The 53,817-nt window shown below is 63.7% G+C and carries 65 protein-coding genes and 1 pseudogene (2 of these 66 cut by a window edge); 37 read left to right on the forward strand and 29 right to left on the reverse strand.

All coding sequences use genetic code 11. The features are described 5' to 3' along the window. The 5 genes in view from B4383_RS01540 to folE are tightly spaced (at most 37 nt apart) and all read left to right on the forward strand, a layout consistent with a single transcriptional unit that may run on beyond the window. Positions 1–826 carry the 3' portion of a polyprenyl synthetase family protein gene (locus tag B4383_RS01540; RefSeq protein ID WP_286150495.1) on the forward strand. Its footprint begins 161 nt before the window's first position, so only the last 826 of its 987 coding nucleotides appear in the window; its start codon lies off the left edge, out of view; the stop codon is at positions 824–826. 37 nt (positions 827–863) lie between these two features. Continuing rightward, a complete protein-coding gene (locus tag B4383_RS01545; protein WP_176138375.1) occupies positions 864–1,817 on the forward strand; it encodes a prenyltransferase in 954 nt (317 codons plus the stop codon). Between the two features lie 17 nt (positions 1,818–1,834). Then, positions 1,835–3,049: a cytochrome P450 gene (locus B4383_RS01550; RefSeq protein WP_078287673.1), complete on the forward strand. Its 1,215-nt coding sequence runs from the start codon at positions 1,835–1,837 to the stop codon at positions 3,047–3,049. Next, on the forward strand, positions 3,042–4,079 hold the full coding sequence (gene idi, locus B4383_RS26950) for an isopentenyl-diphosphate Delta-isomerase (protein WP_286150496.1): 1,038 nt from the start codon (positions 3,042–3,044) through the stop codon (positions 4,077–4,079). Before B4383_RS01550 ends, idi begins: the two co-directional genes overlap by 8 nt. Before the next feature lie 22 nt (positions 4,080–4,101). Beyond that, the gene (gene folE / locus B4383_RS01565; protein WP_078287674.1) at positions 4,102–4,674 is read left to right on the forward strand and encodes a GTP cyclohydrolase I; all 573 of its coding nucleotides are present in this window, start codon (positions 4,102–4,104) and stop codon (positions 4,672–4,674) included. Between the two features lie 4 nt (positions 4,675–4,678). Here folE and B4383_RS01570 read toward each other — a convergent pair whose 3' ends face one another. Both B4383_RS01570 and B4383_RS01575 read right to left on the reverse strand, forming a co-directional pair. Then, on the reverse strand, positions 4,679–5,329 hold the full coding sequence (locus tag B4383_RS01570) for a carboxymuconolactone decarboxylase family protein (protein WP_078287675.1): 651 nt from the start codon (positions 5,327–5,329) through the stop codon (positions 4,679–4,681). 49 nt (positions 5,330–5,378) lie between these two features. After that, positions 5,379–5,924: an amino-acid N-acetyltransferase gene (locus tag B4383_RS01575; protein WP_139360479.1), complete on the reverse strand. Its 546-nt coding sequence runs from the start codon at positions 5,922–5,924 to the stop codon at positions 5,379–5,381. A gap of 42 nt (positions 5,925–5,966) precedes the next feature. Here B4383_RS01575 and pgsA point away from each other — a divergent pair, with 42 nt between their 5' ends. Then, positions 5,967–6,566, forward strand: coding sequence for a CDP-diacylglycerol--glycerol-3-phosphate 3-phosphatidyltransferase (gene pgsA / locus B4383_RS01580; protein WP_134065066.1), 600 nt, complete (start codon positions 5,967–5,969; stop codon positions 6,564–6,566). A gap of 220 nt (positions 6,567–6,786) precedes the next feature. Here pgsA and B4383_RS01585 read toward each other — a convergent pair whose 3' ends face one another. Continuing rightward, a complete protein-coding gene (locus tag B4383_RS01585) occupies positions 6,787–7,230 on the reverse strand; it encodes a hypothetical protein (RefSeq protein ID WP_078287678.1) in 444 nt (147 codons plus the stop codon). A gap of 225 nt (positions 7,231–7,455) precedes the next feature. Here B4383_RS01585 and clgR point away from each other — a divergent pair, with 225 nt between their 5' ends. The 4 genes from clgR (at position 7,456) to B4383_RS01605 (ending at position 9,948) form a co-directional block, all read left to right on the forward strand. Then, positions 7,456–7,806 (forward strand): transcriptional regulator ClgR, encoded by a 351-nt coding sequence (gene clgR, locus B4383_RS01590; protein WP_078287850.1) that lies wholly within the window; start codon positions 7,456–7,458, stop codon positions 7,804–7,806. A 123-nt stretch (positions 7,807–7,929) separates the two neighbouring features. Next, complete coding sequence (pspA, locus tag B4383_RS01595; RefSeq protein ID WP_078287679.1) at positions 7,930–8,739, forward strand: phage shock protein PspA; 810 nt, start codon at positions 7,930–7,932, stop codon at positions 8,737–8,739. Between the two features lie 111 nt (positions 8,740–8,850). Further along, the gene (locus tag B4383_RS01600) at positions 8,851–9,678 is read left to right on the forward strand and encodes a hypothetical protein (protein ID WP_139360480.1); all 828 of its coding nucleotides are present in this window, start codon (positions 8,851–8,853) and stop codon (positions 9,676–9,678) included. Between the two features lie 42 nt (positions 9,679–9,720). Beyond that, positions 9,721–9,948, forward strand: coding sequence for a hypothetical protein (locus B4383_RS01605; RefSeq protein ID WP_078287681.1), 228 nt, complete (start codon positions 9,721–9,723; stop codon positions 9,946–9,948). A 3-nt stretch (positions 9,949–9,951) separates the two neighbouring features. Here the strand turns inward: B4383_RS01605 and B4383_RS01610 are convergent, their stop codons facing one another. Beyond that, on the reverse strand, positions 9,952–10,386 hold the full coding sequence (locus B4383_RS01610; RefSeq protein ID WP_078287682.1) for a limonene-1,2-epoxide hydrolase family protein: 435 nt from the start codon (positions 10,384–10,386) through the stop codon (positions 9,952–9,954). Between the two features lie 101 nt (positions 10,387–10,487). Then, positions 10,488–10,931, reverse strand: a complete 444-nt coding sequence (locus B4383_RS01615; protein ID WP_078287683.1) for a limonene-1,2-epoxide hydrolase family protein — start codon at positions 10,929–10,931, stop codon at positions 10,488–10,490. A gap of 41 nt (positions 10,932–10,972) precedes the next feature. Here B4383_RS01615 and B4383_RS01620 point away from each other — a divergent pair, with 41 nt between their 5' ends. From B4383_RS01620 to recX, 4 genes are all read left to right on the forward strand, one after another. Then, positions 10,973–12,130, forward strand: coding sequence for a glycosyl transferase (locus B4383_RS01620; protein WP_078287684.1), 1,158 nt, complete (start codon positions 10,973–10,975; stop codon positions 12,128–12,130). Positions 12,131–12,134: 4 nt separating this feature from the next. Continuing rightward, the gene (locus B4383_RS01625) at positions 12,135–12,329 is read left to right on the forward strand and encodes a DUF3046 domain-containing protein (protein WP_078287685.1); all 195 of its coding nucleotides are present in this window, start codon (positions 12,135–12,137) and stop codon (positions 12,327–12,329) included. 190 nt (positions 12,330–12,519) lie between these two features. Continuing rightward, complete coding sequence (recA, locus tag B4383_RS01630; RefSeq protein WP_078287851.1) at positions 12,520–13,560, forward strand: recombinase RecA; 1,041 nt, start codon at positions 12,520–12,522, stop codon at positions 13,558–13,560. Then, the gene (gene recX / locus B4383_RS01635) at positions 13,526–14,128 is read left to right on the forward strand and encodes a recombination regulator RecX (RefSeq protein WP_078287686.1); all 603 of its coding nucleotides are present in this window, start codon (positions 13,526–13,528) and stop codon (positions 14,126–14,128) included. Before recA ends, recX begins: the two co-directional genes overlap by 35 nt. A gap of 10 nt (positions 14,129–14,138) precedes the next feature. Here recX and B4383_RS01640 read toward each other — a convergent pair whose 3' ends face one another. Together B4383_RS01640 and B4383_RS01645 are read right to left on the reverse strand one after the other, a co-directional pair. Beyond that, entirely contained in the window at positions 14,139–14,522 is a 384-nt protein-coding gene (locus tag B4383_RS01640; protein ID WP_078287687.1) for a hypothetical protein, read from the reverse strand. A 94-nt stretch (positions 14,523–14,616) separates the two neighbouring features. After that, complete coding sequence (locus tag B4383_RS01645; RefSeq protein ID WP_078287688.1) at positions 14,617–15,135, reverse strand: CGNR zinc finger domain-containing protein; 519 nt, start codon at positions 15,133–15,135, stop codon at positions 14,617–14,619. A 144-nt stretch (positions 15,136–15,279) separates the two neighbouring features. On the opposite strand from B4383_RS01645, the gene B4383_RS01650 reads away from it, so the two are divergent. The 3 genes from B4383_RS01650 to B4383_RS01660 are packed head-to-tail and all read left to right on the forward strand — an operon-like array spanning position 15,280 to position 17,096. After that, entirely contained in the window at positions 15,280–15,741 is a 462-nt protein-coding gene (locus tag B4383_RS01650) for a VOC family protein (protein ID WP_078287689.1), read from the forward strand. A 1-nt stretch (position 15,742) separates the two neighbouring features. Next, the gene (locus tag B4383_RS01655; protein ID WP_078287690.1) at positions 15,743–16,630 is read left to right on the forward strand and encodes a pyridoxamine 5'-phosphate oxidase family protein; all 888 of its coding nucleotides are present in this window, start codon (positions 15,743–15,745) and stop codon (positions 16,628–16,630) included. Positions 16,631–16,643: 13 nt separating this feature from the next. After that, positions 16,644–17,096 (forward strand): nuclear transport factor 2 family protein, encoded by a 453-nt coding sequence (locus tag B4383_RS01660; protein ID WP_078287852.1) that lies wholly within the window; start codon positions 16,644–16,646, stop codon positions 17,094–17,096. On the opposite strand, the gene B4383_RS01665 is transcribed toward B4383_RS01660, so the two are convergent. Genes B4383_RS01665 through gluA form a run of 4 tightly spaced genes read right to left on the reverse strand, consistent with a single transcriptional unit; the run spans position 17,097 to position 20,462 of the window. Then, positions 17,097–18,038 carry an amino acid ABC transporter permease gene (locus tag B4383_RS01665; RefSeq protein ID WP_078287691.1) on the reverse strand — a complete coding sequence of 314 codons (942 nt, stop codon included), beginning with the start codon at positions 18,036–18,038 and terminating at the stop codon, positions 17,097–17,099. It lies immediately after the preceding gene. Next, positions 18,035–18,718, reverse strand: coding sequence for an amino acid ABC transporter permease (locus tag B4383_RS01670; RefSeq protein WP_078287692.1), 684 nt, complete (start codon positions 18,716–18,718; stop codon positions 18,035–18,037). The genes B4383_RS01665 and B4383_RS01670 overlap by 4 nt, the downstream gene beginning before the upstream one ends. Next, positions 18,715–19,734, reverse strand: a complete 1,020-nt coding sequence (locus B4383_RS01675; protein WP_078287693.1) for a glutamate ABC transporter substrate-binding protein — start codon at positions 19,732–19,734, stop codon at positions 18,715–18,717. The genes B4383_RS01670 and B4383_RS01675 overlap by 4 nt, the downstream gene beginning before the upstream one ends. After that, positions 19,734–20,462, reverse strand: a complete 729-nt coding sequence (gene gluA, locus B4383_RS01680) for a glutamate ABC transporter ATP-binding protein GluA (protein WP_176138383.1) — start codon at positions 20,460–20,462, stop codon at positions 19,734–19,736. Before gluA ends, B4383_RS01675 begins: the two co-directional genes overlap by 1 nt. A gap of 182 nt (positions 20,463–20,644) precedes the next feature. On the opposite strand from gluA, the gene B4383_RS01685 reads away from it, so the two are divergent. From B4383_RS01685 to B4383_RS01695, 3 genes are all read left to right on the forward strand, one after another. Further along, complete coding sequence (locus B4383_RS01685; protein WP_078287695.1) at positions 20,645–21,115, forward strand: hypothetical protein; 471 nt, start codon at positions 20,645–20,647, stop codon at positions 21,113–21,115. A gap of 70 nt (positions 21,116–21,185) precedes the next feature. Then, complete coding sequence (gene miaB, locus B4383_RS01690) at positions 21,186–22,712, forward strand: tRNA (N6-isopentenyl adenosine(37)-C2)-methylthiotransferase MiaB (protein ID WP_078287853.1); 1,527 nt, start codon at positions 21,186–21,188, stop codon at positions 22,710–22,712. Beyond that, positions 22,709–23,296 (forward strand): hypothetical protein, encoded by a 588-nt coding sequence (locus B4383_RS01695; RefSeq protein ID WP_078287696.1) that lies wholly within the window; start codon positions 22,709–22,711, stop codon positions 23,294–23,296. The genes miaB and B4383_RS01695 overlap by 4 nt, the downstream gene beginning before the upstream one ends. Positions 23,297–23,317: 21 nt before the next feature. Here the strand turns inward: B4383_RS01695 and B4383_RS01700 are convergent, their stop codons facing one another. After that, complete coding sequence (locus tag B4383_RS01700; RefSeq protein WP_217697786.1) at positions 23,318–24,580, reverse strand: DUF349 domain-containing protein; 1,263 nt, start codon at positions 24,578–24,580, stop codon at positions 23,318–23,320. A gap of 218 nt (positions 24,581–24,798) precedes the next feature. On the opposite strand from B4383_RS01700, the gene B4383_RS01705 reads away from it, so the two are divergent. From B4383_RS01705 to hflX, 5 genes are all read left to right on the forward strand, one after another. Then, a complete protein-coding gene (locus tag B4383_RS01705; protein ID WP_078287698.1) occupies positions 24,799–25,707 on the forward strand; it encodes a DMT family transporter in 909 nt (302 codons plus the stop codon). Between the two features lie 4 nt (positions 25,708–25,711). After that, positions 25,712–26,383, forward strand: coding sequence for a hypothetical protein (locus tag B4383_RS01710; RefSeq protein ID WP_078287699.1), 672 nt, complete (start codon positions 25,712–25,714; stop codon positions 26,381–26,383). Then, on the forward strand, positions 26,383–27,312 hold the full coding sequence (gene miaA, locus B4383_RS01715) for a tRNA (adenosine(37)-N6)-dimethylallyltransferase MiaA (protein WP_078287700.1): 930 nt from the start codon (positions 26,383–26,385) through the stop codon (positions 27,310–27,312). The genes B4383_RS01710 and miaA overlap by 1 nt, the downstream gene beginning before the upstream one ends. Beyond that, positions 27,309–28,205 (forward strand): diaminopimelate epimerase, encoded by an 897-nt coding sequence (gene dapF, locus B4383_RS01720; RefSeq protein WP_078287701.1) that lies wholly within the window; start codon positions 27,309–27,311, stop codon positions 28,203–28,205. The genes miaA and dapF overlap by 4 nt, the downstream gene beginning before the upstream one ends. Positions 28,206–28,284: 79 nt before the next feature. Next, on the forward strand, positions 28,285–29,691 hold the full coding sequence (gene hflX, locus B4383_RS01725; RefSeq protein ID WP_078287702.1) for a GTPase HflX: 1,407 nt from the start codon (positions 28,285–28,287) through the stop codon (positions 29,689–29,691). Here hflX and B4383_RS01730 read toward each other — a convergent pair. Then, a complete protein-coding gene (locus tag B4383_RS01730) occupies positions 29,688–31,979 on the reverse strand; it encodes a molybdopterin-dependent oxidoreductase (RefSeq protein WP_078287703.1) in 2,292 nt (763 codons plus the stop codon). The two genes, hflX and B4383_RS01730, sit on opposite strands and share 4 nt — an antisense overlap. A 110-nt stretch (positions 31,980–32,089) precedes the next feature. Here B4383_RS01730 and B4383_RS01735 point away from each other — a divergent pair, with 110 nt between their 5' ends. Next, positions 32,090–33,244: an acyl-CoA dehydrogenase family protein gene (locus B4383_RS01735; RefSeq protein WP_078287854.1), complete on the forward strand. Its 1,155-nt coding sequence runs from the start codon at positions 32,090–32,092 to the stop codon at positions 33,242–33,244. A 6-nt stretch (positions 33,245–33,250) separates the two neighbouring features. Beyond that, entirely contained in the window at positions 33,251–33,796 is a 546-nt protein-coding gene (locus tag B4383_RS01740) for a GNAT family N-acetyltransferase (protein ID WP_078287704.1), read from the forward strand. On the opposite strand, the gene lexA is transcribed toward B4383_RS01740, so the two are convergent. Beyond that, positions 33,793–34,467 carry a transcriptional repressor LexA gene (lexA, locus tag B4383_RS01745; RefSeq protein ID WP_078287705.1) on the reverse strand — a complete coding sequence of 225 codons (675 nt, stop codon included), beginning with the start codon at positions 34,465–34,467 and terminating at the stop codon, positions 33,793–33,795. The genes B4383_RS01740 and lexA overlap by 4 nt on opposite strands. A 229-nt stretch (positions 34,468–34,696) precedes the next feature. Here lexA and B4383_RS01750 point away from each other — a divergent pair, with 229 nt between their 5' ends. Further along, on the forward strand, positions 34,697–35,206 hold the full coding sequence (locus B4383_RS01750) for a LysM peptidoglycan-binding domain-containing protein (protein ID WP_078287706.1): 510 nt from the start codon (positions 34,697–34,699) through the stop codon (positions 35,204–35,206). 130 nt (positions 35,207–35,336) lie between these two features. Next, positions 35,337–35,801 (forward strand): transcriptional regulator NrdR, encoded by a 465-nt coding sequence (nrdR, locus tag B4383_RS01755; protein ID WP_078287707.1) that lies wholly within the window; start codon positions 35,337–35,339, stop codon positions 35,799–35,801. Between the two features lie 24 nt (positions 35,802–35,825). Here the strand turns inward: nrdR and B4383_RS01760 are convergent, their stop codons facing one another. From B4383_RS01760 to sthA, 4 genes are all read right to left on the reverse strand, one after another. Then, the gene (locus tag B4383_RS01760) at positions 35,826–36,509 is read right to left on the reverse strand and encodes a PhzF family phenazine biosynthesis isomerase (protein ID WP_078287708.1); all 684 of its coding nucleotides are present in this window, start codon (positions 36,507–36,509) and stop codon (positions 35,826–35,828) included. Positions 36,510–36,594: 85 nt separating this feature from the next. Next, a complete protein-coding gene (locus B4383_RS01765) occupies positions 36,595–37,668 on the reverse strand; it encodes an alpha/beta hydrolase (protein WP_078287709.1) in 1,074 nt (357 codons plus the stop codon). 54 nt (positions 37,669–37,722) lie between these two features. Next, positions 37,723–38,706, reverse strand: coding sequence for a PAC2 family protein (locus B4383_RS01770; protein WP_078287710.1), 984 nt, complete (start codon positions 38,704–38,706; stop codon positions 37,723–37,725). Between the two features lie 146 nt (positions 38,707–38,852). Beyond that, complete coding sequence (gene sthA / locus B4383_RS01775; protein WP_078287711.1) at positions 38,853–40,301, reverse strand: Si-specific NAD(P)(+) transhydrogenase; 1,449 nt, start codon at positions 40,299–40,301, stop codon at positions 38,853–38,855. A 156-nt stretch (positions 40,302–40,457) separates the two neighbouring features. Here sthA and B4383_RS01780 point away from each other — a divergent pair, with 156 nt between their 5' ends. Next, positions 40,458–41,159 (forward strand): hypothetical protein, encoded by a 702-nt coding sequence (locus tag B4383_RS01780; protein ID WP_286150511.1) that lies wholly within the window; start codon positions 40,458–40,460, stop codon positions 41,157–41,159. A 48-nt stretch (positions 41,160–41,207) separates the two neighbouring features. On the opposite strand, the gene B4383_RS01785 is transcribed toward B4383_RS01780, so the two are convergent. Then, a complete protein-coding gene (locus B4383_RS01785) occupies positions 41,208–42,293 on the reverse strand; it encodes an alanine/ornithine racemase family PLP-dependent enzyme (RefSeq protein ID WP_078287712.1) in 1,086 nt (361 codons plus the stop codon). Then, a complete protein-coding gene (locus B4383_RS01790) occupies positions 42,290–43,477 on the reverse strand; it encodes a DUF1611 domain-containing protein (RefSeq protein WP_134149582.1) in 1,188 nt (395 codons plus the stop codon). The genes B4383_RS01785 and B4383_RS01790 overlap by 4 nt, the downstream gene beginning before the upstream one ends. A 348-nt stretch (positions 43,478–43,825) precedes the next feature. Here B4383_RS01790 and B4383_RS01795 point away from each other — a divergent pair, with 348 nt between their 5' ends. Then, entirely contained in the window at positions 43,826–44,884 is a 1,059-nt protein-coding gene (locus tag B4383_RS01795) for a DUF4192 domain-containing protein (protein WP_078287714.1), read from the forward strand. On the opposite strand, the gene B4383_RS01800 is transcribed toward B4383_RS01795, so the two are convergent. From B4383_RS01800 to B4383_RS01810, 3 genes are all read right to left on the reverse strand, one after another. Continuing rightward, a complete protein-coding gene (locus tag B4383_RS01800) occupies positions 44,881–45,567 on the reverse strand; it encodes a metal-dependent transcriptional regulator (RefSeq protein ID WP_078287715.1) in 687 nt (228 codons plus the stop codon). The two genes, B4383_RS01795 and B4383_RS01800, sit on opposite strands and share 4 nt — an antisense overlap. A gap of 102 nt (positions 45,568–45,669) precedes the next feature. Continuing rightward, positions 45,670–46,641: a sigma-70 family RNA polymerase sigma factor gene (locus B4383_RS01805; protein ID WP_078287716.1), complete on the reverse strand. Its 972-nt coding sequence runs from the start codon at positions 46,639–46,641 to the stop codon at positions 45,670–45,672. Positions 46,642–46,788: 147 nt separating this feature from the next. Continuing rightward, positions 46,789–47,181, reverse strand: a complete 393-nt coding sequence (locus B4383_RS01810; protein WP_078287717.1) for a DUF3099 domain-containing protein — start codon at positions 47,179–47,181, stop codon at positions 46,789–46,791. 25 nt (positions 47,182–47,206) lie between these two features. Here B4383_RS01810 and B4383_RS01815 point away from each other — a divergent pair, with 25 nt between their 5' ends. Next, positions 47,207–47,443: a DUF3039 domain-containing protein gene (locus B4383_RS01815; RefSeq protein ID WP_078287718.1), complete on the forward strand. Its 237-nt coding sequence runs from the start codon at positions 47,207–47,209 to the stop codon at positions 47,441–47,443. Here B4383_RS01815 and B4383_RS01820 read toward each other — a convergent pair. Next, positions 47,440–48,414: a YihY/virulence factor BrkB family protein gene (locus B4383_RS01820; RefSeq protein ID WP_078287719.1), complete on the reverse strand. Its 975-nt coding sequence runs from the start codon at positions 48,412–48,414 to the stop codon at positions 47,440–47,442. The genes B4383_RS01815 and B4383_RS01820 overlap by 4 nt on opposite strands. Positions 48,415–48,476: 62 nt before the next feature. Continuing rightward, complete coding sequence (locus B4383_RS01825) at positions 48,477–48,671, reverse strand: hypothetical protein (protein ID WP_078287720.1); 195 nt, start codon at positions 48,669–48,671, stop codon at positions 48,477–48,479. Between the two features lie 195 nt (positions 48,672–48,866). Here B4383_RS01825 and B4383_RS01830 point away from each other — a divergent pair, with 195 nt between their 5' ends. The 4 genes from B4383_RS01830 to B4383_RS26140 all read left to right on the forward strand — a co-directional run bounded on the left by B4383_RS01830 (position 48,867) and on the right by B4383_RS26140 (position 50,791). After that, a complete protein-coding gene (locus B4383_RS01830; protein ID WP_078287856.1) occupies positions 48,867–49,244 on the forward strand; it encodes a DUF952 domain-containing protein in 378 nt (125 codons plus the stop codon). A 62-nt stretch (positions 49,245–49,306) separates the two neighbouring features. Continuing rightward, positions 49,307–50,203: a DUF692 family multinuclear iron-containing protein gene (locus tag B4383_RS01835; protein WP_078287721.1), complete on the forward strand. Its 897-nt coding sequence runs from the start codon at positions 49,307–49,309 to the stop codon at positions 50,201–50,203. Then, positions 50,196–50,624: a hypothetical protein gene (locus B4383_RS01840; protein WP_078287722.1), complete on the forward strand. Its 429-nt coding sequence runs from the start codon at positions 50,196–50,198 to the stop codon at positions 50,622–50,624. The genes B4383_RS01835 and B4383_RS01840 overlap by 8 nt, the downstream gene beginning before the upstream one ends. Further along, entirely contained in the window at positions 50,624–50,791 is a 168-nt protein-coding gene (locus B4383_RS26140; protein WP_134149580.1) for a hypothetical protein, read from the forward strand. Before B4383_RS01840 ends, B4383_RS26140 begins: the two co-directional genes overlap by 1 nt. On the opposite strand, the gene B4383_RS01845 is transcribed toward B4383_RS26140, so the two are convergent. Genes B4383_RS01845 through B4383_RS01855 form a run of 3 tightly spaced genes read right to left on the reverse strand, consistent with a single transcriptional unit; the run spans position 50,788 to position 52,624 of the window. Next, the gene (locus B4383_RS01845) at positions 50,788–51,450 is read right to left on the reverse strand and encodes a sterol desaturase family protein (protein WP_078287723.1); all 663 of its coding nucleotides are present in this window, start codon (positions 51,448–51,450) and stop codon (positions 50,788–50,790) included. The genes B4383_RS26140 and B4383_RS01845 overlap by 4 nt on opposite strands. Then, positions 51,447–52,187, reverse strand: coding sequence for a GntR family transcriptional regulator (locus B4383_RS01850; protein WP_078287724.1), 741 nt, complete (start codon positions 52,185–52,187; stop codon positions 51,447–51,449). Before B4383_RS01850 ends, B4383_RS01845 begins: the two co-directional genes overlap by 4 nt. A gap of 50 nt (positions 52,188–52,237) precedes the next feature. Continuing rightward, a complete protein-coding gene (locus B4383_RS01855; protein WP_078287725.1) occupies positions 52,238–52,624 on the reverse strand; it encodes a RidA family protein in 387 nt (128 codons plus the stop codon). 56 nt (positions 52,625–52,680) lie between these two features. Between B4383_RS01855 and B4383_RS01860 the strand changes: the two genes are divergently transcribed. Beyond that, positions 52,681–53,511 carry an LLM class F420-dependent oxidoreductase gene (locus B4383_RS01860; RefSeq protein ID WP_078287726.1) on the forward strand — a complete coding sequence of 277 codons (831 nt, stop codon included), beginning with the start codon at positions 52,681–52,683 and terminating at the stop codon, positions 53,509–53,511. A gap of 10 nt (positions 53,512–53,521) precedes the next feature. On the opposite strand, the pseudogene B4383_RS01865 reads toward B4383_RS01860, so the two are convergent. Then, positions 53,522–53,817, reverse strand: a pseudogene (locus B4383_RS01865) (VOC family protein); it runs 371 nt beyond the window's last position.

A 53,817-nucleotide genomic window follows, 5' to 3' on the forward strand; every position in this document is an offset into this window, starting at 1 on the left:
TCTGTTCACGTTACTGGCGGCACAGTTCGGACCCGGTGCCGACGATCCTCAGGTGGTGCTCGCGGCGGCGATGATCGAGATCGCTCATTTGGCAACGCTCTATCACGATGATGTGATGGATGGTGCGCTGGTGCGCCGCGGCGTGCATTCCGCAAATATGATGTGGGACAACAAAATTGCCGTTCTCGCGGGCGACTATCTTATTGGCCGTGTGCTGCGGATCGCGGCCGCATTGGGGGAGCATGCGATGGACATCATCGGTGTGACCTTCACGGAGCTGGTGGCGGGGCAGATGCAGGAGACGCTGGGGGCTCCTGCGGAGACCGATCCAGAGGCCCATTACTGGATCACCATTCGGCGCAAGACAAGCGTGCTCATTGCGGCTGCAGGTCAGTTGGGGGCGCAGCTTGCCGGTGCCCGTAAGGAGCATGTCGATTGTCTGTACCGATTTGGCGATCTGCTCGGAACGATGTTTCAGATCTCCGACGACATCATCGACGTCTCTTGCGATTTCGGGCAGTCAGGCAAAGCCATTGGTACTGACTTACGGGAAGGGATTATCACCCTGCCGATGCTCTATGCCATGCGTGATGACAGCCCTGCCGGCCGGCGGCTGCGTGAGGTACTCCACGGGCCGATCGACGACCCGCGTCTCGTCGATGAGGCACTGTTTCTCATCAATGAGGCGCAAGGAGTGAAACTCGCTGCACAAAAGCTCGTTGAACTGGGCGGCCAGGCGCAGAGCGACTTGTTACAGCTTCCGGAAAATCCTGCACGCCAGGCATTCTCGAATCTCATTCAGCATATGGCGACTCGTGTCGCATAACCGCAAGGGATGCCCACGCCAGGAGAGTGATCACACAGTGGTTCAACTCGCCCACGATGAGCCGCCGACATCATGGCGTACACGTCTGCGGTACTCCGTACACATCCGTCGTCCAGAGTTCCTCTCCAGCACCGTCGCAACCATTCTGGTTGCCGGGTTTCTCAGCGCACATTCGTGGACGGACCTAGTGTCCCTGCCATTCTTGGCTGCTGGGGTGCTGGTCATTCAGGGCGAACAGATATGCAATATGGTGAACTGCCTGGCTGATCGTGACCAAGACCTCGTGCACAAGTCGCGGCAGGCAACTGCGGTGTTCGGTTTGGGTGAAACGCGCGTACGGCGTGAAATCAACGCCACTATTGTGCTCTGCGTAGTGCTCGGGTTGTACCTGATGTTCACCACCCGGCACTGGGATCTGGTTGGTATTGGCCTGGTGGCATTGTTCTTTGGAACCCAGTACTCGTTGCCGCCGCTACGGCTGAAAGGCCGGGGGATCTGGCAGATTCCCGTGCTGAACATCACTCTCACGATCGTGCCTGGGCTGATCATCATTCGTTCATTGCCGTACCCGATCGAATGGTTCACGCTGGTGGCGATTTTCGGAATGGGTCTGACTCTCAACGGCGTGATGGTGGCTAAAACAGCCGAGGACATTCCCGAGGATGAGCAGTTTGGTGTGCTCACTTCGGTTCGCGCTCTTGGTCTTACCCGTGCGTTCGTGCTGGGAACCATTCTGGTAGGTCTTGGCGCCGGTCTGGTCACGTGGGCGGTGCTCGAGCTTGGCGGATTCTCGTGGGCTCTGCTGCCGTATGGACTCGGTGTCGGTATCGCGTTGGCGGTCAACGCCAGCATCTTGCGGCGCGTGATCGGCAGGCCGGTCGCCGACGGTGTCGACGTGGTGCGCTCATACACGAAGTATCTGCCTTACTACGCGCCAATCCTGGCCTGGTCGACCGTGATACCCGCCGCCTACGTCCTCATCAGCAGATAGTTACGCAGGAGAACACCATGCTTACAGCACCGTCGGTGCCCTTTCTCGATCTCTTGAGCCGGGACTTCGATCTCGCCTCGGATGAGGTTGATCGGGCCCGCGAGCAGTATTGGTTCGCGCAGAGTCCACAGGGCCCGGTCGTTCTGCGCTATGAAGAATGCGCCGAGCTTCTCAAAGATCCCCGACTGGGTCTAGACGGTCGCCGGTTCCTGAGTATGAACGGGGTCACGTCAGGTCCGATGTATGACTGGTGGATCACGACGGTGCGCAACACCCCACAGGAAGACCACCTGCGCCTGCGGTCCGTGGCCGCTTCGGGCTTGAGCCCCAAGCGAGTTGAGGCGCTGCGCCCAGCATTGCGGACATTGGCACAGAACCTGGCTCAGGATACGCCGGCCGACGAGATCGTCGACTTCGCGGAGCGATTCGGATCCCCCTATGCCAGCGGGGCAATCGCGCGCTTGCTGGGTGTTCCGGATGGCGATCATGAAATGTTCCGATTGGTGTCGAAGGATGCCGGTCTGGTGTTCGTATGGAGTGACCTGCCTGCGGTGTTGCCGATCATTGATCGGGGTATCGAGCAGCTCAAGAAGTACATCCATGGTCTCTTTGAGTTTCGTCTGCGGGAGCCTGGTGAGGATTTCGTATCTTTCCTTGCCGCAGAGGTTTCCGGAACGAACCTGCTGAGCAGGGCGGAAGCAGAGGGGCTTGTCCTGGATATCGCCTGGGCCAGTCAGGAATCGGTGGCCCGTCAGTTGGGTCGGGCGCTGATCGCATTTCACCGTCACCCGCGGCAGTGGGAACTGGTTCATCGAAATCCGGAGCTGATCGGCCAGGCGGTCGATGAGGTGCTGCGTTTTGCGCCGCAGATCCGTGCGATTTTCCGCTTCGCCACCGAGCGGATCGACTACCGTGACCTCACCCTCGATCCGGGCCAGTTCGTGATGTTCTGCCCGCCGAGTGCAACGCGAGATCCGAGAGCGTATGACAGTGCGGGCACCTTCGACATTCTGGCCAAACACCAGAAGCGCCAACTGATTTTCGGTGGTGGGATATTCCGCTGCCTCGGCTCCGGCTTGGCCCGAATCGAATTGGAAGAAGCATTGGTGGCATTGATGCAACGATTTACCTGCCCCGTGCTGCCTGACCCGGCCACGTGGCGGGCGGCTCTGCCGATGGTCAACATTCGCGATGCCTTGCCGATTCGATGGGAACGGCGCAGCCATGACTGATGACGTGGTGCTCCTGGATGACGCCGGTCGGGCGTGTGGCATCGCACCCAAGGCGACCGTGCATGGCGACAACACTCCACTGCACCTTGCCTTTTCTTGCTACCTGTTCGATCCGTCCTATCGGTTCGTGCTCCTTACCCAGCGCGCCTGGAGTAAGCGGACCTGGCCGGGGATCTGGTCCAACAGCTGCTGCGGACATCCACCTCCTGGCATGGATATCTCCGAAGCGATCATCGAACGGGTGCATTACGAGCTCGGTGTCCAGATGTCACCACCGCAGCTGGCCCTACCAGATTTTCGCTATCGGGCAGCCATGGAGAACGGCGTAGTTGAAAACGAAATCTGCCCGGTCTATGTGGGCACGATCGCAGAGGTCCCGACTCTGCACCCTGACGAAGTGGCGGGTTACCGATGGCTGCCGTGGACGCAGTTGTGCGACGAAGTGCTCGCCGATACCCGTCCTGTGTCGCCATGGTGCAAGTTGCAGGTCGCCAAACTTGCACAGATACGTAACTTGCATTCTGGTTCAAGAGAATTGGTGCCATTCCAGGCTAGCGGGCGCACCACGACACGGACGGTTACGGTGCGCCACAACTTCGAGACCGCGCATCGGCTGCCCATCCTCGGCGGAAAGTGCGTCAACCTGCACGGGCATTCCTGGTGGACGGAGATTACGGTGGCCGGGGCATTGAACGAGCAAGGGATCCTCGTCGACTTCGGAATACTCAAGGCGCGGCTGCGGGACTGGATCGACGCCAATCTTGATCACGGCGCGATGCTCGGACACGCGGACCCGCTTGTGCCGGCTCTCTTGGCAGAGCGATCGAAGCTCTTTCGATTCGGCCTCGACGCCCCCTCACACGGTTTGGAGTGGCCCACAGTCGAGAACGTCTCCGAACTGCTGGCCCGGGTCACCGCGGGATTCATCGCCGAGGCCGGTTGGTCCAATGTCACGGTTCACCGCGTCAAGGTGACTGAAACACACGTCAATGCAGCGGAATTGACCGAGTCGCCGTCGTGGAGCGCATGAATAGCGAAAGGAGCACCGTTCGATGATCGATGTGGAGAAGGTGAAATCCGCGATTACCGATCTACTGCTGGCGACTGGAGTCGGTAACGACGAGCACACGGAGGACACTCCAGGGCGGGTGGCCAGGGCGTGGGCGGAATCGCTTGCCGGATACGACGAGGACCCCGCCGCGCACCTGCGCCGACGCTTTCCGGCGCCGAGCGATCCCGGTCTGGTGATCGTGGCTGGGATACGGCTCGTCTCTACGTGCGCACATCATCTGCTGCCCATCACCGGGGTCGCGACTGTTGCCTATCGCCCCTGCACGGGCAGTGAGGTTGTCGGCCTCTCGAAACTTGCTCGGGTGGTGCACGGTTATGCGCGGCGCTTGCAGGTTCAGGAACGTATCGGATATCAGGTGACAACCGCAGTGCAAAAAGAACTTTCGCCGGTTGGTGCTGCTTGCTTCATCACCGCCGCCCATGGCTGCATGGAGGTTCGGGGAGTCAAGGAGCCAGCCAGTGTCACAACGACGCACGCGATGTCGGGTCAGTGGGTGCCTGGCCATCCCGACGTTGTGGCAGTGCTCGCCGAGCACGCACAGGTAAGGCGCTGAGTCACTACTCGTCGCGCCGCAATGCGATGGCCTCGCCCACATCGAAGGACGTGAACCCCTCGGGAGCGGCGATTTCCACGATCGGCTCATCGCGGTTGTCCCACTCCAAACGCAGCGCCGTGCTCATCACCGCGTGCATCTCGTACATGGCCGTGACGTAGGTGAGCTCCAAGATCTCCTCATCGGAGAGGTGGGCCTTCAGTGCGGCGAACACGCCGTCGGGTACCCGGCCGCCGTCGAGCACCAAGCAGTCCGTGTAGGCCAGCACCGCGCGTTGTACGGGGGTGAAGCAGTCGGCCGTACTCCACGAGGGGATCGCGGCGATCATCTCCTCCGAGATGCCGACAATGCGGCACGACTTGCAGTGCTGGGAGAAGACGAACTGGCTGCGACGTGCCCAGCCGGCCCGGGTCTGTCCGAGCTCACGCAGCACCGGGTCCAGCTTGCGATCGGGGCTGCGGTAGAACGCGAAACCCTGGACTGAGTGCTTCAGAGCATCGGGTACGAGTGCAAAAACCGTCCACCAGTCACCCGGTGTGCCGGTAGTGGTTCCCGGAGTGGTGACCGGATCGCGGTCGCCGAAGATCTGGTCATACATGCGATGGACAAGTCGGTCATCGGTTTCGGCGCGGGATACTTGGCGCAGTCGTGGCATGCCTCGATCATGGCCGACGAGCGTGCCGAGAAGGCCCCGATGCGCGGAATCAGAGGTGGACGAGCATCCGGGTGTTACCCAGCGTGTTCGGCTTCACGTAGCTCAGGTCGAGGAATTCGGCCACACCGGTGTCGTAGGACCGGCACATTTCCTCGTACACCTCGGCGGTTACCGGGGTGCCCTCGATCTCGCTGAATCCGTGTTTGGTGAAGAAGTCGACCTCGAAAGTCAGCACGAACACCCTTTTGAGTTCCAGATCCCTGGCGACATCGAGCAGGCGGCTGACAATCGCGTGCCCGACTCCCGCCCCCTTGAGCCTGGGGTGCACCGCGATGGTGCGCACCTCGCCGAGGTCCGACCACAGGACGTGCAAGGCGCCACAGCCGACGATCTCCCCGTCGACTTCGGCCACCCAGAACTCCTGGACCGCCTCGTACAGCGTCACAAGGTTCTTTTCCAGCAGGATGCGTCCGGCGTAGACGTCGACAAGCGCCTTGATAGCGGGCACATCGGAGGTACGGGACCGGCGAACGGTCACCGTAGGGGCCGTATGCCCCGGATTCCCTGAGATGCCGGATATACCTTCAGCGCTCATGCGTGAACAGTAGCCAGCTCCAGAACAGATAGGGTGTTTGACGTGCCGATGCCACCGGAAACCCAGCCTGATTCCGAGGCTTCGGCTGCGCCGGTGCCGCTGCTGAACATTGCCAACATCCTGACGGTGCTGCGCATCGTGCTGATACCGGTGTTCATCGTCGTCTTATTCACCGAGGGTGGGCACCAATCTTCCTGGCGCATTGCCGCTTTCGGCGTATTCGCGCTGGCCATCGCCACCGATCGATACGACGGCGTACTCGCCCGCCGCTATGGGCTGGTCACCCCATTCGGCCAGCTCGCCGACCCGATCGCCGATAAGGCGCTCATCGGCGCGGCACTGGTGGGGCTCAGCATCCTCGGAGATCTTCCGTGGTGGGTTACCGCGGTCATCCTGGTGCGTGAGGTTGGGATCACGGTGCTGCGCTTCTCGGTGCTCCGCCATGGTGTGATCCCGGCAAATCGGGGCGGCAAGCTCAAGACCATGGTCCAGTCGCTGGCGATCGCCGGCTATCTGCTGCCGTTGACGGGATATTGGCACACCGCTGCGGTGGTCCTCATGGGGCTGGCAGTGGTCCTCACCGTCATCACCGGCATCGACTACCTGGTGCAGGCGCTACGCCCGCGGCCCACATCCGCGTAACCGGGGCTGGACCTCTTGCTGGAGTAGTTCTGGGCTTGTCGAATGCCTCGTACAACGCGCCATAGAACGTGCGAATAGCGTTGTCGCCGTGGAGCACACCACCGGGTCCAAGGAATGTCGATTCGTCGGCGTAGTCGATCATGGTGCCGGAGAGATCAAGCTTCTGGAAACATTCGAGGTGCTGGGCGAGCAGGTCCCCGCGTCGTCGTGGTGTCGTCGTCTATCGCTTGTTGGATGGCGCAGCCGTCGGCTCCCCGAGGTCTTCGTCGATGTGGCCGTACATCCAGCGGATCACCGAGCCGAGCATGTCCATGAGGAGACGGTCGCTGTCGCTATCGGGACGGGCACCGCGGATCTTGGTGATGGCCTGCGTGCCCCCCGCGTGATCGGACCATTCGGTGTGGATTTCCCACTGCGACGGTGATCCGGTGTGCCTGGGTACTGAAACATCGAACACGCAGAGCTCATGGGGACGCAGCGTTGACACATTGCAGTCGAGCCTGCCGAGATACTCGCCGCCAAGTGCCGGAAAGGGCCCGCTGGTGAATATGGCGCCCTCGACGGGGCTGAAACCATCTGTGCGCAGTGGCCATCGGTCGGCATTGAGTGTCGCCTCCCATACGGCCATCCGGGGGTGCTCAAAATGCCACACGATCTCTGCCACGAAAGTCCTCTCGTCAGCTGGGACAAGCCGAGGTACACCACTACAACGCCCAATCAGCTGAATTGTCTATCCATCGAACGATTAATTCCGCCGGAAGCGAGATCGGACTGAGGTGTCTGTCACCCGAACTTCCGGGAACCTCCGCGTGCGCGGCAACGTTGAGCAAGGCAGACTCAACTACTACGCGGTATGGACGCCGACGTTCAGGACGCAAAGGAGAAGGACATGGCGCTGTTGCTTCGAGAGGCCATCGGCGACACCCTGCGGAGCGCTCGATCCGGGCAGGGGAGGACCTTGCGTGAGGTGTCAGACTCTGCGCGCGTCAGTCTCGGATACCTGTCCGAGGTGGAACGCGGTCGCAAGGAGGCCTCCAGTGAGCTGCTGTCCGCGATCTGCGGAGCGCTCGAGGTCCCGCTTTCGGCGGTGTTATCCGAGGTCAGCGAGAGACTGGCCCGTCGTGAGGCGCCCGTTGCGGCTCCGCAGCCCGCAGTGACGTCGGCATCCCGCTCGCTCAGCGGGATCGATGTTGCCACCAAAGTGGTCATTCCACAGGTTCGCGCAATGGCGGCCGCCTAACTACTGTGGCGGGCGCATTGTTTTGCGCCCCGGTAGGGGGTGTGTGGATCGGCGTGCAACCGATAAGTTGGGACCCACGCACTCCTAGATAGTGACGACTGCGACAGAAAGCGGATCGATCTCATGGCTAACCCGTTCGTCAAGGCGTGGAAGTACCTGATGGCACTGTTCAACGCGAAGATCGACGAGAACGCAGACCCGAAGGTACAGATTCAGCAGGCCATCGAGGAGGCCCAGCGGAACCACCAGGCGCTCTCGCAGCAGGCTGCCTCGGTGATCGGAAATCAGCGTCAGCTCGAGATGCGACTCAACCGTCAGCTCGCTGACGTCGAGAAACTTCAGGTCAACGTTCGTCAGGCGCTGACCCTGGCCGACCAGGCCACCGGCTCGGGTGATGCGGCGAAGGCGACTGAATACAACAACGCCGCCGAGGCCTTCGCGGCCCAGCTGGTCACCGCGGAGCAGAGCGTCGAAGATCTCAAGGCGCTGCACGATCAGGCGCTCGCCGCCGCGGCGCAGGCCAAGAAGGCCGTCGAGCAGAACGCGATGATGCTGCAGCAGCGCATCGCCGAGCGGACCAAGCTGCTGAGCCAACTGGAGCAGGCCAAGATGCAGGAACAGGTGTCCGCCTCGCTGCGGTCGATGAGCGAGCTGGCTGCCCCCGGTAACACCCCGAGCCTCGACGAGGTGCGCGACAAGATCGAGCGCCGCTACGCCAACGCTCTGGGCTCGGCGGAACTGGCGCAGAACTCGGTGCAGGGCCGCATGATCGAGGTACAGCAGGCCAGCGTGCAGATGGCCGGGCATTCGCGCCTGGAGCAGATCCGCGCCTCCATGAAGGGCGAGGCCCTTCCCGCCGGTGGCACCGCGACACCGGCCCCCGCGACGGCGACAGAGCAGGCCAACCCGGCCAATCCGTTGGGCCAGCAGTAGCTTTTCTTCTCTTCAATCCGCCGAGTGTGAGCGCTGTCGCTCGCACTCGGCGGATTTTTGGCATGGGCATTCGTACTCGGCGGGCGCGAAATTTTCGGGCACAATGTGAACATGACACCCCCGCAGCCCCGCCGCGCCGCGGTCCAAGGAGGCTGGGACCAGCTGCTGCGCCGCGTGCTCACCAACGTCAATGATCTCGGTGAGGAACTCGCCCACCGTATGCGCGCGATGTCCGACAAACGCGAGAAGCTGCTGCGGAAGCGGCTGCGGGCCAAGCGCTGGAGTATCCGCTGGGCGCTGGCCTGTGCGGCAGGCCTGCTGGTCACCACGGTGCTCGCGACCACCGGTGCGCCGCCCTGGCTGCTGATCATTCCGGCGCTGCTCACAGCCGGCTGTGCCATTCCCGCGACATATCTGTTTGTGCGGTACCGCTTCCTCAAGGCTGAGCCGTTGCCGCCCCCGCGCCCCGGGGTCGAGCGGCGGCTGCCGCCGGTGGGTTCGGCCTCCCGTCCACCCATGGCCGCCCTGGATGCCGCCGAGCGTGGGCTGTTCTCTCTGCTCGGAGTGGTGGAGCGCGGCAACATGATTCCGGACAGCGAGGGGCGACAGATTCTTGCGGCAGCCAACCAGGCTGCGTATGTGATGGCCGCGACGGCCAAAGAAGTGGTGTCCATGGAGCGGGCCGCGGTCGAGGCACCCCACACCCGGGAGTATCTGCAACCGACCATCAAGGCGTTCACCGCGCAGCTTGACACGGGTGTGCGGCAGTACAACGAGTTGGTCACCGCGGCAGCACAGTTGGTGTCTGCCGCAAACGGCGGGGCGGTCCTGGCATCGCCGATGTCGCGCGGGCCGCTCTTCGATGACCTGGTATCGGCCACCGATCGTCTCACCGGGTGGGCGGGCGCACTCGACGAGCTCGGCCAGCTGTCAGGGTAATCCCCGATCTTTCCCTGATCTTCGAGTTCCGGGGTTCCTCAGGTGCTCATTGCCCTGCCAGGCTTGCTCTATCGCAGCAAGTCGAGAGAACGGTGGGTACCTGTGTTGTGGAAGATCATTGGCGTGCTGCTGGTCGTATGGCTGGCATTCCTTGTGGTGGGCGCCATCTTCAAGCTCTTGGTCCCGATATTGGTGGTCGGTGTGCTGATTCTCGGCGGCGTGATGCTGTACCGAGCGGTGACGGATGCCGATAAGACTCCGTTGCGATGAGGCTCAGAGTTTCGGGCGCAGGGCGGGGATCACGGTCCCGACGATGCCGCGGGCGAGGCCCTTGGTGAGGTTCCAGACGTCGGCGTAGTCACGCCAGAGCGTGACCTTGCCATCGTCGGAAAGCTCGGTGACACCGCACACCCAGAACGCGATATGCAGCGGGCCTACGATGACGACATCGGTGCGCTCGGTCATCACGGTGTTGCCTTTGGCGGTGATCCGGTGGATCTTGACGTCAAAACCGGCGCCCGGCAGATTCAGCAAGGACAAGGCCCGCAGCACCGTGGTGCGCCCGCTGACCGTGGGCAGACCCACATTTTCCCAGCGCACGGCGTCGTCGAGCAGTGCATCGAGGGCCGCGAGGTCGCTGCGGCGCATGGCGTCCCAGAATCCCTCGACGATGTCGATGGAGGCGGTGGTGGCGAGCGTGTCCGTCATGGGGCAACGGTAGACACGCATCGCGGATCAGAGAAGGGGTGCGGCCAGATATCGGGGTGCAGCCCAAGTCCGGTTGGACCGATTCGTAGGCCGCCTAGCGGTCAGAAACTTGGCCGCATGGCGGGGAATGGGATGCCTACCAACCCTCGCAGCGTGGCCTTGAACATGTCGAACATGTCGAAGTAGTCGCGCCACAGGGTGATGGTGCCCAGGTCGGAGACCTCGAAGACCCCGCAGACCCAGAACTGCAGGCGCAGCGGACCGAGCACGATGGCATCGTGACGTTCATTCATCACGGTGTTCCCATTGGTGGTGGTGCGATGGATCTGCACCTCGAAACCGAACCCCGGGCGCTTGAGCGGCTCGAACACCTTCAACGCGGCTCTACGTCCATGGATCGTCGGCAGGCCCACGTTCTGGTAGACGAGATTCTCGTCCAGGACACTTTCTGCAAACTCGGTGTCACCGTTTTGAGCGGCTTCCAGGAAGCGGGTGACGGTCTGTGCCGGGGTGAGAGCGGCCAGTTCCAGCGTGCTGTAGGTCATGCGTTTCAAGGTAGTCCGAATCGCTGTGGCAGGGTAGGGCGGTGCGTGTCGCCGTGGTCGCTGGTCCCGATCCCGGGCACGCCTTTCCCGCGATCGCGCTATGCCTCAAATTCGCCGCTGCCGGCCACGATCCGGTACTGCTGACGGGAACACGCTGGCTCGACCAGGCCCGTTCGGCCGGTGTGGAATCGGCCGAGCTACTCGGATTGCAGCCGCGTGCCGGGGATGACGACTTGGACTCTGGCACCAAGATCCATCAGCGCGCCGCATACATGGCGGCGGCCAATGTCGATCAGCTGCGTGAGCTTTCACCGGACCTGATCGTCTCCGATGTCATCACCGCCTGCGGCGGCATGGCCGCCGAACTGCTCGGCGTGCCGTGGGTGGAGCTCAATCCGCATCCGCTATATCTTCCGTCAAAAGCTTTGCCGCCATTGGGAAGTGGTCTGGCTCCCGGGGTGGGGTTGCGTGGCCGGTTGCGCGATGTACTGATGCGCAAGCTGACCCAGAAATCGATCAACGAGGGGCTGAGTCAGCGTTCCCAGGCGCGGGTCGGCATTGGATTGTCCGCCAAAGATCCCGGGCCTGTCCGACGGTTGATCGCGACACTGCCGGCGCTGGAGGTACCCCGTCCAGACTGGCCGGATGAGGCCGTGCTGGTGGGGCCGCTGCACTGGGAGCCCACAGACGTTGTGCTGCAGCCGCCCTCGGGTTCGGGCCCGGTTGTTGTGATCGCACCGTCGACGGCTTTCACCGGGGCCGCGGGGATGACTGAACTGGCGCTACAAGCGTTGGAGTCGGCGGGCGCGCGCGTGGTTGTCTCCGCGCTGGATCCGGCCGCATCGGGGTTGCCGCCGTGGGCGGTTGCCGGGTTGGCGCGTCAGGACTTGTTGCTGGCCGGGGCGGATCTCGCCATTTGTGGTGGGGGGCACGGGTTTTTAAGTAAGGCGCTGCTGGCAGGGGTGCCGGTGGTGGTGGTTCCCGGTGGCGGCGATCAGTGGGAGCTGGCGAATCGTGTTGTGCGGCAAGGTAGTGCCGAGTTGGTCCGTCCACTCAGCCGGGATTCACTGACCGGAGCCGTTGGTCGTATTTTGGGGGAGCGGCGCTATGTCGAGGCCGCTCGCCGGGCTGCTGCCGGCGCCGTCGACGTGGAGGATCCGGTACGGGTGTGCCAGGACGCGCTGGCGGCCCTAAAGTGACCGTGTGCGTCTGACGGAATTTCATGAGCGTGTCACCGATCGGTTCGGTGGGGCCTACGGCTCGTCGGTATTGGCCGACCATGTACTGACTGCTCTTGGTGGACGCACCGCGGCGCAGGCCGTCGAAGAGGGGGCAGAACCCCGTGACGTGTGGCGCGCGCTATGCGTCGATTTCGATGTCCCGCGCGATCAGTGGTGATGGCGTGGTGACACGCCGCACCGGCGCGCCTGCTTGATTCGAACAGATGTTCGCCTTAGTCTTACTGCAGTCGAACGAACGGTCCGCGCAGGTAGATCGCTTGTCGGTGGGGTCGGTTAGCGTCCACCTCAACCGATCGGCAACCCGAATCGGACCGATCTTCGAACACCAAGACGAAATGGAGAACACCATGGCGCAGGCACCGGATCGCGAGAAGGCTCTCGAGCTCGCGCTCGCACAAATCGACAAGAACTTCGGCAAGGGCTCGGTCATGCGGCTGGGCGACGAGGTACGTCAGCCCATCTCCGTGATCCCGACCGGATCCATCGCGCTGGATGTGGCGCTCGGTATTGGCGGCTTGCCCCGTGGTCGTGTGGTCGAGATCTATGGACCGGAATCCTCGGGTAAGACCACGGTGGCGCTGCATGCGGTGGCCAACGCGCAAGCCGCCGGCGGTATCGCCGCGTTCATCGACGCCGAGCATGCGCTCGACCCGGAATACGCCAAGAAGCTCGGTGTCGACACCGACTCGCTGCTGGTATCCCAGCCGGATACCGGTGAACAGGCTCTGGAAATCGCCGACATGCTGGTGCGTTCCGGTGCCATCTCCCTCATCGTCATTGACTCCGTGGCTGCTCTGGTGCCTCGCGCCGAAATTGAGGGCGAGATGGGCGACAGCCATGTCGGTCTGCAGGCTCGCCTGATGAGTCAGGCCCTGCGCAAGATGACCGGTGCGCTCAGCAACTCGGGTACCACCGCGATCTTCATCAACCAGCTCCGCGAGAAGATCGGCGTGATGTTCGGTTCGCCCGAAACCACCACGGGTGGTAAGGCTTTGAAGTTCTACTCATCGATTCGCCTTGATGTGCGTCGTATCGAGACTCTCAAAGACGGTACCGATGCGGTGGGTAACCGCACTCGTGTCAAGGTGGTCAAGAACAAGGTGTCGCCGCCGTTCAAGCAGGCTGAGTTCGACATCCTCTACGGCAAGGGCATCTCCAAGGAGGGGTCGCTTATCGATATGGGCGTGGAACATGGTTTCGTCCGCAAGTCCGGTTCCTGGTTCACCTATGAGGGTGAGCAATTGGGCCAGGGCAAGGAGAACGCCCGCAACTTCCTGTTGGAGAACGCCGATGTCGCCAACGAGATCGAGAAGAAGATCAAGGAGAAGCTCGGTATCGGAGCGGTGCTGACCGATGACGAAGTTGTCCCGGCCCCAGTCGATTTCTGATTCCCCTTCCAGGGAATCCTTAGACGAACTGCGATCCCGGGTCGCGTCGGTACCCGAAGCCCCGACGCGTGAACCGGTTGATTCGCGGGACGAGCAGGCGTGGTCATATTGCCTTCGCCTGTTGACAAGTCGAGCGCGTACCCGCGCCGAGCTGACCGAAAGGCTGGCTCGGCGCGGGTACCCCGATGAGGTTTCCGATCGAATCATGGAACGGTTGGCCGTCGCCGGACTGATCGACGATGCCGATTTCGCCGCTCAATGGGTGCAGTCCCGGCATACCTACGCCGGAAAAGGTAAGCGTGCCTTGGCCGCAGAACTTCGGACCAAGGGAGTGTCGGCAGAGAATGCGGCCGCAGCGCTCGCCCAGATCGACAGTGATGCCGAGCGGTCGCGCGCGGCAGAGCTTGTCGCCAAGAAGCTCCGGTCAGAAAATCTCGATGACGGTGGGATCAAGGCCGCACGGCGCTTGGTGGCCATGCTTGCGCGTCGCGGATACGGCCAGTCCATGGCCTATGACGTGGTGAAGAACGCCCTTGCTTCCGAACAGGACCGACGCAACGTCGGCTGACTGAAGCGGCCTACAGGCCGAATGGGCGGGCCGGGGGATTGGGCGGCGGGTCGCCCTCGTCCGGCGCGTTGGACCTCATGCTCATCGATGCTTCGGCCGTCGGCGACTGCACACCCGGCAGGCACGGTACTTGGCGAGAGATTGTCTTGAATGGCCCGATCTCGGTGTCCTCGTTGAGCATGGGAAGCGGACCGCAGTTCCCCTTGAAGTGTGCGTCCATGGTGAACGGAGTCGGGTTCACGCAGGTGAGATTCATTCCGACCGGCGTCGCGACCTGCAGGCAATCGAAGTTCAACGGAGCTCCGTAGGCCACCGGCGCACCCGTGAGTGCTGCGCCCGCGCACGCCGCTCCGAAAACGGCAGACACGCCAACGGTCAATACGATGTTTCGCATGGGAGCTATGGTAACGAAGTGATACCTGTTACGTAATACTTCGATTGTGATAGTTGAGTAAGAATCAGTCCTGTGATGCAGCTGTGAAGGTTGATCACGTGTTCTTCGCGTAGTGTCGCGCGGCTTTTGCCCTGTTTCCGCAGGTCGACATGGAATGCCACCGGCGAGCCCCGTTCTTTGATGTGTCGTAGAAGAACAACACGCACTGCGGGTGCGCGCACTGTTTGATCCGATCGGGAGATTCGGTCAGTAGGGCGAGTAGGTTGTCGGCGGCGAGCCAGCCGGGAAGCCAATGTGAGTCGGGAACCTCGGCGATGTCGACCGGCCCGTCAGCAGTCAGTGAGCGGCGGATCGCGCCGTGGGACAGCACGGCGTTGATCTCGTCGATATCGGAATCCTTTACCGCGCGGTAGATGGCATCACGCGCGAGGAGTAGCGCCTCTCGGGTCTTCTCATCGGTCGCACATCGATCCTGAAGACTGTTGGTGTGCAACCAGATTCGTAGGCCCGCGGGAGTGGTGAGCAGATCCTGCGGTCCATCGCCACTCATCCACCGGGTGTTCAACAGATCCAGTGCGAGCGGTTCGCCGAGATGGGGGCGTGGATCGGACATGGCCTGAGGTTATCGCCTCCTTTCCGGGGTAGCGTGTCATATGAATTCTAACCGATAAAACTCAGATAGATGGTTGACGGGGCGTGTTCGCCATGTCTATGGTCTAACCAGTAAGAAGAATTTATCGGTTAGGAAGGATTGTTCATGGGCACTGCCATCACACCCCGCATCATCACCGGGCATATCGGACTTAACGTCAGCGATCTGGCGCGGTCGGTGGCGTTTTACCGGCGAGCGTTCGGATTCGACCAGCTTGTGGCGAGCGCCGACGGCGCACAGCGATTCGCGTTCCTCGGATTCGATGGGACCCCCGTGCTCACCCTCTGGGAGCAGAGCAGCGGGGAATTCTCAGCGGCCACACCGGGCTTGCACCATTTGTCCTTCCAAGTGGATTCCGTGCAGGAGGTGCAGGACGTGGAGTCGGTTCTCAAGGAACTGTCAACGGTTTTCGCGCACGACGGCGTCGTGGCACACCGGGAAGGGGCATCATCGGGCGGGATCTTCTTCACCGATCCCGACGGAATCCGTCTCGAGGTGTTCGCGGCAACGGGCGTCGAGCAACACGAGGCGCCGGCGGGCGAGGCGCCCACGTGCGGGTTTTTCTGAGATGACCTACCACCCCGGCGAGCTCGCGGTTCAGCATCAAATGGGGCAGTCCGACAGTGCCATTCGAGTCGGACGGATCATCTCGGCGCAGATACCAGAGGTCGCGGCGGCCTTTCTTGCCGCCCAACCGCTGGTGTTCGTGTCGGCCCGGGACGACCGTGGCCGGATGTGGGCGAGCCAGATCGTCGGGCCGCCGGGGTTTGCGCATGCCACCGACGCCCGCACCATCATGATTGATGGTCTGCCGGTGCCGGACGATCCACTGGCCGAACCACTGCAATCGGAACGCAAGATCGGCATGATCGCGTTGCAACCACAACGGCGGCGCCGGATGCGGGTCAACGGCACTGCGGTGCCGTCCGGACACGGCCTGAGTGTCTCCACCGATCAGGTGTATTCCAACTGCCCCAAGTACATTGCACGGCGCGACGTCTCCGGGATTGGGCCCGGACTGCCCGGGACGCCGCGCCACGCGACCGCTCTGAACGACGAACAGCAGCAGACGGTCGCGACAACGGACACCTTCATCATTGGCACCGCCGATGGCGAAGGCAATGCCGACGCATCGCATCGCGGCGGGAATTCCGGTTTCCTGCGGGTGCTTTCACCGAACGAACTACGGTGGCCCGACTACCTGGGCAACTCGATGTTCATGACACTGGGGAACCTGCATGTCGATCCCCGGTGCGGTCTGCTGATCCCGAATTGGCACACCGGATCGACTCTGCAACTCTCGGGGACCGCGCGCCTTAACTGGGATCAGGCTACCTTCGCCCCGGGTGCGCAATGTTCCGTCGACTTCACCATCGACGAGGTCGTCGAGACTGTTAATGCCAGCCCTCTACGGTGGGGTGAAGCTGAACCTTCGCCCGCCAATCCGCCTCTCTGACAAGAAAAGACACATCATGCGCCCACCGCTGCCGCCCTTCGACATCGATTCTGCCCGCGCGAAGGTGCGGGCCGCCGAGAATGCCTGGAACACGCGCGATCCTGAGACGGTCGCCGCTGCCTATACCGAAGATTCGGTATGGCGAAACCGCGACGAGTTCATCAGCGGACGCGCTGAAATCGTCGCCTTCTTAACCCGCAAGTGGGCCAAGGAGAACGGGTACGCGCTGCGCAAGGAGCTGTGGGGGTTCCGGGAGAACCGGATGGCGGTGCGCTTCCAATACGAGTGGCACGACGAGGCCGGGCAGTGGTGGCGCAGCTACGGCAACGAACTGTGGGAGTTCACCGCGGAAGGGCTGATGTCACGGCGCGAAGCCAGCATCAACGACACACAGATCGCCGAAGAGGAACGCAGCATCTTCGGTCCCCGCCCGGCCGGCGACGAGTCGCCACTGCCCATCCGGTGACTACTCGCCGTAGTCCTGGCGTAAGTCCTTGTGGGCGGGATCCACGCCACGCGTCTCGAGGAGATCTTTGGTGACCAGCCCCGGTTCAGGCTGTGCGTGCGGAACCTCCAAGAGGCTCTTCTTCTTGCGCCCTTCCCGCAGCTGACGTTCGATGTTGGTGGCCAGCGAGGACAGCGCGAAGTTGATGAGGATCATGATGACCGCGACCACGACGAGCGCGGGCAGATAGTTTCCGTAATACGACGCCGAGCGGATGCCCGAACGCACCACCTCGATGTAGCCGAATGCATAGCCCAGCGCAGAGTCCTTCAGCGCGATGACCATCTGAGAGATGAGCGCGGGCAGCATCGCGGCAATCGATTGGGGGAGCAGGATCAGCCGCATCATCTGCGACTTGCGCATGCCCAACGCCACCGCGGCCTCGGACTGCCCCTTGGGTAGCGACTGAATGCCCGAACGCAGGATCTCGGCGATGACTGAGCCGTTGTACAGCGACAGTCCCGTCACCACGGCGGCGAATGCCAGATACTCGGACGGGAAAATGGCCTGCTGCCCGTACAGGTAGTACGAGAACACCATCAAGATCAGCACGGGGATCGCGCGGAAGAATTCGACGAGAGTACTCGAAATCCAGCGCACCGCGCGGTGTTCGGAAAGCCGGCCGATGCCGAGTACCGCACCGAGAATCAGCGCGAAGACGATCGACAACGCCGCGGCGGTGATGGTGCCGAACAGCCCCGGCAGGATGTACGTCGTCCATGTGTCCAGACGCAGGAAGGGCGACCACTTTTCGGCAGTGAGCTGTTCGTTGGCGACGAGGGTCCAGATCACCCAGGCCGCAGCCGCGCCGACGAGGACCGTGAACGCGACGGCGATAATCCGATTGACCGCGCGGGCCTTTGGGCCAGGCGCGTCATACATGACGGTGGCGCTGCCGGTCATCGCTTCACCGCCAACCGCTTTGCGAAGTATCCGAAGGTCAACCCGATCGTCAGCGTGATCACCATGTAGCCCGCCGCGATGATGAGAAAGATCCAGACAATCTGGTCGGCGAACAACTCGATCTCCGATCGCATCAGCAGGGCGGCCTCGGCGACCCCGATCGCCGAGGCGATCGACGTGTTCTTCACCAGCGCGATCAGCACGCTGCCCATGGGGGCCAGGACCGCCCGCATGGCCTGCGGTAGCACGATGAGCGTCAAGACCCTCCAGAACGGCATTCCGAGGGACCGGGCTGCCTCGGCCTGCCCTAGGGGGACGGTGTTGAACCCGGAGCGCAATGTCTCGCACACGAAAGTTGCTGTGTACAAGGAGAACCCGAGAACCGATAGCCAGAAGTTGTTGTTTCTGATGAAGTTGGAGTTCTCGGGTGCCAGCGCGATTCCGAGATTCTGGTACAGCCCCACCGAACAGAACAAAATGATCAGGGTCAGCGGGGTGTTCCGGATCAGGTTGACGTACCAGGTGCCGAAGATCCGCATGATCGGCACGGGCGAGACCCGACATTCCGCCAGGAGCGTGCCCCACACCAGAGCGCCCACGGCCGAGAAGAATGTCAGCTTGAGGGTGGTCCAGAACGCCGGCCACAGCTGCGGCCCCATGTTCGCCCACAGCGCGTTCATGCGGCCTCACACGCCTTGTCGGCGACGGGCTTGACGCCGGTGATCTTCTCTATCGCGGCCAGTGAGGGATCGGGCAGCAGACCGTAGGTGCCGCCCTTGGCACGATTCTCCCAATTATCGATCGTGCTGTTACCGAGTGCGTCCCGCAGATCGGCATCCCAGGTTCCGCTGGCGATCATCTTGTCGAGTGCCCGGTCGATGGCTTCGATGGCGGCGGTATCACCCTTCGCGAGACCGATCCCGTAGACCTCCCGGGAGAACGGGTCGCCGTTCTTCTTCTGCTTCTTGGGTTTTCCGATACACAGCGGCTTGCTCAGCTCGTAGTTCATCTGAATCAGCTTGAACTCGCCCTCGTAGCGCTTGGCGTATCCAGCCAGGATCGTCTCGTCGGTGGTGAGGGCGTCGACTTTGCCCCGCCGCAGCGCCTCCACACAGGAGGAATATGAGTCGAACTCTTGCAGCTGGGTGCCGGCCAGCAGATTCTTCACGTTCTGCGCGGGCGTCGAGCCCGATACCGAACACAGCTTCTTACCCCGGTTCAAGTCATCCAATGTGGTCAGCGAGTCATCCGCCTTGCGAACCAGAAGCCCTTGGTAGGTAATGAGATACGGGCCGGCGAAGGACACCTTCTGAGCTCGGCTGTAGTTGACCGAGTAGCTGCCGGCGATCATGTCCACGGTGCCGTTGTCGATGAGTTGTTCGCGCTGTGCAGACGGTGTCTCGTACCAGCGGATGGTCGGGTGTGCGACACCGAGTTCGTCGGCAATGGCGTTGACGACGTACTCGGAGATCTTGACGTCGAATCCGCTCATCTTCTTGTCGGGGTGCTGCAGGCCCACCCCGGGCTGATCGAATTTGGTGCCGAGGATGACGGTGCCGCTGCGGATCGATTCGAGTAGTTGACGTGGCTCGGTACTGCCGCAGGAACTGATCAGGGTGGCTACCAGGGCCACAGCCGCCACCAGCGTGGTGTGCCGTCGCATCAGTGCTTGAGCTTTTTCGCGCAAGCGGTTCATCAATGCCCGAGGATCTTTCCGAGGAAGTCCTTGGCGCGTTCGGACTTCGGGGTGGTGAAAAAGCTCTCCGGGTCCGTGTCCTCGATGATGGCGCCGTCGGCCATAAAGATGATTCGGTCGGCGGCCTTGCGGGCGAATCCCATCTCATGGGTGACCACCAGCATGGTCATGCCCTCTTTGGCCAGCGACACCATGACGTCGAGAACCTCATTGACCATTTCGGGGTCCAGCGCGGAGGTGGGCTCATCGAAGAGCATGACCTTGGGTCCCATGGCCAACGATCGCGCGATCGCGACGCGCTGTTGCTGCCCGCCGGATAGTTGCGCCGGGTATTTGTCCTTCTGACTGGCGATCCCGACGCGTTCAAGTAGTTCGGTCGCGTGCTTGCGCGCGGACTCCTTGTCCTTCTTACGAACCTTCATCGGCGCGAGCGTCACATTGTCGAGAATTGTCTTGTGTGAGAAGAGGTTGAAGGACTGGAAAACCATCCCCACTTCGGCGCGCAGGTTGGCCAGCGCGCGCCCCTCCTCGGGGAGTGCTTTGCCATCGATCCGGATGGTGCCGGTGTCGATGGGTTCGAGACGGTTGATGGTGCGACACAGTGTCGACTTGCCCGAGCCGGAGGGCCCGAGGACGACAACTACCTGGCCACGGGGGATTTCGAGGGTGATGTCCCGGAGAACGTGCAGGTCGCCGAAATGCTTGTCGACATGCTCAAGGGAGATCATCGGGCTGCTTGTTGCGGGGGCGTTTTCCCCGCTCGTTGAGGTGTCGGTGCTCACCGGCATGGTCAGACAATACGGGTTCCCCACACATTCGCAGCGTGGAACGCATGGGTCCGCGAATTGGGCGTCCCGCGTTCCGGCAGCTCGTGTGGCAGGCCTCAGCAAACATCTGTAATACTGGGGCCATGTGGACGCGACGGCGGCCTTCTGTTGAAGGCCCGCGAATCAAGGCGTTCGCACGAGTTATTACATCTGTTCTGTTCATCGCATCTTTTGCGGTTGCGGTGAACAATGGGGCAACTACCGGAGCCTGGGTCATGGCAAGTTTTGGGCTGGTTTGCGGGTTGTTTCTGCTGCCTAGCTCGCTAATGCGTTTGGTCACCCCATCTGGGCAGGTGACCGTCGCTGCGGGGCGACATCTGCGAGACAGCGAGATTCTCGAGCGGCCTGGGCCGCGGCGAGATATCTCATTCGCGGTCGTCACCGCGCTGATCGCGACCGTCGTGGTGCTCTCTGTTTTCGAAGCATTCGCCGATCCCACGCTTCCCGAATCGTGGATGTGGGCTGGCTGGTGGATGTGGATAGGCGTGAACGCCGTCTGCAGCATCGATGACTGGTGGCAGGGCTGGCATGTGCCGGAGCGTGAGGCGCGATGAAAGAACAGTGCAAGAAAGGTCGCCCGTCGGCGACGGAAACCAGCTGAGCGCGGGCACGTACCATAAGTCGGTGACCAGTACCGTGGCTTCCGATCAATCGGCGGTCCGGACGTACCAGGTCCGCACCTACGGCTGCCAGATGAATGTGCACGACTCCGAGCGGGTGTCGGGCCTCCTGGATGCGGCCGGATACGTCAAGGCCCCCGACGGCAGCGACGCCGACATCGTCATCTTCAACACCTGCGCGGTGCGTGAGAACGCCGATAACAAGCTGTACGGAAACATCAGCCACCTCGCGCCGCGCAAGGCCGCCAATCCGAACATGCAGATCGCCGTCGGTGGCTGTCTGGCCCAAAAGGACCGCGAGGGCATGCTCAAGAAGGCGCCGTGGGTCGACGTCGTCTTCGGTACACACAACATCGGATCGCTGCCCACGCTGCTGGAGCGTGCGCGTCACAACAACGAGGCCCAGGTCGAGATCGTCGAGGCCCTCGAACACTTTCCGTCGGCACTGCCGGCGACCCGCGAATCGGCCTACGCGGCCTGGGTGTCGATCTCGGTGGGCTGCAACAACACCTGCACTTTTTGTATCGTTCCCTCCCTGCGGGGCAAGGAGATCGATCGTCGTCCCGGTGACATCCTCGCCGAGGTACAGGCGCTGGTGGACCAGGGTGTGCTGGAGGTGACGCTGCTCGGTCAGAACGTCAACGCCTACGGCATCAACTTCGCCGATCCTGACATTGCCCGCGATCGTGGCGCTTTCGCCGATCTGCTGCGCGCCTGCGGCCGCATCGAGGGACTGGAACGGGTGCGATTCACCTCCCCGCACCCGGCTGAATTCACCGATGACGTCATCGAAGCCATGGCGCAGACCCCGAATGTGTGCCCCCAGCTGCATATGCCGCTGCAATCCGGTTCTGATCGCATCCTCAAGGCGATGCGCCGGTCGTACCGGTCCGAGCGCTTCCTGTCGATCATCGACAAGGTACGTGCGGTCATGCCGGACGCCGCTATCACCACCGACATCATCGTCGGATTCCCCGGCGAAACCGAAGAGGACTTCGAGCAGACACTTGAGGTTGTGCGTCGCGCACGCTTTTCCAGCGCGTTCACCTTCCAGTACTCGATCCGGCCGGGCACTCCGGCGGCTGAGCTTCCTGACCAGCTGCCGAAAGCCGTTGTGCAGGAACGCTATGACCGGCTCATCGTGCTGCAGGAGTCCGTCACGCTGGGAGAGAATCAGAAGCAGATCGGTCGACAGATCGAGGTACTGATCGCCACCGGGGAAGGCCGCAAGGACGGCGAGACCGCACGCATGAGCGGGCGCGCTCGTGACGGCCGTTTGGTGCATTTCCGGCCGCAAGGACAGCTGGACGGGGAGTTGCGTCCCGGCGATGTCATCACCGTCGACGTCACCGGTGCGGCACCGCATCACCTCATTGCCGACGGGGGAGTACGCAGTCACCGGCGCACCCGGGCCGGTGATGCACACGAAACCGGCAAGAAGCCGTCTACGTCGGGAATTGGCTTGGGCATGCCGGCAATCGGAGCCCCGAAGGCGGCAGAGCAGATTGAGGTTGCAGGGTGCGGGCTATGAGTGACGCGGAATCCGGAAAAGAAGACGCCGAGTTCGAGGAGTTCCGCAGGGACATCGACGCGGCCGAGAAGAAGGTCGCTGGGGAGATCGATCCGGGCGCCCGCGCCCTCGTGGTGGCGGTTCTGGTCTTCGCGCTGCTACTCACGTTCGTACTGCCGCACACCGGACATGCCAGGGGATTCGACGTTCTGCTCAACGCAGCGATAGCGGATCAGGAATCTGTGCGGGTGCCGTCCCGGATCTTCGTGTGGCTCGCGATGGTCTTCGGTGTCGGTTTTTCCATGCTGGCTCTACTGACCCGCCGATGGGTGCTGTCCTGGATCGCACTGGCGGGTTCGTTCGTCGCCAGTGTGATTGGCATGTTCGCTATTTGGACCCGTCAAACTGCCGGAGCCGGACATCCCGGTCCGGGCATCGGTTTGGTGGTTGCCTGGATCGCCGTCATTCTGTTGACCTTCCACTGGGCGCGTGTGGTGTGGTCACGTACCTCGGTACAGCTGGCGGCCGAGCAGCAGCGGCGTGAGGCCGCCAAGCGCGATCAGCGCACCTTCCTCGACGACGCCTTCGGGGAAGACGAGAAGTAACGCCCTCGCCATGGAAAGCGCTTAGCGCGACCGGCTCTTGACCGCGGCCACCGCCGCATCGGCCCATTCCTGCCACTGCTTGGCGCTGGCACGAGCCTTCTCGGCATCCTTGGCCTTGCCCGCGGCCTCCGCCTTGGCGGCCTGCTCCTCGAACTGGCGCGCGCGAACGCGGAACTGCTCGGCACGTGCCTCCGCTTCGGGGTCGCCCCAGCCGGATTCGCCGGCGTCGCGCACCTTCTTCTCTACCGCGCGCAGCCGACGTTCCAGATCGGTCTGCTGCTCACGCGGCACCTTCCCGATGGCATCCCACTTGTCGCCGATTGCCCGCAGCGCCGAGCGGGCGCCATCCACATCGGTCTCCGGATCGATCTTCTCGGCCTCGATCAGCAATGCGCGCTTGGCGTCCGCGTTGGCCACGAATTCGGCATCGCGGGAAGCGGATTCGGCGTTGCGGGCGGCGAAGAACTTGTCCTGAGCGGCCTTGAAGCGGTGCCACAGGTTGTCGTCGGTCTCCCGGGGAGCCCGGCCAGCGGCCTTCCAGTCATTCAGCAGATTGCGGAATGCCCCCGAGGTGGCACCCCAGTCGGTGGAATCCGAGAGTGCCTCGGCCTGCTTGCACAGGTCTTCCTTCTTCTCCCGTGCGCCGGCGCGTTCGCGATCCATTTCGGCGAAATGCGCGCCGCGCCTGCGGTTGAAGGTCTCGCGTGCCGTCGAGTACCGCTTCCATAGGGCATCGTCGGTCTTGCGGTCTACGCCGTGGATCGACTTCCACTCGTCCAGAATGACCCGGATCCGGTCACCGGCGGCCTTCCACTGCGTGGAATTGCTCGCGAGCTCCTCGGCCTCGGCCGCGAGTTCCTCCTTGCGGGAGATGCTCGCTGAACGAGCCTCATCGCGCTGCACGCGCGCCGCGGCGGCCTGGGCGTCCGCGGACTCCAGCAGCGTCGTCAGCCGTGCCGAAAGCGAGTCCACATCGCCGAGGACGGCCGCGGTGGGCAGCGTCTCTGCGAGGTGCTCAGCGGCAGTTTTGATCTTGCGTGCGTCGCCCGAACCCGAGCCGAGCCGCAATTCCAGCAGCTGGATCTCCGTCTCGAGGTCTTCGAACCGGCGGCCGAAATGCGTGTACGCCGCGTCGGCATCTCCGGCCTGCCACGACCCGATCTGACGTTCACCGGCGGATGTGATCAGCCAGACGCTGCCGTCGTCGTCCACGCGGCCGAACTTGTGCGGATCAACATGATGGGCCGCAGGAGCGGGCGCCGATGCCGCGGGACGTCGCGGCATCGGATGAGGTTTCGGCCCCGGCCGGGGGACGGGGGCAGCTCCGGGCTGGGGGGCGGGAGCAACGTTCTCTTGTTGTGGTGACTGATCCGGCATCGAAACCTCTTCCTGCAATTGTTGCCGCGCAACACGGCGCCCTAAGCTCACTACACCGTTCATTCAAACAGGTGTCATCGCCGCACGGGCGAACATATGCCAGATGATTCCGCGAGGAGGCTGCGATGTCCGAGGCGGATATCGCGTCGGCACTCGCCGTCGGAGCCGCCGCGTGCGTCGCATTTGGCGACGTCATCCACCAGCGCGCGGCGTATGCCGTCCCCGCGCAGGACGTCGGCGCACTGGGACCCATCACCACGTTGTTGCGTCACTGGCCGTGGTGGCTGGGGACGTTGATCAGCCTGGTGGGTTTCGGGTTGCAGGCCGCTGCGCTGGGGCTGGGCTCGGTGGTCCTGGTGCAGACACTCATGGTCTCCTCACTACTGTTCGCGCTGGTCATCGAGTCACGATGGGCCAAGCGCAAGGTCACCAGATACCAGTGGGGATCGGCAATTCTGCTCGCCGGGGCGATCGCGGTAGTGGTGTCGGTGGGCAACCCGGTGGCGGGTCAACCGCACGCCACACCGCAGTCGTGGATGCTGGTTGCCGCGGTGATCGGACCCATCACGCTGCTCTGCGTGGAGGGTGCCCGCCGCCGGCCCGGACCGCGCCGGGCGGTGCTCCTGGCAGTTGCCTCGGGGATGATGTGGGGACTCATGGCAGTTCTCACCAAGGGAGTCGTCGACTCGCTCGATCACGGCATCGTCAGCCTGCTCACCAATCCGGAAAGTTACGCGCTGGCGGTCGTGGGTATCACCGGGGTGGCGCTCCAGCAGTCCGCCTTCCACGCCGGGACTTTGGTGGCTTCGCTGCCCACCATGACGGTGACCGAGCCCGTAATCGCCTCCCTGCTGGGAATCATGGTGCTGGGTGAATCGTTCCGCACCAACACCTTTGGTGCCGCGGCGCTCGTGTTCGCGGTGGCGATCATGGTTGCTGCGACGGTCGCACTGGCGCGCAGCGAGGCGGCCGCGCATACCGTGTCGGGCGACGCGTCCGGAATTGCTGTGCCCCCTACCCCGAAGGCCGCCTAGCATCGTGGATCTCTCGATAGCGATCTGCCCGTCGACCCCGCTGCTGGTGCCCGAGCTGGGCGGTGATGCTGCCCGCGAAACCGCCGACCTGCGTGCGGCCGCGATCTCGGCGGTGCGAAGCCTGCCAACTCGATGGATCGTGATTGGGGCGGGGGACGGCTGCTATGGCAGCGAGGTGTCGGGCACATTCGCCGGATATGGCGTTGACGTGCGTGTTTCGCTCTCGTCGAGTCCCGGCGCCGCCGCCGAACTGCCGCTGCCGGTGCTCATCGCCGGGTGGCTACGCGCACATGTGGCGGCCGCGCAGGTACAGGTGCGACTTGTCGGTGTCTCCGGCGTGGACGGGGCCGCCTGCGGTCGGAACTTGCGCGAGGAGATCGAGGCGTTGCCGACGCCGCCGGGCGTACTCGTCATCGCCGACGGTGCCAACACCCTCACCGACAAGGCGCCCGGGGGCTATCGGCCCGAGGCCGGGGCTGCGCAGCAGGGACTTGTCGACGCGCTTGCGCAGGGGGATGTGGCCGCACTGTGCGGTCTATCGGAGGTCATCACGGGCGCCGCCGCCTACCAGGCACTTGCCGGATTGGTGGGTTCGGACAACGTCCGGGCGCGGTGTCTTTACCAAGGATCCCCGTACGGGGTCGGGTACTTCGCGGGCACCTGGCAGGTCTCGTGATGCGACCCATCGCCGTCATCGGCCCTACCGCTACCGGCAAGTCGGCCCTCGCGCTGGAGCTTGCCGAGCGGCTGGGCGGCGAGATCGTCAACGCCGACGCGATGCAGCTGTACCGCGGTATGGATATCGGTACGGCCAAGGTGCCGGAGGCAGAACGCCGGGGCATTCCCCACCACATGCTCGATGTGCTCGATGTGACCGAGACGGCCACCGTCGCGACCTATCAACAGGAGGCTGTTGCGGTCATCGATGACATCCAGGCGCGAAGACATGTGCCCGTGATCGTCGGTGGGTCGATGATGTATATCCAATCCTTGCTTGATGATTGGACTTTTCCCGCGACGGATGCGCAGGTGCGTGCGCGCTGGGAGCAGCGGCTAGCGGAGATCGGAGTCGCCGCGTTGCATGCCGAACTCGCCACCCGCGACCCGGCGGCGGCAGCGGTCATTCTGCCGACCGACGGGCGTCGCACGGTGCGAGCGCTGGAGGTGATCGAACTCACCGGGCAGCCATTCGCCGCGTCGGCGCCGACTATCGGCTCTCCGCGGTGGGACACGTTGATCGTGGGATTGGACTGGGAGACGGAGAAACTCGACGAACGGATCGCGCTGCGCACGGATCTGATGTTCGAGCAAGGATTTGTCACGGAGGTCGAGCAGCTGCTCGGTGTCGGGTTGCGTGACGGTGTCACCGCATCGAGGGCCATCGGATACGCCCAGGTGATCGCGGCGGTGGATGCCGGGGGAGGCGCCGGTGACCTGGCACAGGCGCGCGAACTGACATTCATCGGCACCCGGCGCTATGTGCGCCGTCAGCGATCGTGGTTTGGTCGCGATCACCGCATCATGTGGCTGGCGGGCAGCGACGGTGACGCGGCCGGACTCTGCGGCGAAATCGAGTCGCGGTGGCGCCTATCCTCGAATACGTGAAGTTCACCAAGGGCCACGGCACCCAGAACGACTTCGTGGTGCTGCCGGACGTCCACATCAAACGGGATCTGTCGGTGCCTGCCGTCCAGGCGTTGTGCGACCGGCAACGTGGTCTTGGCGCCGATGGCGTGCTGCGCGTGACCACCGTGGGCGCTGCCCTCGAGGGTGGGGTGCTGGCCGAGACGCCCGTCGGTGTGAGCAGCGAAGACTGGTTCATGGACTACCGCAATGCCGACGGTTCGATCGCCGAAATGTGTGGGAACGGCGTCCGGGTGTTCGCACACTATCTGCGGTCGGTAGGGCTGGAACACCGCGACGAGTTCGTTGTCGCATCGCTGGCCGGACCCCGGCCGGTGATGATCAATTCCTGGAGCCAGCTTGCGGCAGACGTGACTGTCGACATGGGGCCGGTGAAGGAGTTCGGCGCGGGCGAGGCGAGTGTGGGCGGCCGGCGGTTCTCCGGTCTGGCCATCGATGTGGGTAATCCGCATCTGGCCTGCGTGGACGCCGATCTGACGCCCGAGGATCTGCGCGTGCTCGACGTGGGTGCTCCGGTGGAATTCGGCGAAGAGCTTTTTCCCGACGGGGTCAACATCGAGGTGCTGACGGCCCCCGTGAACGGCACCGACGGTCTGGTCGGTGCGGTGCAGATGCGAGTCCACGAACGTGGTGTTGGCGAGACGCGTTCCTGTGGAACAGGAACCGTGGCGGCCGCCTATGCGGCACTGCGGCACCTGGGACGGTCGGTCGGCGAGATCGTGGTCAACATCCCCGGTGGACAGGTTCGGGTGACGATCACCGGTGACTCAAGCTTCCTGCGCGGGCCATCGATGCTGCTGGCCGACGGCGAAATCTCCGACGAATGGTGGGGCGGCATTGGCGCCTGCGGATAATTGGGATGCGATCGATGAGCCAGAGGTGGGAGCATCGGTGCGCGATGAGCGACTCGCGCGAAGAGCAGACAGCAGAGACATGAATTCGACTTCCTTTCAGACACCCACCGATGGCGAACTCGCCCTGGAAGACCGCGCCGCACTCAAACGTGTGGCGGGGCTCTCCACCGAACTCACCGATGTCACCGAGGTCGAATACCGGCAGCTGCGCCTGGAACGGGTTGTGTTGGTAGGTGTGTGGACCGACGGGACCTCGCATGAGGCCGACGTCAGCATGGCTGAACTCGCGGCGCTCGCCGAGACCGCTGGGTCCGAGGTGCTCGAAGCGTTGATTCAACGTCGTCAAAAGCCCGATCCGGCAACATACATCGGATCCGGCAAAGCGATCGAGCTGCGTGAGATCGTGTTGGCCACGGGTGCCGACACCGTGATCTGCGACGGTGAACTCAGCCCCGCGCAGCTGGTAGCGCTGGAGAAGGCGGTGAAGGTCAAGGTCATCGACCGCACCGCGCTGATTCTGGATATCTTCGCCCAACACGCCACTAGCCGTGAAGGCAAGGCGCAGGTGGCCTTGGCGCAGATGGAGTACATGCTGCCGCGGCTGCGTGGCTGGGGTGAATCCATGTCCCGCCAGGCCGGTGGCCGTGCCGGTGGCGCTGGTGGCGGTGTGGGTACTCGTGGCCCTGGTGAGACGAAGATCGAGACCGACCGACGCCGGATCCGCGAACGCATGTCCAAGCTGCGCCGCGAGATCCGCGAAATGAAAACGGTTCGGGACACCAAGCGCAGCCGTCGACTCGAGAGTGATGCTCCGTCGATCGCCATCGTCGGCTACACCAATGCCGGTAAGTCGAGCCTGCTGAATGCGATTACCGGTGCCGGGGTGCTTGTTCAGGATGCGTTGTTCGCCACGCTCGAACCGACAACGCGACGCGGAACATTTGACGACGGACGCGAATTCGTCATCACGGACACCGTCGGTTTCGTGCGGCACTTGCCCACCCAATTGGTGGAGGCCTTCCGGTCCACCCTGGAAGAGGTGGCCGACGCGGACCTGCTCGTCCACGTGGTGGATGGCTCCGATCTGGCGCCGCTGGCCCAGATCGAGGCGGTGCGCGCGGTGATCAGCGACGTGGTCGCCGACAGTTTAGGTGACACGAGCTCCTCGTCTCCAGAATTGTTGGTGATCAACAAGATCGACGCGGCGGGTGATCTTGCCTTGGCGCAGCTGCGCCGCGCACTGCCCAGGGCGCTGTTCGTGTCGGCGCACACCGGCGACGGGGTCGCCAAGCTGCGAGCGGCCATCGCCGAGACGGTGCCCCGCGCAGATGTGCCCGTCGATGTGGTCATCCCGTACGACCGCGGCGATTTGGTGGCCCGAATCCACACCGAGGGCCAGGTGCACTCCACCGAACATCTGGCAGACGGCACGCGCGTGGTGGGTCGGGTGCCGCGGGCGCTGGCCGCCCTCCTCGCCGGGCTCTAGTCGCGCGGAACGATTCGCGGCGGGATGTGCGCCCGCACCGGAGGCAGTGAGCCCTCGAAGCGCTCGATCTGCACCAGCACGTGCTGACCGGTGCAACCCTGTGCCAAGGACGAGGTTCCCGAGTCGTCGGTGAAGACATTGGGATTGCCGTGTGCGCAGAGCGAATCCGGATCGGACGGATCGATCGGGTCGTACCACGCGCCGGTGGCCAGCTGCACCACCCGGCGCCGCAGGCCTTCGTCCAGGACCGCCCCGGCCAGGCAGGCGCCGCGGTCGTTGAACACGCGCACCACGTCGCCGTCGCCGATGCCGCGCTCGGCGGCGTCGGCCGGATGTATGCGGATGGGTTCACGTCCCTGAACTTTCGAGGCCTGGCTGGTGCCGCCGAAATCGAGCTGGCTGTGCAGCCGGGTCCGCGGCTGATTGGCGATCAGGTGCAATGGAAAGTTTTGGGCGCGTTCGCCGTTCAGCCATTCTGCCGGCTCGTACCACTGTGGGTGGCCCCCGCAGTCGGCGTATCCGAAGCCGTCGATGGTTTCCGAGAAAATCTCGATGCGCCCACTCGGGGTGCGCAGCGGGTGCGCGTCTGGGTTGTCGCGGAAGTCCGACAGCAGAGTCAGACCGGGATCGGTCGGCAACTGTAGGTAGCCCTGCTCCCAGAACTCGTCGAAGTCTGGCACCGCGAAGTCGCGGGCTCCGGCCCATTCGGTGTAGATGTGACGGAGCCACTGCGCGGCGGTGCGCCCCTCGGAGAACTGCTCGCCGAACCCCAGCCTTTCGGCGAGCGCCGAGAACGTTGTGTAGTCATCGCGCGAGTTGGCATACGGCGCAGCCGCGGCTTTCATCGCCACCAGTAGTGGGTCGTTTCGGCTTCCGGAGAAGTCGTCGCGTTCCAGGCTGGTGGTGGACGGCACCACGATATCGGCGTGCTTTGCCATCGCCGTCCAGACCGGATCGTGCACCACGACGGTGTCGACACGCGCCAGCGCGCGGCGTAGTCGCGGCAGGTTCTGATGGTGATGGAACGGATTTCCGCCCGCCCAGTAGACGCACTTGATGTCGGGCAGAGTGAGTGTCTGACCGTTGTAGGCCAGTGTCTCGCCGGGCCGCAGCAGCAGCTCACTGATGGCCGCCACGGGGATGAACGTCTCAACGGGGTTGGGCCCCTGGGGGAAGGTTGGTAGCGGGCAGCTGACGGGGGCCAGTCCGGCCTCGTTCATTGAGCCATAACCGTGGCCGAAACCACCTCCGGGAAGGCCGATCTGACCGAGCATCGCGGCCAGGGTCAGCCCCATCCACGGGGCCTGTTCGCCGTGGCGCACCCGCTGCAGCGACCAGCTGACCGTCACCAGGGTGCGCCCGGCCGCCATGCGCCGCGCCAGCGTGCGCAGCTCGTCAGCGTCCAGAGCACTGATGCTCGCCGCCCATTCCGGGCTCTTGGGCACGCCGTCGTCGATGCCCAGGAGGTAGCGCTCGAACTGTTCGTAGCCAGTGCAATAGGTGCGCAAGAAGGTCAGATTCGCCAGACCTTCCACGGCCAGCACATGGGCCAGGGCGAGCATGATCGCGACGTCGGTCCCGGGGACAGGTGCGTGCCACTCGCATTCGCCGTCAATGTCATCGCGCAGCGGACTGAACGAGACGATGCGCCCACCGCGGGCGCGGAACCTGTTGAGGGCATCACGAGCAGGATGCGCGGTGGTGCCGCCGTGGTTGACTCCGGTGTTTTTCAGTGCGATACCGCCGAATGAGACCAGTAGATCGGTGTTCTCGACGATGACATCCCATGACGTCGACCGCTTGAACAGCCCGTCGTGGGTGCCGACGACGTGCGGCATGATGACGCCGGTTGCGCCCAGGCTGTATGAGTGACGTGAAAAGGTGTACCCGCCAAGTAGTTTCAGGAACCGGTGCACCTGGCTCTGGGCGTGATGGAACCGTCCCGCACTGGCCCAGCCGTACGAGCCGCCGTAAATGGCTTCATTGCCGTGAGTGTCGACGATCCGCCGCAGTTCATCGGCGAGCAGTTCGGTGAGCTCGTCCCAGGACACCTCGACGTACTCGTCGGAGCCACGCGCTTTGCTGGGACCGGCTCCTTCCCGCAGCCAGCCGCGGCGTACCGATGGCGCGGTAACTCGCGCCTGGTGGCGGATCGAACCGGGAATGTTCTGCAGCAGCGGGGAGGGATCCAGGTCGGTCGAGATGGGTGTGACGCCAATCACTTCACCGTCGCGGACCTCGGGAGTAAACGCACCCCAGTGAGTATGTGAAAGTGCCAGCTTGGTCACCCTCGCCAGCCTAGGCTTTCTGTCCGTCGAAACCAGGTAGGCGAGTACCAACCGACCAGTGGGTTGGTATACATTCTGCCGAGTACGTAAACCCAAACCGGAAGGTGATCATGGCCGGCGCCGTTAAGTTCAAACGCACCATTTTCGAACCCGAGCACGAACTGTTCCGCGAGTCGTTCAAGACCTTCCTGGAACGGCATGCCGAGCCGTACCGGGAAGAGTGGGACGAGAACAAGATCGTCGACCGCTCTCTCTGGGTCGAGGCGGGCAAACAGGGCTTCCTGGGCACTGACATGCCCGAAGAGTTCGGCGGCGGCGGACTCGTCGATTTCCGCTACAACGCCGTTATCGGCGAAGAGATCACCAAGGCTCGCCAGTCGGGTATCGGTTTCACTTTGCACAACGATGTTGCGGGTCCGTACTTCCGGGATCTGGCCAGTGACGAGCAGAAGGCCCGCTGGTTCCCCGGTTTCTGTTCCGGTGAGCTGATCACGGCCATCGCCATGACTGAGCCGGGCACCGGAAGCGACCTGCAGGGCATCAAGACCCGCGCGGTCAAGGACGGCGACCATTACATTCTCAACGGCTCGAAGACCTTCATCACCAACGGCATCAATGCCGACCTGGTGATCGTGGTCGCACAGACCGACCCCGAAAAGGGTGCGCTGGGCTTCAGCCTCATCGTCGTGGAACGCGGCATGGAGGGCTTCGAGCGCGGCCGCAAGCTCGACAAGATGGGGCTGGACGCTCAGGACACCGCCGAGCTGTCCTTCACCGACGTTCGCGTGCCCGCCGCCAATCTGCTGGGTGATGAGGGCCAGGGCTTCATCTACCTCATGCAGAACCTGCCGCAGGAACGCATGTCGATTGCCGTCGTCGCGGCCGCGGCGATGGAAACCATGCTTGAGGCGACCATCCAGTACACGTCCGAGCGCAAGGCGTTCGGCAAGCCGATCAAGAGCTTCCAGAACAGCCGCTTTGTGCTGGCCGAGCTCGCCACCGATGCCACGATGATCCGGATCATGGTCGACGAGTTCATCACGCTGCTCAACAAGAAGGAATTGAGCGTCGAGCAGGCCGCGATGGCCAAGTGGTACAGCACCGAGAAGCAGGTTCACCTGATTGACCGCTGCCTGCAGCTGCACGGTGGATATGGCTTCATGCGCGAGTACCCGGTTGCCCGGGCATACATGGACTCGCGTATCCAGACGATCTACGGCGGAACCACCGAGATCATGAAGGAGATCATCGGGCGCTCGCTCTAGCGCCTCATGATCATTCGTGATGCGGCCGCCGATGACGCGGCCGCGTGTGCGGCGATCTATGCGCCGTACGTAACGGATACGGCTATCTCATTCGAGGAGGTGCCGCCGTCGGATGCTGTTCTTGCCGAACGCATCCGCACGGCGGCCCATCGGCATGCCTGGCTTGTTGCCGAGGATGGCGGTGAGATCTTGGGCTATGCCTACGCGGTGCCGTGGAAATCGCGGACCGCTTATCAGTGGGCGTGCGAGGTCAGTGTGTACGTGGACGGCACCCGGCAACAGCGCGGGGCGGGCCGCCAGTTGTACACGGCGCTACTCGACCGGCTGCGCTCCCTCGGCTATCGCACCGTGTTGGCGGTTGTCGTGATACCCAATGCGGCGAGTGAAAAGCTGCACCGGGCAATGGGATTCGAGCAGGTCGCGTGCTACCGACGCATCGGCTACAAGTTGGGCGGCTGGCACGACGTGGCGCATTTCCAGCTGTTCTTGCCGTCCCTGGATGATCAGACGGACGATGATTCGGCACCCGGGCCGCCGCCGGGTGTCGGCTAGATCTTGCGCAGGACGGTGACGACCTTGCCGAGGATGGCGGCGTCATTTCCGGGGATCGGCTCGAACAGGGGGTTGTGCGGCATCAGCCAGACCTGACCTGTTGTCCGCTTGAACGTCTTGACGGTCGCTTCACCGTCGATCATCGCCGCCACGATATCGCCGTTGTCGGCGACATTCTGCTGACGGACTACCACCCAGTCGCCATCGCATATCGCGGCGTCAATCATCGATTCGCCGACCACCTTGAGCAGGAACAGCGATCCCTCGCCCACCAGCTCGCGGGGGAGCGGGAACACGTCCTCCACGGCCTCTTCGGCCAGGATGGGACCACCGGCGGCGATACGGCCCAGGACGGGCACGAATGTTGGCTCGGGCAGGTCGCCGGAACCGGCCACGTCCGTGGTCGCCGACTGGCCACGGAAATCATCGATTCCTCGAACATCAACGGCGCGTGGACGATTCGGATCGCGCCGCAGGAAGCCCTTCTGCTCGAGGGTGCGTAGTTGATGGGCGACCGACGATGTCGAGGTGAGCCCGACGGCGTCTCCGATTTCGCGGATGCTCGGGGGGTAGCCCCGCTCATTCACCGATGCGCGGATGACCTCCAGGATGGTCCGCTGGCGCTCGGTCAGTGAACCGGTGGCGGGTCCCTTGCTGGGTGTATCGCTCATGGGCCCGAATCTAGACCTGTCGACGACATTTATCAAACATGTGTTCGATGCGTGTCGCGAATGGCGCCCGATGGGCCGGTTGCGGGTGGCGTTTGCGCAGCTCAAGACCACTTGTCGGTGGCGGATGCTACAAATCGATCACATGTTCGGACATCGAACACATGATCGAGTACATTCGAACATAAGAGCGAACGGGCCTACCGATCGACAGGACAGGAAGGGCATACAGATGAGCACAAACGTTCTCACCACACCGCGTTCTCGCGCTGCCGAGTACGCGTCACGCAATGGCGCCCCGCAGGCACGCGCCTACAGCGCGGAGTACCCGCTGACGCAGCGTCGCGCGCTGCCGGTGCGCACCGTCGCCTATCGCCGGCCTGCCGGTCGGCCGGCTGCCTACAGGGGCAATGGGATCCGGGTCTCGACGGTGCCGCATCGGGTGCATGGTCGGCGCTCGGTGAGCCTCAAGGCGACCATTGTTGTCTCGGTGGGTGCTGCGGTAGCGACGATGTGGCTGCTGATGCTCGGCCAGGTCAGTGCTGCCGGAGTCGGGGGAGTTGGTGTGCCGGAGCGCGTGGCGGTGGTCCAGGTCGCTCCGGGAGAGACCCTGGCCGACGTGGCCTCGCGTGTCGCGCCGGATGCTCCGCGCTCTGCGGTGGTGTCCAAGATCCGTGAACTCAATGAACTCGACTCGGCGACAGTACAAGCCGGTCAGACGCTGGTTTCTCCGGTCGGCTGATCGGCGAACGGGCGTGACCTTCGAACGTGTGGGAGCACGGGTATCCTCGAGACCGGTCTGGGCGCGCTGCGCTGTGTGTCAGCCCACCCAGCCCAGTGACTTGGAGTCCAGAACCGGCGAAGGAGCAGTAATGCACTGTCCGTTCTGCCGTCATCCTGACTCGCGCGTTGTCGATTCCCGTGAGGCGGATGAGGGTCAGGCGATACGTCGACGGCGATCGTGCCCGGAGTGCGGCCGTCGCTTCACCACTGTCGAGACCGCGGTGCTGGCCGTTGTGAAGCGCAGCGGTGTCACCGAGCCGTTCAGTCGCGACAAGGTCATCAAGGGCGTGCGCAGGGCCTGTCAGGGCCGTGCTGTCGATGATGATGCGCTGAATCTGCTTGCCCAGCAGGTAGAAGATGCTGTCCGGGCCGCCGGGTCCCCGGAGATTCCCAGTAATGAGGTGGGCCTGGCCATCCTGGGCCCGCTACGTGACCTGGACGAGGTCGCATATCTGCGCTTCGCCTCGGTCTATCGCGGATTCAGCTCCGCCGATGACTTTGAACGCGAGATCGCCGCATTGCGCGCGCATCGGGACGCGCCGACCGGATCCTGACCCCGGGCCGAGGTCGACGCGCTGCTAGGTCAATGTCAATGATTGATCGGCGACGACATGGCCACCGATCGTCACCCAGCCCTCTGGGCTCCACTGCGTAAGAATCTGCGACCCCTTGCCCTGATGGACAATTAGGTCACGGCTCATCAAGTCTGTCATCCGTGCCGCGACAGATCCGGTCGCTTCGTCCTCGTTGACGCCGAGGTCGAAGGCGAACACTCGTGATCGCACCAGGCTCGCGTTGCGGTCTTGCCACGCCCATACGCAATGCAACAGTTCGTCCGCGTAGTCGGCCGGATCGGCGGCATCCACATCGCCGGGGGAGTCCAGCTCGTGGAAGGCGGTCTCCGGGGCCCACTCGGAGCGGGCTCGTATCCACGTGTGGTCGTCGTAGTTGACCTGGAGCACGCCCGCAGGAACTTGCAGGGTGTTGACCGGCGTTCCGTGTTCGCGTAGCCACCAGGCCAATCCCACCGTCGGATGTCCGGCGAAGGGCAGTTCGGCTGCCGGGGTGAAAATCCGCAGATGTGCGGTGTTGGACCCTTCGGCAGGAAGATCGACGAAAACCGTTTCGCTGAAACCCAGCCGGGTGGCGATCTCCTGGCGGTCTGCCGCGGCCACGTCGGCGCCGTTGACGATCCCCAGGGGATTGCCGAAGTTGCCTGTCTGGTCGGTGAATACGCGCACAACCGCGACATCGACGCTCATTCTTCGACTCTACGTCTCCCACGCGCTGCGCACTCAAGTACCCCGTGGATTGCGCAAACCTTTGGTAGCGCTTGAGCTCTCGTTGCTAGGTGGCGCTGCGCTCGTCTGCGCCCATGGCGTCGAGCACCGCCATCCGGGTGCGCGCGGCTCCGCTGATCGTGTCTTCGGTGACGCCGGTGCGCAACAATCGGCGCAATTCGTTCTCGTCGTATTGAGCGGGCTCGGTAGAGGCGATGAATTGGCGAACGATGGCGATGAATCGCTCGGGGTCGTCATGGAACGGGAAATGTCCCGAGTGGTCGAAGATCTCCAGCGTGGCCCCGGGCATTGCGGCATGGGCCAGATGGCCATGGCTGACAGGGATCACCAGATCATCACTGCCCCAAATAAGTTGCACAGGAACAGATTCAGTCAAATAACATCGGTCGATCATGGTCACCACCTGGCCGCGCCAATCAACCACGGCGCGCAGTGTCCGGGTGAAGGCGGCCGAGGCCCGGGGTTCGGGCAGATCTGCGAGGACGCGCAGCACGTCGGGGATGTCGCGAGCCATACCCGCCCGTCCCAGCGTCGCGCGCGCCACCGCGCCGCCGAGTCGGATCATCGGCATCGCCAGCGGGAGCCGCAGCAGCCCGAGTGCATCGCCGACGAAGGGCAATGATGCGCAACGCAATACGATGTTGACGTCCTTGGTCACCCCGCCCGGCGAGACCAGAATGAGCCGCTCGACCAGATGGGGGAACTGGTAGGTGAATTGCATCGCGACGCCGCCGCCCAGCGAATGCCCCACCACGGTGACCTTGTCGATGTCCAGTACGGCCAGCAGGTCCCGCATCCCGTTGGCGTAGGCCGCCACCGAGTAGTCGGCGCGCGGTTTGTCGGACTGCCCGTGGCCCAGCAGGTCCGGGGCGATCACGGTGAAATGCTCGGCGAGCTGCGCATGCACGCTGTCCCAGGTGGCGGAGTTGTCGCCGATCCCGTGAATCAGCAGCAGCGCAGGTCCCGACCCCGCAATCCTGAAGGCGCGTCGGTAACCGTGGATGGTGCGGAACGCCATCTGAGGTTGCGTTGTCGTATTGGTAGGGGGTTGGACCGTGTCGTCACCGTTGGCGTGCTCGGTATCCGGCACCGGACGCAGGAGCCGCGGTGGTGGATTCATGTGGAGTATTTTGACCCGTCGCGGCAAATTTGGCGCGGCGAGCGCATAACCGGGCTAGAGAATCGGGCCGTCGGCGGATGGATCCTCGCCGAACTTGGCCTGTTCGGCGAGGAATTTCTCGAATTCTCCGGCCAGCTCGTCCCCGCTCGGCAACTCCTCGTCGCGTGCCAGCAACGAGCGGTTCTCCTGTGCCGAGACAAAGGCGTCGTATTGGCGTTCCAGCGCGTGGACCACCTGGGCCACTTCCTCGCTGCCTTCCACCTGCTCGTTGATCTGATTACGCACCTTGCCGGCAGCCTCGGTGAGTTCCTGGAGCGGAAGATCCAGCTCGCCGGTCCTGGCCACTTCTTCCAGCAGGCGTTGCGAGGCCTCCGGGTAGTCGGTCTGCGCCAGGTAATGCGGGACGTGGACGGCGAACCCGATGACCTCGTGGCCATGTTGGGCGAGCCGGTACTCCAACAGATTGGATGCGCTGCCCGGCACCTGAACCTCATCGATCCAGCCGGGATGCTCGTCAAGTGTCTTGCGGTCGTTGCCGTGAGCGGTGAGGGTGATGGGGCGAGTGTGGGGAACCGCCATCGGAATCGCCCCCAGCCCAATGGTTTTGCGCACACCGAGCTGTTCGGCCAGCAGCCGGATCGCAGTGACGAACCGTTCCCACTTCAGATCCGGCTCAAGGCCGGCAAGCAACAGAAACGGCGTGCCTTTGGTGTCCTTGAGCGCGTACAGATTGAGCTCGGGGGTGGCGTACTCGGTGAAGTGATCGCTCTTGAACGTCATCACCGGCCGCCGCGATCGGTAGTCGAGCAGATCGTCGATGGCGAACGACGCGACCAGCTCGCTCTGCAGCGTGTCGCGCAGATGCGCCGCGGCCAGCTTCACGGCGTGGCCGGAGTCGGAGAAACCCTGCAACGCGTGCACCAGAATCGGGCCGCGTCCATCGGCGGATGCCAGCTGGGGTCCCGGGAATTCCAACTCGTACATACCGCTTTGATCCGGTCTGTACGGCTGCTGCTCTCCGTCACTGCTGCTTGCCATGTTCGCCTCCCTTCGCGCCCTCGTCCCACCAGTGTCCCTTACCGGCAGGCAAACGGCGAATGTACCTACTGGCTCAACGGCCCAGGCGGGATGCGAATTCCTGTTTCTTCAGGAGGGCGGACGGTATTCGCCCAACGCGAAATTCCTCAGGCTTTGAACTGGTTGAGCGCGCGAATCTTGTTCATCACGTCGAGCGCGGCGACCTTGTACGCCTCGGAGAACGTTGGGTAGTTGAAGACCGCGTCGACCAGGTATTCGACGGTGCCGCCGCAGCCCATGACGGCCTGTCCGATGTGTACCAGGTCGGTGGCATCGGAGCCGAAGATGTGTATCCCGAGCAGCTTGAGATCCTCGGTGGACACCAGCAGCTTGAGCATGCCGTAGGAATCCCCGGCGATCTGCCCGCGCGCCAGCTCGCGGTAACGCGAGACGCCCACCTCGTAGGGAATCGCGTTCTTGGTGAGTTCAACCTCGGTGGCGCCCACATAGGACACCTCGGGAATCGAGTAGATGCCGATGGGCTGAAGATCGGTCATGCCCTTCGAGGGCTCGCCGAATGCGTGGTACGCCGCCAGGCGGCCCTGGTCCATCGAGGTGGCTGCCAGCGCTGGGAATCCGATCACGTCGCCCACCGCATAGATGTGATCGACCTTGGTCTGAAAATTCGCGTCGACCCAGATCCGGCCGCGGTTGTCGGCCTCGAGCCCCGCCTGGGCGAGGTCGAGCTGATCGGTCTGACCCTGTCGCCCCGCGGAATACATCACGGTATCGGCGGGGATCTGCTTGCCGCTGGCCAATGTGGTCATGGTGCCGGACTCGTTGACGTCGACGGCGGTGACCTCCTCGCCGAAGCGGAACGTGACTGCCAAGTCTCGCAGGTGAAAGCGAAGGGCCTCAACAACTTCGGGATCACAGAAGTCGATCATCGAGTCGCGTTTCTCCACCACGGTCACCTTGGTGCCCAGCGCGGCGAACATGGAGGCGTACTCGATTCCGATGACGCCCGCGCCGACCACGACCATCGATCCCGGAATGAAGCGCAGGTCCAGGATGCCGTCCGAGTCGAGGACACGTCGCTCGTCGAAGGCCACACCCGAAGGACGGGCAGGCTTGGTGCCGGTGGCCAGCACGACGTAATCGGCGTGCAGGGTGGTGCGCTCGCCCCGGGAGGGTTCTTCCACGATCACGGTGTGCGCGTCGGCGAACCGTCCGTTGCCGGTAATCAAATCGATGCGGTTGCGCAGCAGCTGGGAACGCACCACCTCGATTTCCTTACGGATGACGTGTTCGGTGCGCGCCAACAGGTCCTCGGGAGTGATGTTGGCCTTCACCCGGTAGCTCGCGCCGTACAGCTCGCGCTGGTTCATACCGGTCAGGTAGAGCACGGCCTCGCGCAGCGTTTTGGACGGGATGGTTCCGGTGTTGGTGCAGACACCGCCCAGCATGTGGTCGCGTTCGACCACCGCCACCGACTTACCCAGCTTGGCCGCGGCGATGGCGGCCTTCTGGCCGCCGGGGCCCGAGCCGATGACGACGAGGTCGTAGGTCGGGGTGTCGGCCACGGATGGGCCGCTGGGGCGAAGACCGTTGGTCATGGTTGTACTCATACGCCGATTCGCCGAATCGCGCATGCCGTGCGCGTCACGGCCACGTGAACAGTTGTCCCTGCCGAATCTCGCGCGCGCCTCCTCGGGCGCCGGGTGTGCCGATGGCAGCATGTAACCGTGGCGGCATCGCGGCTGGTAGCGACGATGGTTGTGGCTGGATGCTGCGCCGTGGCCGCGCCCGCGTGCACACAGGCGATCGACGGATCGGCCGTGGAGGCATCCGGTGGTGCGTCGTCCCCGCTGGCCCCCACCACGACGGCCTTGCAGACGCCGACGGGCCCCGTGGGCCCGCTGCTGCTGGCCCCGGCAGATTTCCCGCACCAGTACCCCGCCACCACGCTGGACCCGAATGCGGCCGGACTCGCGCTCCGCGACATCCGGGGCGTGCCCGACGCGGCGACGGTCGCCCCGAGTACCTGCGCGCCCGCACCCCTGCCGGCCGTGCCGCAGGATGCGGCGGTGGCGGTGGGCACCAACGGCTCTGACAATTCGACCATCACGGTGGCGGTGCTTCGTGTGCCGCTGCCGCTGGCCACGTACAAGACCCAGCTGGAGCGCTGTACCTCATTTACCTTCACCGGTCCGGATCAGATCTCGAGCACGGTAACGGCCTCTCAGGCAGTGGCTCCGCCCATCAATGCCGATGATTCGGTTGCGGTCAATCAAACGGTGGCACCGGCCACGACGGGTAGCGGTACACAAACGACCTTGTCGCTTATCGCGCAGATCGCTGATATTCGAATCCAGGCCACCTACATGACTTTTCAGGGCACCGAGCCCGACGCGGTGCTCCTGGATCAGGCCTTCACCGCCGCCGTACTCAAGGTGCACGACAACTTCCGCTGATCAGCGGCTGACGGTGCGGCCGCATCCGCCCTGGATCGGTGTTGGCGCCTAAGCCGCTCCGGGCGCGGCGGAACGGCCAAGGTGCTCGATCTTGGTGACGAAGGGTGACGTCATCGCCCGTACGAGCGCGCCGTAGCCGACACCGAAGTCGATTTCGTCGCCGACCGCGACGGGGTGATCACCGAGGTCGACCACCAGGTGGTCGCTGCTCATCCCGAGGATCGTGATGCCCTCAGGTGGCTGCAGGCCATCGGGGTCCGCGTCCTGGCGACCGAGGGCCAGGATTGCTTGGTGCACGTTCGCGCTGCCGGTGCGGACCGGTGCCTCGCCGAAGGCCGCCTGAGCACGATCTCCCCAGGGTTGAGCGGGTTTCATGGCGACCTCGATGACCTCGGCGCTCAAGGTGAAGGCGTCCGTGTGCAGGCCGGGGATCGGTGTGCGATACAGCGGATCGACGCCGAGAAGGATGGCTTCGCCGAGCCGGAGTTCATCGACCCGGCCGACGTCGTGGGTGTGCAGCGCCCAGTTCAGGTTCGCCGAGTTGCCGCCTGAGACCAGGTCGAGCGAGATCCCGTGCAGTGCCTCGATGTTGTTGGCGAGCCCGGTGAGAATGCCCATGTTCCGGTCATCAGGCACGACACCGCTCTGACAAGCGAGGTTGGCGCCGAGCCCGGCGAGCCGCAACCAGGGGTGACCGAGAACGGCCCGCACGGCCTCGGGGGCATCGTCCAGCGCGATGCCCTCGCGCAGGTCACCCAGCTCGACCATGAGTACGACGGCGTGCGTCCGCTTCTGCTGGGACGCGGCCTGATCGAGCGCCGCCAGCACGACGGCCTCGGTGTTCAGACTGACGTCGGCGACGGCAACGATCTGCGCCACTTGACTGAGCATGGGTGAGCGAATCAACGTGCGTAGCGGTAACCGGTCGAGGCCGACTAGTCGAGCGAGGTTCTGTATCCGGGAATCGCCGAGGCCACGGGCACCGCCGCGCAGCATCGCCGCGCCGACTCCCGGCGAGCCCAACACGGCCTTGGTGATGCCGGTGACCCGGATACCCACCGCGGCAAGCCGGTCAACCAGAATCCGCGTGTTCTGCTCGACCTTGTCGAGATCGGTCTCCAGCCGAAGCGTCACACCGAGGTTGTCGTGTCGGCTTTCCCTGCGTGCTTCGCCGCAAGCACGGGGAAGGCCGCCAGCACCATGTCGACCAGGTCCGATGACGGGCGTGTCAGCGGGTCGGTGACCGGGAGGCCGAGCTCCGAATGATGCTCGGAGATGGCGTCGTTCAGCTCGTCGTCGGTCATTTCCTCGTGGTTGATCGTGACCCCGATGACGCGGGTGTCGGCGAACGCTTCGATCAGTGCGATCTCGCTGGCCGCGGTCGGCATCGGCACCATGGGGAAGTCGCCGAGCACCTTGCGTTTTGGCGCGTGCTGCACGATCACGCCGGCCGGGCGGCTGCCGCGCAGGATGTGCGCCGACGTGATGTACGCGGGGTGGCTGAGCGCGCCTTGGCCCTCGACCACGATGACGTCAGGATCTTCACCCTCGAACGCGGCGACGACTTGGTGCTCAACCTCACCCGAGCAGAACTGGGGGACCAGCGCGTCCAGCGCGACGCCGTACTTCCCGCCCTGGATCAAAGTGGTCTGACCGGTGCCGACCATGACAGCCTTGATCCCGCGTGCATTGAGCGCCTGGACCAGCAAGGTGGCGGTGGTGCGTTTCCCGATCGCCCCGTCCGTACCCAGGATCGCGATCCTGGGGCAGGTGACGTCGAAGATCCGGCCGGAGAACAGGTGCAGGTCGCGCTTGGCCTTCGGTTGGCGCACATCGGTGATGGTGACGCCGGCGATCACGGCCGCCGCCACGAACTCGGCGTCGTCGTTGAGGAACTCGTGCAGGCCGTTGATGATGTGCATCCCGCGGGCGATGCCGTCGAGCAGTACGAGCCGTTGCTCATTGGACAGTAGGCCGTCGGCAGGCGCCAGCCCACAGATCAGGTAGTCGGGTACGTGGCCGGCGTGAGCGATGGACTGCGCGAGCGAGGCCAGCACCGGGATGCCGTTCGCGGTGCCGTCGAGGAATTTCCCGGCATCTACTCCGGCCCGGAGGCTGTCGATGACGCTGAGGATCTCGTACTTCTCCGAGTGTCGGACCAGGCCGTTTGCGGTCTTGCCGTCCTGCTCGCCGAATTGGCCCTCGCAGTAGACGATCGCGGTGGAACCAACAGGCATCGGGAAGGGGGCTGCCGGAAGGATCGCTTCGCTGCGTTCGGACGCGTTGAGAAAGGGGGTACCGCTTGCAAGAGAAGACATGGGATCCTCTGAGAAGTCTCAGAGAAGGCGACGGGATCGAGGCGGGGCGGTGAGCCCAACGTCCAGCGAGTGGTCTGCCCTGAGGGTCGGCAAGATTACCAACATGTTAATAGTACCCGATCCACGGTGACTGTCCTGCTTCCGGCGCCTCAAAGCCCGACCATCACCTGGCTTTTTAGGGCACCGGGCCTGCTGCGCTACTCACTGTGCACGACAGCTTCCGCTGACGCACGGAAGCTATAGGCGCGTTGTTCACAATTGCGGCGGCATCCACAGATACCCGTAGGCGCCGTCGGGGCGCGAGGTCGCCGTCGCGGCGATGACGGTCCTTGTTGTCACGGTGCGGGCATGACATCACTGATTCCCGGGACCCCCGGCCGCCCCGACTTTCGATTGAACCGGCCGTCCGCCCTGATCGCCGCGCTACCGGCGATGCTGGGGTTCGTTCCCGAAGCTTCCCTGGTCGTCGTCACGCTCGCTGATGGGCTGATCGAGGCGATACTGCGCAGGGATCTGGACGACCTGGACGACCCCGATAACGCGGCACTCGAGATCCTGGCCGAGGTATTGAGTCCCGGGCCGGCCGACGCGGTGATCGCGGTGGTTATCAGCGCAGATCTGGATGCGCAGGCGTCCGGCGACATCATCCGTCGGCTGGCCAGATATCTAGAGCATCAAGGTATTTCGTTGATTGCCGGTCACACGGTGGACCGGATTTCTCCGCAGGGATGGTGGCGCTGCTACGACGGATGCGGTGCCGGCGGGCCTGTCGACGACCCGGACTGCTCACCGCTGACCGCAGCCGCCGTACTGGCAGGCAGGACCGTGCATCGCCGCCGAGGGGATCTCGTGGCGCTGATCGCTCCCACGGACACTCGCCGCACCTGCGCACTGGCCACTTCCTTGCGGCGGGCGACCCAGGGGCAGGCCGGCGATGCCGCGGCGGACCGCCGCGCCGTGAATCGAGTGATGCGTGCGGCGTGCCGAACAGCAGAATTCCGTCCACTATCCAATCGTGAGCTGCTTGGCATCGCTCGCTCACTGACGGTCGTGCGTGTTCGAGACACGTTGTGCGCCTTGGCTGTCGGGGTGCTGGCCGATGATGTGGAGCGGCTGTGGTTGGCGCTGAGTCGACTGCTGCCTGCCCCCTGGCGTGCGGAGGCGTTGGTGTTGTTTGGTTTCAGCGCCTACGTGCGGGGCGACGGTCCACTGGCGGGTGTCGCTTTGGAGGCGGCACTCACCGTCGAGCCGGGACATCGTTTGGGGCAGCTGCTGATCTCTGCGCTGCGTTCGGGTATGCGCCCCGATGAGATTCGTACCCTGGCCGATACCGGTTTCCGGCTCGCCCAGGAGTTGGGCATCAGCTTGCCGCCCAGGAGCATCCCGGAATCCGGGCGAGGGTTTTAGACCTTCTCCACCATGACGGCATGAGCCATCTCATGCGGCAACTCGACACTTTCGTGACCGGGAATGACGATGATGACGCCCTCGGGGGAGGACTCCACGGTGACGCGCGCGTTGGGCACGATGCCGGCGTCCTTGAGGCGCGTCAGCAGGTCGGTATCGGCCTGGACGTGCTCGGCCAGGCGGCGCACCACCACGGCAACCTGTGAGCCGCCGGCAATCTCGGTGAGCCGCACCGCGCTGGCATTCTCGGACCGGCCGGGTACGACACCCAGCTCGGACAGGCCGGGAATGGGATTGCCGAACGGCGAGGTGGTCGGGTTGTTGAGCACGGTGAGCAGTCGACGTTCGACATCCTCGCTCATGACGTGCTCCCAACGGCACGCCTCGGCGTGTACGTCCTCCCAGGGCAGTCCGATGATGTCGACCAGGAGGCATTCGGCCAGCCGGTGCTTGCGCATCACTGAGACCGCGAGTGCGCGGCCCTTATCGGTGAGTTCGAGGTGGCGGTCTCCGGCGACGTTCAACAGGCCGTCGCGCTCCATCCGCGCGACCGTCTGGCTGACAGTCGGCCCGCTCTGCTCAAGCCGTTCGGCAATACGCGCCCGCAGCGGCACGACGCCCTCTTCTTCAAGGTCGTAGATCGTCCGCAGATACATTTCTGTCGTATCGACAAGATCGTTCACTACTCGGCCCCTTACGGTCGTGCTCAGTCTACCGATCTACAACGCAAATCGGGGCGCTGCGCTTCCAGAACGCAGCGCCCCGAGGGCAGGGTAGTAGGTCAACTAGCTCGCGTACGAACGCAGGCGCTCCGCGCGGTCGCCGTGGCGCAGCTTCGTCATGACCTCGCGCTCGATCTGACGCACCCGCTCGCGAGACAGCCCGAACAGCTTGCCGATCTGATCCAGCGTGCGGGCCTGTCCGTCATCGAGTCCGTACCGGAGCCGGATGACCTGCTGCTCGCGTTCGTCGAGAGTGCCCAGCACACTGCGCACGTCCGAGTGCAGCAGCTCGGCGATGACGGCGTTCTCGGCGGACATCGCCTCGGTGTCCTCGATGAAGTCGCCCAGCGGTGCTTCCTCGTCGGTGCCGACCGGCATGTCCAGACTCACCGGATCCCTGCTGTGGTCCAGCAGATCCCCGATTTTTTCCACGGGAATGCCGGACTCCTCCGACAATTCCTCGTCACTGGCCTCGCGGCCGAGTCGCTGGTGCAGTTCGCGCTTGATGCGAGCCAGCTTGTTCACCTGCTCCACCAGGTGCACGGGAAGGCGGATGGTGCGGCTCTGATCAGCCATACCGCGGGTGATGGCCTGACGAATCCACCAGGTGGCGTAGGTCGAGAACTTGAATCCCTTGGCGTAGTCGAACTTCTCCATCGCGCGGATCAAGCCCAGGTTGCCCTCCTGGATGAGATCCAGCAGTGGCATACCGCGACCGGTGTAGCGCTTGGCGAGCGAAACGACCAGGCGCAGGTTCGCCTCCAGCAGGTGGCTGCGTGCCGCACTGCCTTCGCGCACGATGGCGGCCAGATCCTTCTTGCGGGCTTCCCCGAGGCGTTTCTTGGTGTCCAGAAGGTGCTGGGCGTATAGCCCCGCCTCGATCCGTTTGGCGAGCTCGACTTCGTCCTCCGCTGTCAGCAGCGCAGTCTTGCCGATGCCGTTCAAATACACCCGCACAAGGTCCGCGGCTGGACTCTGGGCGTCCAGATCCTCGGACTCGATGGTACGAGCCGGACGGGTGGTGGCGTTTGCCATCGCTGCCTCCTAGTTGATCCGTAGGTCTTATGTGTTGCAACGCTTGGTTGGCCCAGAAAGTTCCTGAGGTTCCCAAACGGCGCCGTCACTGACCTGCGGATATGCCGTCGGCAGCTGAGAATGTCCTGAGAATTGACATAGCTGTCCCTAAGACGGGTCAGCTGACCCGTCCGGCGGGGTGCGCGGTTGCGGCGAAGGAGCGGGATCAATCGCTCTGCGCTCGGCGGTGGGAAACAGCGAGTGACGATGTTCCTGGGGCCCGTACCGGCGCGGCTCCTCGGCCTTGCGGGCAGGACGGTCGTTGGCGATGAGCACCGCCATCCAGGGCAGTGGGATCGACGCCGCCAAGATCGCCAGCGAGATCCATCCGTTGTGCCAGACGCTGTAGGCCCAGGCGGCGCCCAGCAGGGCCGGGAACCGGAACGCCATCAGCGTCAAATAACGGCGTACCCGGGCGCGGTGTTGTTCTTCGACCGAGACCGCGGCCGCTGTGATGAGTACCGGATGGCCGTCGTCATCGAACGACAGCTCTTTTCTCATATCTCCACAATGTCACAATGTAGGAATGGACACGCAGACGATCGAGCGTCCGGACACCACCGTCGACGAGAGCACAGACAGTGATACGCCGAAGGTTTTCCACTACGTCAAGAAAGACAAGATCGTGGAGAGCGCCGTCATGGGAAACCATGTGGTCGCCCTCTGCGGTGAGATTTTCCCCGTTACTCGGTCGGCCAAGCCCGGCTCGCCGGTGTGCCCGGACTGCAAGCGCATCTACGAAATGATGAAGAAGGGCGACTAGCAGCCTTCGGTGGTTCTCTCGGGAGTCGCCTCATCAGAGCTGTTCTCGGCATCGTTCTGGCCATTTTGTGGGCTCAGCCAATCGCGCAGCTGACGGGCGTGAGTGGCACCCGCCGGCCAGTGTTCCTCGATGGCGGCGTTGAGTTCGGCGCCCAGCACGATCGCGAATCCGAGCATGAACGCGAACAGCAGGAACGCGATAGGGGTGGCCAACGCGCCGTAGGTGTATCCGGTCTGCGTGATCCAGTTCAGGTAGAACCGCAGCCCCAGGCTGGCGATCACAAAGAACGTCACCGCCAGCAGCGCGCCGATCAACAAGCGGTGCGACGGAAGCGGTTTGGGTAGGGCTACCCGGTACAGGAGCGTCACCAGGGCGACCAGTGCGATACCCAACAGTGGGAAGTAGCCGTACCGCAGCAGCGCGTTCCACGAGTCCGGGACGACCTCGGCGATCCGTTTCGGTCCGAGGGCGATTACCGGCAATGTCACCACCGCCATCGCCAGCGCGGCGACGTATAGGCCCAGCGCAAAGAACCTCTGACGAACGGGGTGGCGTAGCGGTGTCTGACCGTGCGCCTCGACGATCGAGTCCACGAAGCTCGATATCGCCGACGACCCCGCCCACAGCGAGATGACGAATCCGATGGACACCACCTCACCACGCCCGTCACGCATGATGTCGATGATCGTGGGCTCGATGATCTCGGCGACCACGCTCTTGCTGAAAACGCTGTTGGCCACCCGCAGCAGTCGCTCTTGGATCTCGGGCAGAGTGTCCGATCCGAACAGCGGCCCGACGAACGTCAAGCTCCCCAGGATGCCCAACAGCAGCGGCGGTAGCGACAGCACCTGCCAAAAGGCGGCTTGGGCTGACTGCGCGAAAATCGAGTCATCCCAACTCTTTACGGCGGTGCGCCGCATCACGTGCAAGACGTCTCGACCTATCGAGACATGGCGCGGCTTCTCACTCATGGCCACACCAGCATTCCTGATGGGATGGTCAGCAGTTGTTACCGGGGGTGAAACCGCGGCGACTAACCCTCGACGGAGGCGCTGATGGACAGCACTGCCGACAGGGCACTCAGCTTCTCGGAGTGCTCATTGGCGTGATGCTGGCAAAAAAGCAGCTCGGCTCCGGACGGGAGCGTGGCGCGGACCCGGGCAGCCGCTCCGCAACGATCGCAGCGGTCAGCCTTCGTCAGCTCTGGACTGGTCAGAGTTGCGTACATGGCTCCTCCGTATCTCTCCTGAGCTTTGCGGTCCGGTGAACCGCTCGGCGCCTATGTATGTACTTTGTCAGACGTTTGGGGGGTTTCGGTTGTTCCCCATGTGTGTCCGGTGTGTCGCGGCTCACGTCCGGGGTGTTACAGGGGGTCGGGCAGGCCGATGAGCCGCGTGCGCGAAGGGAATCAGATACTGGTGTGATGCAGTCGATGGCGCCGGACGAAGCCGAACTAGTTCATATCTGCTCCGTGCAGGAGTGGGCGTCTGCGCGTGAACAGGGGGAGCATCGGCCCACGTCACTGGCCGAAACGGGATTTATTCATCTTTCCGCGCCGCACCAGGTTCACCTTCCGGCCAACCGCTTGTATCGCGGAAGGTGTGATCTGGTCGTATTGTCAGTCGCCTCGAATCTGCTTGACTCTCCGGTACGTTGGGAACCAGGCGTGCCCAGCGATCCCGAATCGATGCTGTTCCCTCACTTGTACGGACCGCTGCCGATCGCCGCAGTTACTTCTGTGGCGAGTTTCCGGCCGGGACCGGATGGTTTTTTTAACCCGCTGGCACCAAGCACTTCCTAAGCTATCAACGTGGTAGCTAGACTGGCGTAACTCGCCGGTCTTGAGATAAGGGGGTAACCGCGGTGGCCTCTTCAAATCACCCGCTTACGACCGTGTTGGCCGACGAGCCCGCGGTCGGTGCCTCATGGCGTCCCGAGCTTGCTGCCATGTTCAATCAGGGGGCCGTCACGGACGACACCCTCAGTCTTGCCTTCACCGAGATCATCGCCGAGAACTTTCGCCCCGGAGCGCTGCCCGTCGAACTGATGCGCCTTCGCGAGGCGGGGACCGTTGTCGTGCCGCACGGTGTGTCTTTGGGTCTGGCCGGAGCCGATCTGCCCGACGCCAAGCGCGTCAAGCATCTGGCCGCGCTGGCCGCGGAGCTCAAGGCTCCGATGGTCAGTGAGCATGTGGCGTTTGTGCGGGCCGGCTATGAGGACGGGCGGGCCGGTGGTGTGCTCGAGGCGGGTCATCTGGTGGCTCCACCGCGCACCACATTGGCTCTGGATGTCCTGGTGGACAACGTGTCCCGGGTTCAGGACGATCTCGGGGTGCCCTTGGCGCTGGAGAACGTGGCCACCACCCTGCAGTGGCCCGAGAACGAGCTCAGCGAGCCCGACTACCTGCGTGAGCTCTCCCGGCGCACCGGCTGCTGGCTGGTGCTCGATATCGCCAACCTGTACGCGACGGCGGTGGCTTCGGGCACCGATCCCGTCGCGCTGCTGCGCCGTTTCCCCGTCGAGCGCGTCGCGTACGTGCACATCGCGGGTGGCCGGTTCGAGGGCAACCTGTACTGGGATACCCACTCGGACACCATCATCGATCCGGTGGCCGATCTGCTCACCGAGCTCGTGGTGCTCACCTCCGGCCGCGGCCTGGGCGTGCTGATCGAGCGTGACGGATCGATCGACGAGGCCAGCGTGAGCACCGACCTTTCGGTGGTCCGACAGGCGATCAAGGCGGGTGTCGTACATGCTTGACAACCGCGAGATGCTGCGGCGCCGTCAGCTCTCGGTGCTGTCGGACCTGCTTGCCGGTAATGCCCCGTCGGGATTCGACGAGTACACGGCGCTGACCGCGGGTGCGCAACTGCGGACCAAGCGGAGCTTCGATATGGCCACGGCGGTGCCGTGGCTCGCGGAAACGCCCAACTGGGAGTACGAATTCGAGCAGTACGCACTCTTGCACTCAATGCGGTGCTGCGTGCTGTGCGACGCCAAGGAATTCCGCGGGTACGCCTATGAGCTGCCACGTCTGCGTGACTGGATCATGGATCGCGAGGTAGCCGAGGGGCTTCGTCGGATCGCACTGGTTCGCCGCGGCGGACGTCGCGAGCTTCAGATCGCATTCGGAAAGAAGCTGCGCTACTTCGCATTACGGCCGGAGCGGGCTGAGGCGTGATGACAGCGGTCATCGTCATAGTGACGGTGACTGTTCTGCTGGTTGTGGGGTTGGGCTTTTTCGTGGCCACCAATTCGGGTAGCCGGCCGCGCAATCAGGATGTTGCGCCGGATCATCAACAGAACGGTTATTCGGGCGCCAGCTGTGGGCCGGACGGCATGGACTAGCCAGTTATGCTGGGCGCGTGCAGATTTCGGACCGTAGGTGACGACTGCACCTGTTGTGGATCCGGATAGGTTCCCAGTAGACGGTCGGCGGTCCCCGAGCTGGTGACGGTGAACCAGTAGTTCTCATTCTTGAAATGGTGGTACCGGTGGTTTCGCCAGACCGCGCGATAGATCGCGTGACGAGGTTTGTAATCGGTATGGACGAGATAGTGCGTCCACTCGTAGAACACCAAAAACAGTGCCACCGTGAGCGCGAAGGTGAGCCCAAGTCCGATGCGCGGGAATGCGAAGAGCGCGGCCAGGGTCAATCCGATGATCACCACGACCAGGCTTGGCAACGGGATGAACACCAGTGGGATATCCCGCGGATCCTGATGATGCAGACGGTGGTCGCGGGCGAGCCGCGAGTCGATTTTCACCGGCCCCAACGAACGCGGGCGCCAATGCAGGATTCCGACGTGGATCAGCCATTCGGCGACGGGGGAGATGGCCACGAGCGCAAGGGGCGTGATGGCATCGGCGATGGTCCAGCCGCCCATCGCGATTCGGGCGCCCAGTAGCACGGCCGACCATGTGAGAAGAATCCATGGGGTGGGGTGTTTGACGAACTCGACAAGGGCATCACGCAGGGTCATCGACTTACGTGCCGCACGGGTCATTGTTGGTTCTCCGATTCGTCCATGATTTCCTTGAGTAGCTTGTCAAAGGCCTTGGTGCCCAAGGCAAGCATGGCGGCGGAGGCCTCTTGGGCGGCGTCTGGATCTTGCGCGGCGATCGCATCGGCGAGTGCGCGGTAGTGGCCGATGTCTCCGACTTCAGCGGCCATGACGTTGACCAGCACGTCCAGGGCCCGGACATATGAGTCACGCATGGTGTTGAACACCAGTCGGAAGGCAATTGAGTCGGCAGTGTCGATGACCAGCTCCCAGAAACCGAGTGCACGCCACATCCTTTGCAGCGGATCAGCTTCGGACTCGAGATCCCCGGCCATGGCCTGTAGCCGGTCGGCGACCCCGGGGCTTGTGTGGGCGCGCTGCGCGGCGAGCCTGGCCACCTGCGGGCCGATCACCGCACGTGCCTCGATGACGCTGGCCAGTGTGCGGCGGTCCACATCTCCGCCGTAGGCGAGCAGAAGTGGCAGCACGTCGAAACCGGCCTCGCTGCGATAGTCCCGGATCACCGTCGAACCACCCTGGCGGATGTGGATCAGGCCCGAGCGCTCCAGGCGGCCCAAAGCTTCGCGGACCGCGGTGCGAGACACCCCGAGTGCCTCGGCAAGGGCTCGCTCACTGGGCAGGGTGTCGCCGGGAGTGCGGTCACCGGTCAGAACCTGCGCCGCGAGCTGACTGAATATCTCGTCGGGAATCGACTGACGGGCGATCGGCTGCAGTGCCATGCCGTCACGATAACACCGAGATTGGTAAGAGGTCTAGTGGTCTGACCAATTTAACCCACGATGGCGTCGGCCTCGATCTCCACCAGCAGTGCCGGATCGATGAGTGCTGACACCTCCACCATCGTGGCGGCGGGGCGGATGTCGCCGAAAAACTCGCCGTGGACCAAACCGACTTCGCGCCAGCGTCCGATATCTGTGACGAAGATGCGGGTTCGTATGACATCGCGTAACGAGGCACCTGCCTGGCTAAGTGCCGACTCGATGCGGCGCAGCGCCTCGCGGGTCTGTTCGGCGATGTCGTCCCCGCCGACAGGTGACCGACCCTGGCGGGCCGCCGTGGTTCCGGCGACGGCGACGTGACCGCCGACCCGCACCGCACGGGAGTAGCCGACCGCTGCTTCCCATTCACCGTTCGACGAGATATTCACGCGTTCCATGGCGGCAGCGTAGGGGGCGGGGAATACCTGCGGCGATCGATTAATTGGACTGCGATGTGACAGGACGCATTCGCATCGGAATCCAGCTGCGGCCCGCCAAGGCGCAGAACTACAAGCAGTGGCGAGACGCTGTGCTCCGCGCCGAGGACAAGGGGGTGGACGTCATCTTCGGTTATGACCACTTCCATTGGCCCGCAGGCACCCTGAGCAGTGCGGGAGTGGTGCTCGACGAGGTGCAGCCCGACGTCAACAATTTCGAGGCCTGGACCGCCCTGGGATCGTGGGCCGAAATTACCTCGCGGGCGGAAATCGGGCTGCTTGTCACCGGCGTGGGCTATCGCAACCCCGATCTGCTGGCCGATATGGCCCGGACCGTCGACCACATCAGCGATGGCCGGCTGATCCTCGGGGTGGGTGCCGGCTGGTATGAAAGGGACTACACCACATACGGATACGAGTTCGGTACGACAGGTTCGCGATTCGATCTGTTCGAGGAGAGCCTGGTTCGGATCGAGAACCGGCTGGGTCAGTTGCTGCCGGCGCCCGTGCGCCCGATACCGGTCCTGATCGGTGGCGGGGGAGAGAAGCGCACCATTCCGTTGGTGGCCCGGCATGCTCATATCTGGCATGCGTTCGCCGACATCGACACCTATCGGCGCAAGAACGACATCCTCATCGCCGAGGCTGAACGAATCGGTCGCGACCACAACGAAATCGAGCGCTCGACTGCCTGGGGGCTGGATCCCGAACGAGGATTGACGGCGGCCGAAGCGGACGCCTATGCCGACGTGGGCGCGAGGTTGTTCACCGTGGGGATCGATGCCGACAACGATTACGACCTGTCCGTGCTCGATGCGCCGCTGGCCTGGCGGGACTCACGCTCTTAACGCGGGTGAATCACCGCGGTTGAATCAGGTAGTGCTCGCCGATCTTCAGCGCGGTCGGCACATCAGCCGTTACCACGGTGGGCGCGGCAGGTGGTGGGATCCGATTCTCCGGGCGCCACGTGACGTCCGAGGGCACCAGGATGAACAGCCCGTCGTGATCACCCACCGGACCGAAGCCTCGCGCGGGTTCGCCGAACGGCAGCAGGCCCAGCGTCTCGTGCATGAGGCGTTGGGCCTTCAGCACGTCGGATACCCCGAAGCCGACCTCGCTGAGAGAACGGATGTCGCCCACGCCGAAGGAATGAT

Origin of the sequence: Mycobacterium sp. D16R24 (genome assembly GCF_002013385.1) — a bacterium.
Lineage (GTDB): Bacteria > Actinomycetota > Actinomycetes > Mycobacteriales > Mycobacteriaceae > Mycobacterium.

Excerpts from the sequence above, each read along its gene's own strand:
- B4383_RS01550 (WP_078287673.1), top strand. The coding sequence starts at position 1,835 with ATGCTTACAGCACCGTCGGTGCCCTTTCTCGATCTCTTGAGCCGGGAC.
- idi (WP_286150496.1), top strand. The coding sequence starts at position 3,042 with ATGACTGATGACGTGGTGCTCCTGGATGACGCCGGTCGGGCGTGTGGC.
- folE (WP_078287674.1), top strand. The coding sequence starts at position 4,102 with ATGATCGATGTGGAGAAGGTGAAATCCGCGATTACCGATCTACTGCTG.
- B4383_RS01570 (WP_078287675.1), bottom strand. The coding sequence starts at position 5,329 with ATGCCACGACTGCGCCAAGTATCCCGCGCCGAAACCGATGACCGACTT.
- B4383_RS01575 (WP_139360479.1), bottom strand. The coding sequence starts at position 5,924 with ATGAGCGCTGAAGGTATATCCGGCATCTCAGGGAATCCGGGGCATACG.
- clgR (WP_078287850.1), top strand. The coding sequence starts at position 7,456 with ATGGCGCTGTTGCTTCGAGAGGCCATCGGCGACACCCTGCGGAGCGCT.
- pspA (WP_078287679.1), top strand. The coding sequence starts at position 7,930 with ATGGCTAACCCGTTCGTCAAGGCGTGGAAGTACCTGATGGCACTGTTC.
- B4383_RS01600 (WP_139360480.1), top strand. The coding sequence starts at position 8,851 with ATGACACCCCCGCAGCCCCGCCGCGCCGCGGTCCAAGGAGGCTGGGAC.
- B4383_RS01610 (WP_078287682.1), bottom strand. The coding sequence starts at position 10,386 with ATGACGGACACGCTCGCCACCACCGCCTCCATCGACATCGTCGAGGGA.
- B4383_RS01615 (WP_078287683.1), bottom strand. The coding sequence starts at position 10,931 with ATGACCTACAGCACGCTGGAACTGGCCGCTCTCACCCCGGCACAGACC.
- recA (WP_078287851.1), top strand. The coding sequence starts at position 12,520 with ATGGCGCAGGCACCGGATCGCGAGAAGGCTCTCGAGCTCGCGCTCGCA.
- recX (WP_078287686.1), top strand. The coding sequence starts at position 13,526 with ATGACGAAGTTGTCCCGGCCCCAGTCGATTTCTGATTCCCCTTCCAGG.
- B4383_RS01640 (WP_078287687.1), bottom strand. The coding sequence starts at position 14,522 with ATGCGAAACATCGTATTGACCGTTGGCGTGTCTGCCGTTTTCGGAGCG.
- B4383_RS01645 (WP_078287688.1), bottom strand. The coding sequence starts at position 15,135 with ATGTCCGATCCACGCCCCCATCTCGGCGAACCGCTCGCACTGGATCTG.
- B4383_RS01650 (WP_078287689.1), top strand. The coding sequence starts at position 15,280 with ATGGGCACTGCCATCACACCCCGCATCATCACCGGGCATATCGGACTT.
- B4383_RS01655 (WP_078287690.1), top strand. The coding sequence starts at position 15,743 with ATGACCTACCACCCCGGCGAGCTCGCGGTTCAGCATCAAATGGGGCAG.
- B4383_RS01665 (WP_078287691.1), bottom strand. The coding sequence starts at position 18,038 with ATGACCGGCAGCGCCACCGTCATGTATGACGCGCCTGGCCCAAAGGCC.
- B4383_RS01670 (WP_078287692.1), bottom strand. The coding sequence starts at position 18,718 with ATGAACGCGCTGTGGGCGAACATGGGGCCGCAGCTGTGGCCGGCGTTC.
- B4383_RS01675 (WP_078287693.1), bottom strand. The coding sequence starts at position 19,734 with ATGAACCGCTTGCGCGAAAAAGCTCAAGCACTGATGCGACGGCACACC.
- gluA (WP_176138383.1), bottom strand. The coding sequence starts at position 20,462 with ATGATCTCCCTTGAGCATGTCGACAAGCATTTCGGCGACCTGCACGTT.
- B4383_RS01685 (WP_078287695.1), top strand. The coding sequence starts at position 20,645 with ATGTGGACGCGACGGCGGCCTTCTGTTGAAGGCCCGCGAATCAAGGCG.
- B4383_RS01695 (WP_078287696.1), top strand. The coding sequence starts at position 22,709 with ATGAGTGACGCGGAATCCGGAAAAGAAGACGCCGAGTTCGAGGAGTTC.
- B4383_RS01700 (WP_217697786.1), bottom strand. The coding sequence starts at position 24,580 with ATGCCGCGACGTCCCGCGGCATCGGCGCCCGCTCCTGCGGCCCATCAT.
- B4383_RS01705 (WP_078287698.1), top strand. The coding sequence starts at position 24,799 with ATGTCCGAGGCGGATATCGCGTCGGCACTCGCCGTCGGAGCCGCCGCG.
- miaA (WP_078287700.1), top strand. The coding sequence starts at position 26,383 with ATGCGACCCATCGCCGTCATCGGCCCTACCGCTACCGGCAAGTCGGCC.
- hflX (WP_078287702.1), top strand. The coding sequence starts at position 28,285 with ATGAATTCGACTTCCTTTCAGACACCCACCGATGGCGAACTCGCCCTG.
- B4383_RS01735 (WP_078287854.1), top strand. The coding sequence starts at position 32,090 with ATGGCCGGCGCCGTTAAGTTCAAACGCACCATTTTCGAACCCGAGCAC.
- B4383_RS01740 (WP_078287704.1), top strand. The coding sequence starts at position 33,251 with ATGATCATTCGTGATGCGGCCGCCGATGACGCGGCCGCGTGTGCGGCG.
- lexA (WP_078287705.1), bottom strand. The coding sequence starts at position 34,467 with ATGAGCGATACACCCAGCAAGGGACCCGCCACCGGTTCACTGACCGAG.
- B4383_RS01750 (WP_078287706.1), top strand. The coding sequence starts at position 34,697 with ATGAGCACAAACGTTCTCACCACACCGCGTTCTCGCGCTGCCGAGTAC.
- nrdR (WP_078287707.1), top strand. The coding sequence starts at position 35,337 with ATGCACTGTCCGTTCTGCCGTCATCCTGACTCGCGCGTTGTCGATTCC.
- B4383_RS01760 (WP_078287708.1), bottom strand. The coding sequence starts at position 36,509 with ATGAGCGTCGATGTCGCGGTTGTGCGCGTATTCACCGACCAGACAGGC.
- B4383_RS01765 (WP_078287709.1), bottom strand. The coding sequence starts at position 37,668 with ATGAATCCACCACCGCGGCTCCTGCGTCCGGTGCCGGATACCGAGCAC.
- B4383_RS01770 (WP_078287710.1), bottom strand. The coding sequence starts at position 38,706 with ATGGCAAGCAGCAGTGACGGAGAGCAGCAGCCGTACAGACCGGATCAA.
- sthA (WP_078287711.1), bottom strand. The coding sequence starts at position 40,301 with ATGACCAACGGTCTTCGCCCCAGCGGCCCATCCGTGGCCGACACCCCG.
- B4383_RS01780 (WP_286150511.1), top strand. The coding sequence starts at position 40,458 with ATGGTTGTGGCTGGATGCTGCGCCGTGGCCGCGCCCGCGTGCACACAG.
- B4383_RS01790 (WP_134149582.1), bottom strand. The coding sequence starts at position 43,477 with ATGTCTTCTCTTGCAAGCGGTACCCCCTTTCTCAACGCGTCCGAACGC.
- B4383_RS01795 (WP_078287714.1), top strand. The coding sequence starts at position 43,826 with ATGACATCACTGATTCCCGGGACCCCCGGCCGCCCCGACTTTCGATTG.
- B4383_RS01805 (WP_078287716.1), bottom strand. The coding sequence starts at position 46,641 with ATGGCAAACGCCACCACCCGTCCGGCTCGTACCATCGAGTCCGAGGAT.
- B4383_RS01810 (WP_078287717.1), bottom strand. The coding sequence starts at position 47,181 with ATGAGAAAAGAGCTGTCGTTCGATGACGACGGCCATCCGGTACTCATC.
- B4383_RS01815 (WP_078287718.1), top strand. The coding sequence starts at position 47,207 with ATGGACACGCAGACGATCGAGCGTCCGGACACCACCGTCGACGAGAGC.
- B4383_RS01820 (WP_078287719.1), bottom strand. The coding sequence starts at position 48,414 with ATGAGTGAGAAGCCGCGCCATGTCTCGATAGGTCGAGACGTCTTGCAC.
- B4383_RS01825 (WP_078287720.1), bottom strand. The coding sequence starts at position 48,671 with ATGTACGCAACTCTGACCAGTCCAGAGCTGACGAAGGCTGACCGCTGC.
- B4383_RS01830 (WP_078287856.1), top strand. The coding sequence starts at position 48,867 with ATGCAGTCGATGGCGCCGGACGAAGCCGAACTAGTTCATATCTGCTCC.
- B4383_RS01840 (WP_078287722.1), top strand. The coding sequence starts at position 50,196 with ATGCTTGACAACCGCGAGATGCTGCGGCGCCGTCAGCTCTCGGTGCTG.
- B4383_RS26140 (WP_134149580.1), top strand. The coding sequence starts at position 50,624 with ATGACAGCGGTCATCGTCATAGTGACGGTGACTGTTCTGCTGGTTGTG.
- B4383_RS01845 (WP_078287723.1), bottom strand. The coding sequence starts at position 51,450 with ATGACCCGTGCGGCACGTAAGTCGATGACCCTGCGTGATGCCCTTGTC.
- B4383_RS01850 (WP_078287724.1), bottom strand. The coding sequence starts at position 52,187 with ATGGCACTGCAGCCGATCGCCCGTCAGTCGATTCCCGACGAGATATTC.
- B4383_RS01855 (WP_078287725.1), bottom strand. The coding sequence starts at position 52,624 with ATGGAACGCGTGAATATCTCGTCGAACGGTGAATGGGAAGCAGCGGTC.